Annotated in this window: 47 protein-coding genes, 1 tRNA gene and 5 pseudogenes (1 of these 53 running past the window's edge); 17 read left to right on the top strand and 36 right to left on the bottom strand. The window is 57.5% G+C overall.

All coding sequences use genetic code 11. The features are described from left to right. From EKA13_RS27760 to EKA13_RS01605, 5 genes are all read left to right on the top strand, one after another. The coding region (locus tag EKA13_RS27760) for a hypothetical protein (protein ID WP_176717388.1) at nucleotides 1–215 on the top strand (215 nt) is incomplete at its 5' end. Between the two features lie 102 nt (nucleotides 216–317). Further along, nucleotides 318–917, top strand: coding sequence for an aldehyde dehydrogenase family protein (locus tag EKA13_RS01620; protein WP_065757786.1), 600 nt, complete (start codon nucleotides 318–320; stop codon nucleotides 915–917). 26 nt (nucleotides 918–943) lie between these two features. After that, nucleotides 944–1693 carry a 4'-phosphopantetheinyl transferase family protein gene (locus EKA13_RS01615; protein ID WP_065757785.1) on the top strand — a complete coding sequence of 250 codons (750 nt, stop codon included), beginning with the start codon at nucleotides 944–946 and terminating at the stop codon, nucleotides 1691–1693. Nucleotides 1694–1802: 109 nt separating this feature from the next. Continuing rightward, the gene (locus tag EKA13_RS01610; RefSeq protein WP_065757784.1) at nucleotides 1803–3011 is read left to right on the top strand and encodes an MFS transporter; all 1209 of its coding nucleotides are present in this window, start codon (nucleotides 1803–1805) and stop codon (nucleotides 3009–3011) included. A gap of 157 nt (nucleotides 3012–3168) precedes the next feature. Further along, nucleotides 3169–3765 (top strand): TetR/AcrR family transcriptional regulator, encoded by a 597-nt coding sequence (locus tag EKA13_RS01605; RefSeq protein ID WP_065757783.1) that lies wholly within the window; start codon nucleotides 3169–3171, stop codon nucleotides 3763–3765. A gap of 186 nt (nucleotides 3766–3951) precedes the next feature. Here the strand turns inward: EKA13_RS01605 and EKA13_RS28230 are convergent. Beyond that, nucleotides 3952–4551, bottom strand: a pseudogene (locus EKA13_RS28230) (transposase); the annotation flags it as partial. Beyond that, nucleotides 4552–4890, bottom strand: a pseudogene (locus tag EKA13_RS28225) (hypothetical protein); the annotation flags it as partial. It lies immediately after the preceding pseudogene. Between the two features lie 866 nt (nucleotides 4891–5756). On the opposite strand from EKA13_RS28225, the gene EKA13_RS01595 reads away from it, so the two are divergent. Together EKA13_RS01595 and EKA13_RS01590 are read left to right on the top strand one after the other, a co-directional pair. Beyond that, entirely contained in the window at nucleotides 5757–6362 is a 606-nt protein-coding gene (locus EKA13_RS01595; RefSeq protein ID WP_065757782.1) for an SCO family protein, read from the top strand. A gap of 23 nt (nucleotides 6363–6385) precedes the next feature. Continuing rightward, on the top strand, nucleotides 6386–6868 hold the full coding sequence (locus EKA13_RS01590) for a copper chaperone PCu(A)C (RefSeq protein WP_065757796.1): 483 nt from the start codon (nucleotides 6386–6388) through the stop codon (nucleotides 6866–6868). A 40-nt stretch (nucleotides 6869–6908) separates the two neighbouring features. On the opposite strand, the gene ppk2 is transcribed toward EKA13_RS01590, so the two are convergent. The 17 genes from ppk2 to EKA13_RS01505 form a co-directional block, all read right to left on the bottom strand. Continuing rightward, entirely contained in the window at nucleotides 6909–7727 is an 819-nt protein-coding gene (ppk2, locus tag EKA13_RS01585; protein ID WP_065757781.1) for a polyphosphate kinase 2, read from the bottom strand. A 107-nt stretch (nucleotides 7728–7834) separates the two neighbouring features. Further along, nucleotides 7835–9025, bottom strand: a complete 1191-nt coding sequence (locus EKA13_RS01580) for a cation:proton antiporter (RefSeq protein WP_065757780.1) — start codon at nucleotides 9023–9025, stop codon at nucleotides 7835–7837. A 6-nt stretch (nucleotides 9026–9031) separates the two neighbouring features. Then, the gene (locus EKA13_RS01575; RefSeq protein ID WP_065757779.1) at nucleotides 9032–9595 is read right to left on the bottom strand and encodes a PqiC family protein; all 564 of its coding nucleotides are present in this window, start codon (nucleotides 9593–9595) and stop codon (nucleotides 9032–9034) included. 17 nt (nucleotides 9596–9612) lie between these two features. Continuing rightward, nucleotides 9613–11265 carry a PqiB family protein gene (locus tag EKA13_RS01570; RefSeq protein ID WP_065757778.1) on the bottom strand — a complete coding sequence of 551 codons (1653 nt, stop codon included), beginning with the start codon at nucleotides 11263–11265 and terminating at the stop codon, nucleotides 9613–9615. Further along, nucleotides 11246–11890, bottom strand: coding sequence for a paraquat-inducible protein A (locus tag EKA13_RS01565; RefSeq protein ID WP_065757777.1), 645 nt, complete (start codon nucleotides 11888–11890; stop codon nucleotides 11246–11248). The genes EKA13_RS01570 and EKA13_RS01565 overlap by 20 nt, the downstream gene beginning before the upstream one ends. After that, a complete protein-coding gene (locus tag EKA13_RS01560) occupies nucleotides 11887–12486 on the bottom strand; it encodes a paraquat-inducible protein A (protein ID WP_065757776.1) in 600 nt (199 codons plus the stop codon). The genes EKA13_RS01565 and EKA13_RS01560 overlap by 4 nt, the downstream gene beginning before the upstream one ends. Before the next feature lie 187 nt (nucleotides 12487–12673). Then, on the bottom strand, nucleotides 12674–14755 hold the full coding sequence (locus EKA13_RS01555; RefSeq protein ID WP_065757775.1) for a TonB-dependent receptor: 2082 nt from the start codon (nucleotides 14753–14755) through the stop codon (nucleotides 12674–12676). A gap of 118 nt (nucleotides 14756–14873) precedes the next feature. Next, on the bottom strand, nucleotides 14874–15263 hold the full coding sequence (locus EKA13_RS01550) for a DUF2946 domain-containing protein (RefSeq protein ID WP_083199722.1): 390 nt from the start codon (nucleotides 15261–15263) through the stop codon (nucleotides 14874–14876). A 64-nt stretch (nucleotides 15264–15327) separates the two neighbouring features. After that, complete coding sequence (locus EKA13_RS01545; protein WP_065757774.1) at nucleotides 15328–16170, bottom strand: phosphatase PAP2 family protein; 843 nt, start codon at nucleotides 16168–16170, stop codon at nucleotides 15328–15330. 2 nt (nucleotides 16171–16172) lie between these two features. Continuing rightward, nucleotides 16173–16733: a lipopolysaccharide core heptose(II)-phosphate phosphatase PmrG gene (pmrG, locus tag EKA13_RS01540; protein WP_083199725.1), complete on the bottom strand. Its 561-nt coding sequence runs from the start codon at nucleotides 16731–16733 to the stop codon at nucleotides 16173–16175. Between the two features lie 343 nt (nucleotides 16734–17076). Next, nucleotides 17077–18516, bottom strand: coding sequence for an ArnT family glycosyltransferase (locus EKA13_RS01535; protein WP_065757772.1), 1440 nt, complete (start codon nucleotides 18514–18516; stop codon nucleotides 17077–17079). Nucleotides 18517–18550: 34 nt separating this feature from the next. Further along, on the bottom strand, nucleotides 18551–19444 hold the full coding sequence (locus EKA13_RS01530) for an SdiA-regulated domain-containing protein (protein ID WP_065757795.1): 894 nt from the start codon (nucleotides 19442–19444) through the stop codon (nucleotides 18551–18553). A 125-nt stretch (nucleotides 19445–19569) separates the two neighbouring features. Beyond that, a complete protein-coding gene (locus tag EKA13_RS01525; protein WP_065757771.1) occupies nucleotides 19570–21087 on the bottom strand; it encodes an ArnT family glycosyltransferase in 1518 nt (505 codons plus the stop codon). An 11-nt stretch (nucleotides 21088–21098) separates the two neighbouring features. Beyond that, nucleotides 21099–21377 carry a lipid-A-disaccharide synthase N-terminal domain-containing protein gene (locus tag EKA13_RS01520; RefSeq protein WP_065757770.1) on the bottom strand — a complete coding sequence of 93 codons (279 nt, stop codon included), beginning with the start codon at nucleotides 21375–21377 and terminating at the stop codon, nucleotides 21099–21101. After that, nucleotides 21374–22117 carry a glycosyltransferase family 2 protein gene (locus tag EKA13_RS01515; protein ID WP_065757769.1) on the bottom strand — a complete coding sequence of 248 codons (744 nt, stop codon included), beginning with the start codon at nucleotides 22115–22117 and terminating at the stop codon, nucleotides 21374–21376. The genes EKA13_RS01520 and EKA13_RS01515 overlap by 4 nt, the downstream gene beginning before the upstream one ends. Before the next feature lie 38 nt (nucleotides 22118–22155). Then, nucleotides 22156–23151 (bottom strand): NAD-dependent epimerase, encoded by a 996-nt coding sequence (locus EKA13_RS01510; protein WP_065757768.1) that lies wholly within the window; start codon nucleotides 23149–23151, stop codon nucleotides 22156–22158. After that, nucleotides 23148–24479, bottom strand: a complete 1332-nt coding sequence (locus EKA13_RS01505; protein ID WP_065757767.1) for a UDP-glucose dehydrogenase family protein — start codon at nucleotides 24477–24479, stop codon at nucleotides 23148–23150. Before EKA13_RS01505 ends, EKA13_RS01510 begins: the two co-directional genes overlap by 4 nt. An 839-nt stretch (nucleotides 24480–25318) precedes the next feature. Here EKA13_RS01505 and EKA13_RS01500 point away from each other — a divergent pair. Next, complete coding sequence (locus tag EKA13_RS01500) at nucleotides 25319–26350, top strand: GGDEF domain-containing protein (RefSeq protein WP_065757766.1); 1032 nt, start codon at nucleotides 25319–25321, stop codon at nucleotides 26348–26350. Nucleotides 26351–26438: 88 nt separating this feature from the next. On the opposite strand, the gene EKA13_RS01495 is transcribed toward EKA13_RS01500, so the two are convergent. The 4 genes from EKA13_RS01495 to EKA13_RS01480 form a co-directional block, all read right to left on the bottom strand. After that, nucleotides 26439–26981 (bottom strand): flavin reductase family protein, encoded by a 543-nt coding sequence (locus EKA13_RS01495; protein WP_065757765.1) that lies wholly within the window; start codon nucleotides 26979–26981, stop codon nucleotides 26439–26441. A 10-nt stretch (nucleotides 26982–26991) separates the two neighbouring features. After that, nucleotides 26992–27585: a phosphoribosyltransferase family protein gene (locus EKA13_RS01490; RefSeq protein WP_065757764.1), complete on the bottom strand. Its 594-nt coding sequence runs from the start codon at nucleotides 27583–27585 to the stop codon at nucleotides 26992–26994. Nucleotides 27586–27905: 320 nt separating this feature from the next. Beyond that, entirely contained in the window at nucleotides 27906–28547 is a 642-nt protein-coding gene (locus EKA13_RS01485; protein WP_065757763.1) for a 3-oxoacid CoA-transferase subunit B, read from the bottom strand. Between the two features lie 8 nt (nucleotides 28548–28555). Beyond that, on the bottom strand, nucleotides 28556–29251 hold the full coding sequence (locus tag EKA13_RS01480) for a 3-oxoacid CoA-transferase subunit A (protein ID WP_065757762.1): 696 nt from the start codon (nucleotides 29249–29251) through the stop codon (nucleotides 28556–28558). 590 nt (nucleotides 29252–29841) lie between these two features. Between EKA13_RS01480 and EKA13_RS01475 the strand changes: the two genes are divergently transcribed. The 3 genes and pseudogenes from EKA13_RS01475 to ampC all read left to right on the top strand — a co-directional run bounded on the left by EKA13_RS01475 (nucleotide 29842) and on the right by ampC (nucleotide 32419). Then, nucleotides 29842–30393: a hypothetical protein gene (locus tag EKA13_RS01475; RefSeq protein WP_065757761.1), complete on the top strand. Its 552-nt coding sequence runs from the start codon at nucleotides 29842–29844 to the stop codon at nucleotides 30391–30393. 333 nt (nucleotides 30394–30726) lie between these two features. Continuing rightward, nucleotides 30727–31129: pseudogene (locus tag EKA13_RS01470) on the top strand (transposase); the annotation flags it as partial. 102 nt (nucleotides 31130–31231) lie between these two features. Beyond that, the gene (ampC, locus tag EKA13_RS01465; protein ID WP_065757759.1) at nucleotides 31232–32419 is read left to right on the top strand and encodes a class C beta-lactamase; all 1188 of its coding nucleotides are present in this window, start codon (nucleotides 31232–31234) and stop codon (nucleotides 32417–32419) included. 606 nt (nucleotides 32420–33025) lie between these two features. Here the strand turns inward: ampC and EKA13_RS01460 are convergent. Further along, nucleotides 33026–33484, bottom strand: coding sequence for a barstar family protein (locus EKA13_RS01460; protein ID WP_245704290.1), 459 nt, complete (start codon nucleotides 33482–33484; stop codon nucleotides 33026–33028). A 26-nt stretch (nucleotides 33485–33510) separates the two neighbouring features. Further along, complete coding sequence (locus EKA13_RS28730; RefSeq protein WP_065757758.1) at nucleotides 33511–33774, bottom strand: contact-dependent growth inhibition system immunity protein; 264 nt, start codon at nucleotides 33772–33774, stop codon at nucleotides 33511–33513. A 431-nt stretch (nucleotides 33775–34205) separates the two neighbouring features. Between EKA13_RS28730 and EKA13_RS01455 the strand changes: the two genes are divergently transcribed. Next, nucleotides 34206–35744: a tetratricopeptide repeat protein gene (locus EKA13_RS01455; protein WP_176717386.1), complete on the top strand. Its 1539-nt coding sequence runs from the start codon at nucleotides 34206–34208 to the stop codon at nucleotides 35742–35744. 515 nt (nucleotides 35745–36259) lie between these two features. On the opposite strand, the gene EKA13_RS01450 is transcribed toward EKA13_RS01455, so the two are convergent. Then, nucleotides 36260–36463, bottom strand: coding sequence for a hypothetical protein (locus EKA13_RS01450; RefSeq protein ID WP_065757756.1), 204 nt, complete (start codon nucleotides 36461–36463; stop codon nucleotides 36260–36262). Nucleotides 36464–36640: 177 nt separating this feature from the next. Here EKA13_RS01450 and EKA13_RS01445 point away from each other — a divergent pair, with 177 nt between their 5' ends. Further along, nucleotides 36641–36961, top strand: coding sequence for a hypothetical protein (locus tag EKA13_RS01445; RefSeq protein ID WP_065757755.1), 321 nt, complete (start codon nucleotides 36641–36643; stop codon nucleotides 36959–36961). A 28-nt stretch (nucleotides 36962–36989) separates the two neighbouring features. Then, complete coding sequence (locus EKA13_RS01440) at nucleotides 36990–37700, top strand: SOS response-associated peptidase (RefSeq protein WP_065757754.1); 711 nt, start codon at nucleotides 36990–36992, stop codon at nucleotides 37698–37700. 21 nt (nucleotides 37701–37721) lie between these two features. Here EKA13_RS01440 and EKA13_RS01435 read toward each other — a convergent pair whose 3' ends face one another. From EKA13_RS01435 to EKA13_RS01420, 4 genes are all read right to left on the bottom strand, one after another. After that, entirely contained in the window at nucleotides 37722–38219 is a 498-nt protein-coding gene (locus EKA13_RS01435) for a DUF2514 domain-containing protein (protein WP_065757753.1), read from the bottom strand. Further along, the gene (locus EKA13_RS01430) at nucleotides 38216–38755 is read right to left on the bottom strand and encodes a glycoside hydrolase family 24 protein (RefSeq protein WP_065757752.1); all 540 of its coding nucleotides are present in this window, start codon (nucleotides 38753–38755) and stop codon (nucleotides 38216–38218) included. The genes EKA13_RS01435 and EKA13_RS01430 overlap by 4 nt, the downstream gene beginning before the upstream one ends. A 41-nt stretch (nucleotides 38756–38796) precedes the next feature. Further along, a complete protein-coding gene (locus EKA13_RS01425) occupies nucleotides 38797–39102 on the bottom strand; it encodes a phage tail assembly chaperone (RefSeq protein WP_245704289.1) in 306 nt (101 codons plus the stop codon). 119 nt (nucleotides 39103–39221) lie between these two features. After that, entirely contained in the window at nucleotides 39222–40157 is a 936-nt protein-coding gene (locus EKA13_RS01420) for a phage tail protein (RefSeq protein ID WP_065757750.1), read from the bottom strand. Between the two features lie 29 nt (nucleotides 40158–40186). Between EKA13_RS01420 and EKA13_RS01415 the strand changes: the two are divergent. Beyond that, a pseudogene (locus EKA13_RS01415) lies at nucleotides 40187–40714 on the top strand (tyrosine-type recombinase/integrase); the annotation flags it as partial. 99 nt (nucleotides 40715–40813) lie between these two features. Here EKA13_RS01415 and EKA13_RS01410 read toward each other — a convergent pair. The 5 genes and pseudogenes from EKA13_RS01410 to EKA13_RS28575 all read right to left on the bottom strand — a co-directional run. After that, nucleotides 40814–40887: transfer RNA gene (locus tag EKA13_RS01410), tRNA-Cys, on the bottom strand. Nucleotides 40888–41039: 152 nt separating this feature from the next. Continuing rightward, complete coding sequence (locus tag EKA13_RS01405) at nucleotides 41040–42239, bottom strand: GGDEF domain-containing protein (protein ID WP_065757749.1); 1200 nt, start codon at nucleotides 42237–42239, stop codon at nucleotides 41040–41042. A gap of 165 nt (nucleotides 42240–42404) precedes the next feature. Beyond that, entirely contained in the window at nucleotides 42405–43748 is a 1344-nt protein-coding gene (locus EKA13_RS01400) for a dihydroorotase (protein ID WP_065757748.1), read from the bottom strand. Then, nucleotides 43745–44158: a phosphoribosyl-AMP cyclohydrolase gene (hisI, locus tag EKA13_RS01395; RefSeq protein WP_065757747.1), complete on the bottom strand. Its 414-nt coding sequence runs from the start codon at nucleotides 44156–44158 to the stop codon at nucleotides 43745–43747. Before hisI ends, EKA13_RS01400 begins: the two co-directional genes overlap by 4 nt. 132 nt (nucleotides 44159–44290) lie before the next feature. Then, nucleotides 44291–45079 (bottom strand): annotated as a pseudogene (locus EKA13_RS28575) (methyl-accepting chemotaxis protein); the annotation flags it as partial. A gap of 466 nt (nucleotides 45080–45545) precedes the next feature. On the opposite strand from EKA13_RS28575, the gene EKA13_RS01385 reads away from it, so the two are divergent. Further along, nucleotides 45546–46913 (top strand): NAD(P)-binding domain-containing protein, encoded by a 1368-nt coding sequence (locus tag EKA13_RS01385; RefSeq protein WP_065757745.1) that lies wholly within the window; start codon nucleotides 45546–45548, stop codon nucleotides 46911–46913. Nucleotides 46914–46947: 34 nt separating this feature from the next. After that, nucleotides 46948–49290, top strand: coding sequence for a trimethylamine N-oxide demethylase (locus EKA13_RS01380; protein ID WP_065757744.1), 2343 nt, complete (start codon nucleotides 46948–46950; stop codon nucleotides 49288–49290). A 53-nt stretch (nucleotides 49291–49343) separates the two neighbouring features. Here EKA13_RS01380 and EKA13_RS01375 read toward each other — a convergent pair whose 3' ends face one another. Further along, on the bottom strand, nucleotides 49344–49559 hold the end of the coding sequence (locus EKA13_RS01375) for a PAS domain-containing protein (protein ID WP_065757743.1). Its footprint extends 525 nt past the window's final position; 216 of the gene's 741 nt are visible here — the last part of the coding sequence; its start codon lies beyond the right edge, outside the window; its stop codon occupies nucleotides 49344–49346.

Raw genomic sequence — 49559 nt, 5'->3', positions numbered from 1 at the left:
GTGTGCTCCGGCGCGCCGTCGGCCATTTCACTGGTGAGCACGACCAGTGTGTGTTGGAGCAGGTTGTCGCCTGGTACATCAGGGTCTGCGCGTCTTGCCAACTGGGGGGGACTGAGTTCGGTGGCTGGTTGCGCCAGCATGCCTGGCGCGCCCGGGTGATGACTCAACAGAGTGCGCAAACCAGCGGTGCTGGTGCACTCGACCGCAGACTATGACGGCATGCTCGAGAACCTTGCTTTCGGATTGTGCTCGTACTCGGCGCAGCTGTGTACTTCGCCGCAGAACATCTATGTGCTGTCCGAGGGAGTCGGGGTGCCATGGTTACGGTCGAGCAATTTCAGAAGGATCTGGTCGCACGCGTCGAGCGCCTGCTCAAGCACTTTACGCCACCGCGCGAGTTGCTCGGCGCGGTGCTCGACCCGACCTGCCTGTCGCGGATCCGCGCGCTTGAGAGCGCCCATTTCGCCCGCGTGTTGCGCCGTGCCGAAGCACTTGACGATGTTGATTTCCCGCAGGCATGTATCGTCTCGCCGTCGCTCATCGAGGTGCGCTCGGGCTTCACCTCGGCCGTCGAGCATTACGCAGACGAGGTGCGTGGGCCGGTGTCGTTCATGATTCAGAAGCATGGCCTGCGCGAGGTGATTTCCGAGTTACGTGATGTCGGCCAGCACTACGGCATGCTGGGGTTGGGCCTGTATACGCAGGATGGCGGCGTGGAAAATGCCTTGGCACAGATTGCGGCGCAGATCGGTGCGGTCTTGTCGGTCAACTTCTGCAAGAACTTCTTCATTAGCCAATGCTCGGTATTCACCGATATCCATGGCGGAGCCACCGGCCCGGCGGCAGACGTTACATACGGAGGGCCGGCCTTCTATCATGCCCGTCTGCGCATGACCGAGCGGCGCAAGGTCCTGTGAGCGGGGCAGCACACGGAGAGCAGGCTATGGCGGTGACACAGGCCTGCTGGCCATTCCAGCAGCCTCCACCGAGCGGCCTTGCTCTGCGCTCGTTACGCCTGGACGGGGGCACCTCATGGGAGCTAACGTCTGTGCCGAATGAGCGGTGCCTGGAACAGGCGTTGCCGCCCCGGCGCAAGGAATTCACGGCTGGACGCCTCTGTGCAGCTGCCGCCTTGGCAGACCTGGGCATGGAGCCCACTTGGCTGGCAACTGCTCAGCCTTATCGCTATGCGCGGTTTCCGCTCGGCGTGGTGGGTTCGATCTCACATGCCCAGAACCTCGCCCTGGCCTGTGCTGCAGATGCCCAGTACTACGCAGGTGTTGGCGTAGATGCCGAGCCGATAGCCTTGCATCCGGAGTTGTGGGGGATGGCCGAGCAGGTCATGACGAGCCACGAACGGGCATGCCTGGAGGGCATGTGCAAGGCGCAGGCGTTGCGCTTCTTCTATCTGAGCTTCAGCGCAAAGGAAGCGTTCTACAAGGCGGTTTACCCGCTCTGTCATACGGACATGGAATTTTCCGAAGCAGAACTGGCCGCTTGGGATCTACAGGGGCGTTTCCAACTGCGTTTGACTTCGGCACGAATTGCGCCGCGGTTCATCCAGGGGCAGCTTTTCGAGGGCTACTGGACCGAGCGTGATGACACCATGCTGACCCTGCTGGCGATCGGTCGCAATACCCATCGCGTCAGTGAGCAGGGTGAACTGCACATGGGGGATCTGGCGGGATCATGAAGCTTTACATTCAGTGCGTATGATAATAGGGTTATAATCATACGCAGTGTATGTAATCGTGCCCTGGCGCATAACTGCGCGAGAGCCTTTTCGATAAGGAGAGTCGAGTATGTTCAGTACCTACCGCGAGTTGTTCCAGGCCAGCGGTACCAAGAGCTTTGCCCTGGCGGGCCTGTTGGCTCGGCTACCATTGCCCATGACCGGTATCGGCATTATCACCATGCTGTCGCAGTTAACCGGTAGTTACGGCCTGGCCGGTGCCGTGGCAGCCACCTTCGTGCTGACCTATGCGCTGATGTCGCCGCAGATCTCGCGCTTGGTCGATAGCCACGGTCAGCGTCGGGTATTGCCAGCTGCCGCTGGGCTCAGCGTGCTGGGCATTCTCTTGCTGCTGGCTTGCAGCTATTGGCGGCTGGCGGAGTGGACGCTATTCGTTGGGGCCGCGCTTGCCGGCTTCATGCCCAGCATGTCAGCGATGGTGCGCGCGCGCTGGACCACGATCTACCGCGGCAAGTCGCAATTGCAGACTGCCTATTCGCTGGAAACAGTTCTCGACGAAGTCACTTTCATTGCTGGCCCGCCGATTTCGGTGGGTCTGAGCGTGGCGGTCCTGCCGCAGGCCGGGCCACTGGCTGCCGCCGTGCTCTTGGCCATCGGCGTGTTCGCCTTGGCGATACAGGTCGGCACCGAGCCGCCGGTAGAGGCAGATGCCGTCGTCGGGCAAGGCAGCAATTCGGTGTTCCGACTGGCCGACGTGCGCCTGCTGACCTTGCTGATGGTCGCCATGGGCGTGATCGTCGGTACCGTCGACATCGTCAGCGTGGCATTCGCCGAGCAGATGGGCATGCCGGCCGCGGCGAGTGTGGTTCTGTCCTGCTATGCCATCGGTTCCTGCGCTGCCGGGCTGATGTTCGGTGCGCTGAAACTCGATACACCGCTACACAAGCTGCTCCTGCTGGGCGGGCTGGCGACCGCGGCGACAACCTTGCCGCTGCTGCTGGCGGGAAACATTGTCGGACTGGCCGGCGCCGTGCTGGTCGCGGGCCTGTTCTTTGCCCCGACCATGATCGTGGCGATGTCGCTGGTAGAACGCATCGTGCCCGAAAGCAAGCTGACCGAAGGCATGACCTGGTTGCTCGCCGGCCTCAACGTTGGCGTGGCCGGCGGCGCAGCGGCATCGGGGCAGGTGGTTGATGCATGGGGCGCCAAGGCCGGATTCAACGTGGCCTTGGCCGCAGGGGCCGCAGTGTTGCTGGTCGCGCTCTGGGGCTACCAGCGCATGCGCGCCCGCGCCCAGCAGGCGTCGTATTCGGTTTGACCGCCTTGAGTCTGGCGGCTGGCCATTTGGCCTGGGCTCGATCGGCGCGCAACGAGGCAACAGGCTTGTCAGTGCGCCTCGTGCCCAAGACAATGCGCGCTAGAGGCATGCATACGTTTGCGCCCACCGCATGCCATTGAAGACAAGGAATAGCTGGATGGTTCGTCGCACCCGCGCCGCAATGCAAGAAACCCGGACCCTGTTGTTGGCTACCGCCCGCCAGATGTTCAGCGAGTTGGGGTATGCGCACACTTCGATGGACGACCTGACCGCCCGGGCGGGTTTGACACGAGGGGCGCTTTACCACCACTTTGGTGACAAGAAGGGGTTGCTTGCGGCGGTCGTCGAGCAGCTTGATGCGGAAATGGACGAGCGCCTGCGTGCTATCACCGATACCGCCGAGAATGCCTGGGACGGTTTTCGCCAGCGTTGTCGTGCCTATCTGGAAATGGCGCTGGAGCCAGAGATTCAGCGAATCGTGTTGCGTGACGCCAGAGCGGTGTTGGGTGGCGGATCGCCAGAGGCCCAGCGGCATTGTATAGAGTCGTTGCGCCAGTTGATTGAAAATCTGGTGCTGCAGGGTGTGCTTGTCGAGGCGCAGGCTCAAGCACTGGCCGCGTTGATATACGGCAGCTTGGCGGAAGCGACCATATGGATCGCGGAGGCCGATGACGGTGATGTGCGACTGGCGCAGGCAAGCCAGGCGTTCGAGTTGCTGTTGCGCGGGGTGCTGAAGCGGCCAACGGACGGGTGACCGCTATCGACCCAGGCTTTGTGAAAACGCAGTAATCACATCGAAAACTGAGAGTCGCGCGGATTGACTGTGGAATCAGCAGGCGAAAGCGCGATTAGGCCTACTCAGCAGAAAAACCGTTTGTAATGCCATATGGGCCGCGCCAGCGGCCCATATGCCTGTTTACGGGCCGGCAAGCGGCGGGATTCACGCCCTGATTGCCTCAAGTAGCCCTACGATGCCGAAGATGCTCATCATTCGTTTTAGGTTGTAGGCGAGCACGTGAAGGCTCATTTCGGTGCTTACCCTCGGCAAGGTTTTGGTCAGGAAGTGGGTACTTCCCATCCAGAATTTGAGCGTTCCAAAGGGATGCTCCACCTTCTGCCGGCGAACCTTCATCTTCCCCGGATCTTGCTCCAATCTGATCTGCACTCTCTCGACTACTGCTTCATGCTCCCAACGCTTTAATCGCCGCTCTTTACCGGTCGTACACTGCTGCTGCATGGAGCAGCTCTGGCATCCTGAAAACCAATAGCAGTGCAGTAACATGCCGTCTTCCACCGAGGAATGCCGGCGCGTCAGCAACTGGCCCGCAGGGCATCGATATTCGTTCGATGCAGCTATGTAGATGAAGTCCTGCTTGCCGAATCGGCCTTCCGCTTTGCTGCTCGATGTTAGTGGTTTCGGTACAAAGGTAGTGATGCCAGTCTGCTCGCAAGCAAGGATTTCCGGGCCTTTGTAATAGCCTCGATCAGCGACCACCGTCAGAGCCTCAGCACCGATCTCTTCACGTGCCTGGTGGCCCAACTCATGGGCGAAGGTATGGTTGCTGAGGCACTTCGGGTCGGCGATGCTGACGCCGGCATTCTTGTTCAAGGCGGTGTAGGCCAAGCCACACACGTCGGGTATCACAGTAAGCAGGCTAAGCAGGTCGGCCCGACTGGCATCTCGTTGATACCGTGCGGGTTGTCCCAATTGTGCATCGTTGACATTCCACAACCGGGAGAGCACGTCTTTGCCGGTTGCAGTGCCCGATTCCGTCCAGTCGATGCGCTGCACACCGGCATTTTCAAACTGCACATTGATCTGACTGTTTTCCAGCCCGCTATTGGCCATGGCCAGCGCATTGGCGACGCTGGCGTCCATGTCGGGCATCAGCTCGAATGCTTTATTGGAAACCAGTGTCAGTACGCGAATCACAACGGGGGCCGCGTGTGCCGCGGGTTTGGCGGGCGCTGCCGGCGTTGTTGCAGGCATGCCCGCAGGCTCCTCGTTGACCTCGTCATTGCCCTCGGGGAATTTTGACGCGTCGACTTTGACGACCGCATGTCGCCCGTCACCCAACGGCTCGATGCGATACAGTTGGCCATCAACCTTGACCACCCCCACCAGATGCGCGCCATGCCGTGTCAGGTAGGCCGTATTCTGGTCATCTGTCGGGCCTTGCCTGGCGCTGACGGTACCCTGCCAAGTAACAATGCCATCAGGCTGAGTACTGATTCGGGCCTTGTGGAATACCCTGGAGACTCCGGCCTCAAGGTCCAGTTGCAAGTCCCGGCTGGTTGCAGCGATTAATTCGCCCTGTACCTGAACCAGAGATATCGACAGGGTCGTCTTATCGTCGGCAAGGTGTCGCAGAACAGGATTGGCGCTGCCGCGCAGTTGTTGTAATGGCTCCTCGGCCAGTGGCTTCAATGGCCGCTCGGCCGCATGAGCGAGCAGGCTCATGCCTAGAGAAACAATCACGATGACCGATTTCAAACGTCGCGCCATTTCGCCACTCCTTCCTTGTTCACGAATGGGGTCAAAGTAGGCGCTGCGCGAAGAGGTCGTCTACTGACAGAAATACCAGGGGGGGGAGGGAAATGGTGGTTTGAAGAGGGCCTACGACAGAGGTCGAGCGACGGATTGCTGGAACCGCTGGCCGTTCGCATGACAGAATATGTGACTGCATAACGTTTGCTGAAGGCTCCACTCCCAGGACTGGTACCTTCCCGAAAGGATGGTAATACATGACTGATTTACTGACCCGACGCCAGGTTGTCGCCGGGATCAGCCTGCTGGGCCTGGGTGCTCTCGTAGGTTGTGATAGCTCTGGTGGCTTGTCGTTCAAACACGGTAAAGACATGAGCAATCAGATCCTCGGGCGCTCATTCAAGCTGAAAGACCCTCAAGGCAATGAAACAACCCTGTCGAGTTTCCGTGGCTCGATGCCCATGGTGTTCTTCGGCTTTACCCAATGCCCGGCGATTTGCCCGACGACGCTGGCACGTGCGGTGCAGATCAAGAAACTGATGGGCAAGGATGCCGATTTTCTTCAGGTGATCTTCATTACGCTCGACCCCGAGCGCGACACGCCGCAGGTGCTCGATGCTTATGTAAAAGCCTTCGACCCTTCGTTCGTCGCATTGTCTGGCACGCTGGAAGAGACTGCACAGACCGCCAAGGAGTTTGGCGTGTTCTACGAGAAGATCCCCAGCGGCGAGACCTACACGTTGTCCCATACGGCAACCAGTTTTGTTTATGACTCCCGAGGCGTGCTACGTCTTGGCCTGTCGCATTCCCTGACGGCAAAGGAATGTGCAGAAGACCTGCTTACTGTTATGGAGGTATGTTGATGCGTTCCACATTCGCTAACGCGATGGTAGTCAAGCCACTCAACCGCGCCTTGGCGCTGTTCATGCTGCTGGGCGCAACTTTGCCTGCGGTAGCGCAAACCGTCGTTGATGACGCCTGGGTACGGGCCACGGTGCCTCATCAGGCAGCAACCGGAGCATTCATGAAAGTGACTGCCGACAGTGACAGCACGTTGCTCAGCGTTGAGTCCCCGGTGGCCAAGACCGTGCAGATCCATCAGTCGCAGATGAAAAACGACGTCATGAGCATGCAGCCCGTGACGTCGGTGGCGCTGCCGGCAGGAACAGCCGTTACGCTGGAGCCTGCTGGCTACCATGTGATGCTGATCGACCTGGTCAAGCAGATCAAGGAAGGTGACGCGGTACCGCTGACGCTGGTGGTGAAAGATGCCAAGGGCCAGCTGCAACGCATCAACGTCAGCGCGCCGGCACGCGCACTGAACATGCCAGACCATGGCCACATGTCGGGTCACATGCACATGGAGTAATCCTGTTCCAACCGGGACGAGTCCGCGTCGTCCCGGTGCTTCAGAACGGTTCGCCGATGTATTTGAAGGGGTAGTCGATGTCCTTGTACCGGCCGATTCTGCGTTTTGGCAATTTGACCTTCGGCTGTTTGATTTCCTTGTAGGGGATTTGCGCAAGAAGGTGTGTCAGCAGGTTAAGCCGAACCCGCTTCTTGTCCTCCGACGGGGCAACGAACCACGGGGCCCATTGAGTGTCCGTTGCTTTGAACATCTCGTCCCGGGCACGTGTGTAGTCGTCCCAGCGGTTGAACGACAACACATCCATCGGCGACAACTTCCAGGTTTTTCGGCCATCGGTAATTCGGGCTCTGAGGCGGCGCTCCTGTTCTTTGGGGCTGACCTCCAGCCAGTATTTGAGCAAGATGATGCCCGAGCGCACGATGTGCCGTTCAAACATCGGCGTCAGCTCAAGAAACGTGCGCACCTGGTTTTCATCGGCAAACCCCATGACACGTTCGACACCCGCCCGGTTGTACCAACTGCGGTCGAAAATCACCACTTCACCACTGGCGGGGAAATGCGGCATATAGCGCTGCGAGTAGAGCTGGCTTTTTTCCCGCTCGGTAGGTGAGGGCAGAGCGATAACCCGAAAGACCCGCGGGCTTACACGCTCTGTCAATGCCTTGATGGTGCCGCCTTTGCCTGCGCCGTCGCGCCCTTCAAAAACCACCAGAACCTTTGCACCGGTCTCCACGACCCACTGCTGTAGCTTGACCAGCTCAACATGCAATGCCTTCAGTTGCTTTTCATAGGTCTTGCGGTCGAGCTTTTTTTGCGATGGCTTGGCAGGATTGCGCGCTGTAGATTTCTCGTTTTTCATCGTTGCTCCTTTGCGCTACGCAGCTCTATTGGAGTGAAGCGTAGCCACTGCCATCCGATATGCGCTGCCGATAGTCGGCGCCTGAACGGTATGTGTGCTCACTTCACTCAGGGTGTACGACGGACCAGGCGGGCCACCCACGGGTTGGCGCTCAGGCCATGCAACAGCACACTCAGCAGAACGGTACAAATGGCGGTGGCGACCAAGGTGCTGGTGGACGCCAGTGGGTAGTCAATGATCATCACCGCGAAGACAATTGTCGCCAGCCCTCGCGGGCCGAACCACGCCATGAACAGGCGCGTCTCAAGGTCGAAGCGCGTTCCCAGCAGGCACAGCAACACGGGAAGCATACGGACGAGGGTCAAGCTGAGCAGGGCGTATAGCCAAATATCCCAGGTCAGGCTGCTCCACGCTTTCGGTATTACCACCGCACCAAATACGCCCCAGGTGAGCACCGAGAGCAGGCTGGCAAACTCTTCGCTGGCCTGAAGCAGGTGATGCTTCTGATCCTTGAACAGGTACCCGGCAAGCAGGCCGCCGACGAATGCGGCAATAAAGCCGCTGCCACCCAGCACTTGCGCCGTGGCAAAGCACAGCACCGCAAGCCCCGGCAGGGTGAGTTGCGACCATACCTGCATTTGCCACTGATGTTTCCAGGAGAGCTTTTGTAGTTGCCAGGCGATGAGCGTGAGAAGTACCCCGCTGAGCGCACCAATGCCCAGCTCTTCGGCGACCAGTTCCAGGGCAAGTAGAACCGGATGCTGCGCTTGTTCCTCAACCAGTAACGCCAGGAAAAGCAAAAGTACCGGTACGCAAATCCCATCGTTAAGGCCGCTTTCTACGTTAAGCCCCTCGCGCACGGGTTCGGCGACCTTCGGATTGGTGACGACGGCTTTTCCCAGCGCCGCGTCGGTAGGCGCGAGTAGGGTTGCCAGGATTGCAAGCTCTATCAGCCGTACCTGCGGGAAGACCCAGAGCCCCACCAACCAGCCCAGTACGATGGTCAGCGGCAGACCGATCAACAGCAGGCGTAACGGCAACCCCTCATGGGCGCGCAGTACCTTGAGGTTTGCATTGGCAGCATCGCTGAACAATACAATGGCCAAGGTCAATTCTGCCAATGCCCTGAGGCCATCCTTGTCTATCCGCGGCTGCAGAATGCCCAAGAGCGCAGGGCCGAGTACGATCCCCACGAGCATGAACACCAGGGGGCCATTGAACAGCCGCTTCTCGAAACGCCCGGCGAAAATGCTGTAAACCAGCAGGAAGGCTGTGAATAGCGCAAGGTTCTGGTACATGTGCGGTTACTGTGGCGATGGACAGGTACTGCGCCCGTCACTGGCTGCTTGTGTAATCAACGTTGCCAGCGCTTGAACGTTATGCTGGTGCGCGGCAACCAAGTCCTCAATCGTTACCCCCGAGGCCGTTCTGAATACGCTCCGACAACTCAAGGAGGGCGTGTTGTCCCCTGTGGTCAACGCGCGAAGCCGCCATTTGGTCTCGAGCAAGGCGTATTGCCCAGGCACCGAGTCGAATCGCTGAACATCCAGCCTCAAGCCGATCTTGTGCGAGGCACCATTGCTGGGGAGCAAATCGACAAGCGCACTTTGCAGTTCGTCGGCGAGGCTCGCGCCCCACCATTCTGTCTCCAGAACGGCCAGGCCACTGTTGCCTTGGCGAACGACAATTTGCGGGCGGTCGACCTGCGGCGGCAGACTGAGCCGTTCAATCTGGATATCGAGGTGGCTGGAGCCCGATACGGCGGGGGCCTGGGTTGGCATCAGGGTGTGATAGTGAATCGGATCACTGCGGCACGCTGTGAGCAACAGTGCCAAAGCGATCGACAATGGTTTGAGCGGTAGCCGCATGGTGCAAACTCCTGCAATCAGTTACGCGAGGGTTCCAGGTTTTCTGCGGGTGCATCCTTGGGTCTGCCGCGCAACAGCGACTCGGGATGACGCCCGAAATAGTCCGACAGCTCCCGCAGGGAGCGCGACATACGCCCCACGTCATCCAGGGTTTGCTTGAGCTGTTCTCGTTGTGGCGAGTCGTCGGCCAGGGTCGTATTTGCCGATTGCAGGGTTTTGCTGATTTCTTGCAATGTGCCGTGAACACCCGGCAGCGTGTTGCTGTTGAACTGTTGCAGGCCCTTACGCAGTTCCACCAGATTACTGTCCAGATTGTTGGCGATGCGCTCCAGTGGAAGTTTGTCCAGCTTGTCGAGCATTGACTGAAATTTTTCCTGCAGTTGCTCCAGGCTTCCAGGCACCGTAGGCAAGCTGACGGGGCGCGCGTTTGGATCGAAGACCACCTTCTTCGCATCAGGGTAAAAATCCAGCGCAATATACAACTGCCCGGTCAGCAGATTGCCACTGCGCGCCTGAGCCCTGAGGCCATTGTCGATGAAGGTGCCGAACAGGCGTACGCTTGCCTGTTCGTCACTGGGATCATGCTTGAGCGCCTTGAGCATCTTGGCGTGAGCGGGCCCCAAGCGTTGCGGATAGATCACAATGCCAATGTTCGCCGGGAAGCTGTGGCGCAGCTCATCGTAGTCCAGGTTGACCGAGACGACCTTGCCGATGTCGATGCCAAGAAACTCCACCGGAGCACCGACTTTCAGGCCGCGCAGTGCTTCATCGAAACGCAGTGACAGGTACTGCGCCTTGCCGTTAGGTGGGGCGAGGGCGGTTTCCTGGTCGGCAAACAGTTCAAAGGGAGAATCCTCAAGTGCTGGCCGGTCGTCAGGGCTGTAGTCCGGTGCACGAAAGGCGATACCGCCAACCAACAAGGAAGACAACGATTCAGTGCTCACCGCAAACCCATTAGCGCTGAGTTCGACGTCGACGCCGCTGGCGTTCCAGAAACGGGTGTCATTGGTGACGAAGGCATCATTGGGCGCATGGACAAACACTTCAATGTCCACGCCCTTGCCATCGGGCGCCAGGGTGTAGGACACCACCTGGCCGACGGGAATCTTGCGGTAATACACAGGCGAGCCAATGCCAAGCGAACCCAGGTCAGGCGCGCGCAGTGTGAAACGCTTTCCCGGCTCGCCGTAGGTGATGGGAGGAGGCACCTCCAGGCCTTTGAACGCCTTGGATCGCCCCTCACCTTGACCGACATCGGCACCGATGAAGTCACCGGACAGCAGCGTGTCGATGCCAGAAACACCGCCGGCGCCGATGCGTGGACGCACGACCCAGAACTGCGAACCGGTGCGGGTAAAGTGTTCCGCCTGTTTATCCAGTTTCAGGGTTGCAGTCACATTTTTCTGGTCGCTGCTCAACTGGACGTCAGTGACTTGGCCAATCACGACGTTACGGTATTTCACCGGCGTTTTGTTGGCGGTCAGCCCCTCACCGGTCTTGAAGGTGACAGTAATGACAGGCCCTTGTTGCAGCCAGTTATGCACCACCAGGGAAATGCCCACCAGGACTGCAATGATCGGAACAATCCACACCACCGAAACACTGACGCGGCGGGTCTTGATGCTGGGCTGGCCGGGCATGGCTTGGCTATCAGGGGTTGCTGGCTTCATCCATGCGCTCCTCGGTTTTTTTGGGTTCCCAGATCAGACGCGGGTCGAAACTCATCGCCGAAAGCATGGTGAACACCACCACCAGGCCGAAGAAGAGAATGCCCGGGCGCGGTTCAATGTCGCCAAGTGCCTGAAACTTGACCAGTGCCGCCACCAGGGCGACCACGATGACGTCGAGCATTGACCAGTAGCCAATGACCTCGACGAAGCGATAGAGCTGCGCTCGTTCTCTGCGGGCCCAGTCACTCTGGCGTTGTACGGTGACCAATAGCAGGGTCAAGGCGACGAATTTGGTCGCGGGTACGGCGATACTGGCGATGAAGATAATCGAAGCAATGTCCCAGGCGCCGTGCCCCCAGAACTCGATGACACCACTCATGATCGTGCTGTCGGCACCACTGCCGAACAGGCTCGTGTTCATCACCGGTAAAAGGTTGGCAGGGATATAGAAGATCAAGGCGGCAAGCATATAGGCCCAGGTGCGGGCCAACGCATCAGGCTTGCGTACGTGCAGCGCCGCGCCGCAGCGAGGACAGGTGTGCGGGTGATCGGTCATGTCGCAAGCCATGCTGCACGCATGGCACAAGGCAAGGTTCAGCTCTGCGGCGAGTGCAGGCGTGCTCATGGCAACATCTCCCACAGTTCGCGAACATCGCGCCCGGCAACCCTTATGATCAGCAAGCTCAACACAGCGAGGGCAATCAGGCCTATACCGGGCAGCACATCCAACATGCCCGCCAGTTTGAAAACTGCGACCATCGCGCCAAGCAGGCACACCTCAAGCATGCTCCAAGGCCTCAAGGTCTCAAGCCAACGCATGCACAGCTTGAATGCCGGAGAGCGTTTGGCGGCCATCGCAAAGGTCAGCACCCAGATCAACAGCACGAGTTGAAAGAGCGGCGCGATGATGATGGCGATGGCTGCCACGAGTGCAATGAAAGTGATAGGCCCGTTACTCAAGGCCCGCACCGAATCCCAGAGGGTTGCGCTGTTGCTCAGGCCTTGCAGGCTGATACTCATGACCGGGTAGAAGTTGGCGAAAATCCACAGCACTGCCGCCGTAAGGCTCAACGCCAGCCGTTGCTGCAAGGTCATTCCGTTGTAGCGTTGAAGCACTGCGCCGCAACGCTGACACAAGGCTTTCTGATGTTTGGCAAGCGTGACTTTTTCGTACACGCAGTCACAGTGTTCGCAAATGATCAGACGATCAGTTTTCACCATGATCTGTGCTCTAGCAAAGGGCGAGGAACCGCTGTCACTAGCTCAATATAGAAGTGCGCTGCGATTGAGCAAATCAACCGGCGCGTTTTTAATCGCCAAGCGCTACTGTAGCCCCATAATTTTTCACTTTGCTGCCCGCTTGAGGTGGCAGCAGCAGGGGCGGAGTGCCCCCACTGCAAACGGGTGTTCAGAGATCAAACGTGATGCCGGTGTAGAGTGCACGCCCGTCGCCAGGTGAGTGCAGTGACGCATCGGCACCATCCGGGTCGTACCAGACGTATTCGTAATAGCGGTTTGTCAGGTTCTTGAGCTGTACGTCGACGCTGACCGACTCGGCCACCTTGTAGACAGCACCAAGGTTCATCAACACATAACCGCCGTAGGTACCTTGGGTGTTCTGCCGTTCCAGGTAGTAATTGGTCTGTCCATTCATCCATGCCGTCAACTGCAGGGCAGGGGTAGCCTGGTAACTGACGCCGGCGTTGTACAAATGATGCGGTACGTGGTCGATTTCCTGGCCTTTACTGTCAGGCAAGGTCGCACTGGGCTGCAGGATCTTTGAATATTGCCAGGCGTAGGCCATCCAGAAATCGATACGCTCGTTGGGATACATGTTCACCTGCAGGTCGTATCCCCAGCGCCGGGTTTCACCAACGTTGTCCGATTCTCCGCTCGGGTCGTTGAGACGGCGGCTGACTTCACCAGTGGCCTCCTGTTGCCAATAGGCGATACGTCCATCGACCCAGTCACTCGGGGTGAATTTGACGCCGGTTTCCCAGCCCTCATTGATCGAGGGCTCCAGGTCGGTGGTACGCGGAGGAATCTTGTACGCGGCTGCGCCTGTACCCACCTGAAATGTACGCCCCCAGTTGGCATAAACGCTGGTCACTGCCCAGGGTGAGTAAACAATGCTGAGCTTGGGCTGTTTGATCAGCCCGTAGTCGTTGATGTCGTAATCCGTGCCGGTCATTTCATTGGTGAAATCACCCTGGATTTTATCGACCCGGTAGGCAGGGACGATTTTCAACGACTCGAACGGTTTGATCTCGGCCTGAACATAAGCACCGTACGTGTCAAAGTCGAATGCTTGATCACGCGTCTGAGATTGGCGCACACGAGACTTGGTTATGTAACGCTCACTCTTGTTCTGTTGCTGTTGCACATCTGCGCCACCTTCCAACGCGAAGTCATACAACCCGTTGACTTCAGGGCGCCAGGTCAGAGAGGTAAGGGCACCGTATTGGGTTTCATAGGTGTCGCGCTCCTGTTGGGAGCTGGTGCGCCAGTACTGTGTCCAGCGACGATCGTCGTAGGTATTGACGTAGGTTTTAGCCGACCAGGCCAGGCTGTCGGTCAGCTCGGTATCGAAATGCAGGCTGACCTGGTTCATCCGCCGCGTGCCCTTGTCCGTCGCGTTGTAGCTGTTGGTCATAGTGGGATGATGGCGGGCGTCATCTTCTGTCAGGTAGCCGGGCTCCTGAGCTTCGGTTTCATAGTGACGGGCAATCAGGCCTATACGGTAGCTGTCGTCGTCCGGGGTATAGAACCACTTGCCTGACATGGAATACCGGTCAGCCTCGGCATGGTCACGGTAGCCATCGGCTTTCTGGTAGGCAATGAAGTAGTTTTGAGTCCAGTTGCTGCTTTCGATGCCCTTGGCCAATTGGGTCTCTTGGGTATTGAAGCTGCCATAGCGGACCCTGGCCTTGGTGTAGTCACCGCTGGTACGGGTCAACATGTTCACATTGCCTGCGATGTTGTTCAGACCGTAACGCGCATCACTGGTGCCGCGCACCACCTCGATGCTGTCGAGTTCGAGGGGGAAAATCATGTCCATATACGGCATGTTGCCGTCGTTGCTGTTGCTCGGAATGCCATCAATCAACAACTTGACGGCATTCACTTCGCCTTCACCGTTGAAGCCTCGGAAAGAAATTTTCCCCGAGGTAGTGCCTTGGTTGAACTCGGTGAGCATCACCCCCGGTGCGCGGCTGAACAGCTCCCAGCTGTAGTTGACTGGCATTTTTTCGAGGATATCGCCCCCAAGAATATCGACAGAGCTGACTACGCTGCTGGTTGCCAAGGGGCCTGCTGCTGCACCTGAAACAGTGACAGTGCCAAGGGTGAGTGTGGAGTCTTCGCTGCTTGAGGTTGCTGCAACGGCGATTGAAAGTGGATCAAATGCAGACAGACTGGCGCTGAGCAAGGCAAGAAACGAGCGGGAAACAACGCGTTGTTTTACACGCGGCAAACTACATGGAGCAGGCATAACGCATACGTCCTGATAACCAAGAAAACTCAATCGTGCCAATGGGCGGTGCGAAATCGCCCAGGGCCCGGCAATGAATGCCTTGCCAGATACGGTCTGGAAGGACTGGACTTAGTGATCAGGCAACAGGAGAGGCGCGGGGGTTGAGACGTGGCCAGAGCCGGCGGGGAGACGATGGTGGATGCACCGGATTGCGCAGTTCGGCGTCGACAGCGAACAATCCAAAGACATGCCGAACGTATGGCGAAGGCAACGCAGCCTGGCCATTGTGGCCACAGCAGCAATCGCCATGCTGCATACTGATTTTCAGTGACGCGGGTGCATGCGTATCGATCAGTTTGTCGAGCGCAGGCACGCGAGGGGTAGAAGGGTTTGCGGAGCAGAAACCGCCCCACAGCGGCAACTGCACATCTTGCGTCAGTAGCGCACGGCCTATGGGCATGGCCAGCAGGTTGAGCAGCACAGCCAGGCAGGCAATCCAGGGGCTTATGCGTTTCAACGAGGCCATTAGGGGAAGGGCTGAGTTATGAAGCCACTATTTAGCCGCAGTGGGGCGCAGATGTAAAAGCGCGTCAGTGTGCCATTTTGTCACATCCGGCGTGAGTGTATTCGGCCACTCCTGGCAACGGCGCGGCGAGCGGCTGGGACAGACGTTCTCTACCATAAAGCGCCAGTGCGACCATCAACGTACTTAGCCAGACAAATATCCCCGACCAAAAGGTATGGGACATAAAGTGCCAGCCTTGCAGCACCCGCGTCGTGCCGAAGACAAAACCAAGCAATAGCGCCCCCATCAACACCTTTCTAGTGTGTTGCCAACGGTAGCGTCGCGCAATGAAGTACAGGGCCAGCATACTGAAGCCACCGGAAGCATGACCCCCTGGCCAACATCTTCCAGGGCCTGCCTTTTGCCACAAAGAGAAGTTATGGAACCACTCCATGCGAATTTCCTTGCCGCCATACAGTGTGGTTTCTACGGGGCAATACACGCCCGTGTGGCTTTTCAGGTAGTGGATAACACCCGTGCTCAGAGAAAAGGCCAATACGACAAACAGAAAATCGCGGCGATAACGGGTGGTAAAGCGCAACACGGGCGCGATACGGAAGGCTTCCAGGACAGTTGTGACCCGCGATTGGGGATGAGGGGCGAGTCGAGGCCAGATAAACGACAGCAGCGAGCCGATGATCGCTATTTCACCTGTCCAGTCCGGGATTACCCGGGCCCATTTATGAGTGATCTTTTCAAACAGTGTGTTGTGTTCAAGTGGAAACACACCGGTGACGGGGTCATAGAGCAGATCGCTGAATAAACGGTCAAGGTCTGCCAGGTCGAACAGGACAAACACCGCCAACGCAAACAACAGGACATAACCCACGTTCACCCGATAAAACGCTTCACGCGATATGGCCTGCATTGTTAGTTCACCGCTTGCTGTGCGACTTTCTGCCACTCATCAGCTGAAATGCTACCGAGAATTCGTGGCAGGCCTTTGTCACTGGCGGAAATAAACAAGGCCTGTGCATAGGCAATCGAGCGTTCGCCGCCCGGCACATTCTGCTCACGTTCAAACTGATCGATACAGCCACTGTGAGTCACCAGCACCAGATTCCGATTGGGCGTCTTGTGCTCAAGCACATTGTTGGCAAACCCCTTGTCGCAGAGCTTCAACCAGTCTTGACTGGCGACCGTATTACCGACAATCCAATCAGCTGTCTGCTGTGTCCTTAGCAAAGGACTGGCGAAAATATCGGTTTGCGCAAGACCAAGCGATTTGAGTCCCTTGCCGACCTGTGCAGCGGCCTGGCTACCATTGATGGTAATCCCTTCGGGCGCAGCAAGGCAGGGCGCCTTTGAGCGATCGCAGCGTTCCGCGTGGCGTATCAGTACAACAACTTCGCCTTTTTTCCAGCCCTCATAAACGCCGGCTTTGGCCATCGCACCGCTGGCGCTGAGGTCCGGCACATGCGGCCATGCCATGAACCAGACGGCAAGCGCCCCCAGTACAGCTGCCACCGCAAGGCCAGCGGCAAGTTTGAGAGGGCGCGCGTACTTGTGGCGTAGCGCAAGCGGAAGGGCTTCTGCCCGGCCAATCACTGCGTGCAGCATCATGCAACTCCAGTGCAATATTTTTGAGGGGGCTGCGGCAAAGCACCGCGAAAGAGCGTTGTGCGCAGAAGATAGCGACGCGGGAGGAAATGACTCGTCAAACGGGTGTGAAGGGCGTGTGAAAACGGCTAAGGGTCAGTAGCCGTCAAGCATCTGGCAATTCATCCGCGCGTCCCCACCCGGCAGGCCCGGGCAGGGAAACACAAGGGTAGTGTCACTGTGTGACAGAAAGAGGTGTTTTGGGGCAGGCCGTTCCAAGGCCGATCAACAGTGCGCGCCGTTTTGGTTTCAGATAGGGCTCAACCTGCGCCAGCACGCAGGGTTGCAGTGCGTTGAGTTCTGCCGGGAGTGGTGCCTGGACAAACAGCAACCCGGGGGCCTCGGTGCGTGCCAGCGCCTGCTCGGCACTTATCGTCGCAACTGGACGCCCCATGTAATAGACCAGGCGCATATCCGGGGGGAGCAGGCTGTAAGCAGGCAGTTCAGGATGGGCTGCAGCAGCGCTACTGATTTGTGGGAACCCAGCGATCCGATGCGCAAAGGCTCTGGACTCGAAGCCCATATAGAACACGGTAAAGCCCGCCAGCACGAAAAGCGGCAGACCGATCATCAGCTTGCGCCAGGCATTGCCCACGCGCGACAACACCTCGCTCCACTGCCAGGCCAGCAGCAATGCAACTGCCGGATAGGTGGGTAGCAGGTACTTGGCGTGTTTTTCGGTAAACAGTGAGAAGAGGACCAAGGGCAGTACACTGCAGCAAAACAGCAGCATCAGCTCGGGACGGGCGCGAAGGCTGCTCCACAGTTGGCGCGGTTGAACCAGCAACACCAGCCAGAATGGAAAGAAGTCGCCAGCCAGGTACAACAGGTAGGCATACCAGGACTCAGCCCCCTGGCCCGAGATTTTTTTGACAATATCTTCATTCAGGATGCCAGCCCAAATGCCCCAGCCTTCCTGCAGCGAAACAGCCAAGTACCACGAACTACCGATTGCCAAGGCGATCAGCCAGCCCCAACCGTCACACAGGTAAGCCTTGGCCTTTGCGGAGCGCGTAATGCATGCAAACGCCAGAACAGGCGCAGTCACCCACAGCAAACAAACAGGCCCCTTGGTAAGGAGCGCGCATCCCAACAGGGCGTAACTGAGCCATACCCAGCCCCGACGCCCCTCATGAAACAGGTACTGCCAGGCGGCCAGCAAGGCCATGAAGCATAGGCCCGTGAGCGTCATTTCAATTTCTGCGCGGCGCGCGAAGAGGCTGAAACCGGCATTGGCGGCAAGAAAAATCAACGCGAACAAACCAACCTGACGCCCTGCCAGGCGTACCCCCTGCCAGTAGACAAGGCCGCAGCAAAGCGCGGCAAACAGGGCTGACGGCAGGCGCAGGCTCCATTCGCTCAGTGCCCCCAGCATTTGAGAGGACATCAGCGTCAACCAGTAGAAGAGCGGCGGCTTGGAGAGGTACAGATCACCGTTCATATACGGCAAAAGCCATTGACCGGTTTCCAGCATCTCTCGAGAAGTCACGGCACGGCGTGCCTCGTTCACACTCAAGAGCGGTATGCTACCCAAGCCCCAGAACAGCAATAACAAGACCAGCATTAAAGCGATGATGGTGAAGGCGCGTGTTGCGTTGCCGGCAGCAAACTTCATGTGCAACCCCCTCAAACAGCCGCGTCAGGTGTATTTACTGTTTCTTGAACTGGTAAAACAGGTTCGGCTCACTGACCACATACAGGTTGCCATCACTGTCCATCGTCATGCCTTCGGCCTGAGGTGCGCTCTGCTTCATGTCGCTAATACCACCGCGCAGTGAACGAGTGCTGACAAAATTCCCGTCCTGATCCAGTTCGGTGATGGACTTCGATTGATCACTCAGAATCAGCATGTGGCCAGTGGCAGCGTCGTAGTAGCCATCCGACAAATCCCTGGCAAAGACACTGCGATCGACCCACGAAGTAAGGTCAGCCACTTTGATCTTCAGTGGCGCCCCTATCGAATTAATCATCCCGGTGACTTCAAACAGCTGACGAGGATCCCGTTCCTTGATGGCGAACAACCGGTCATGTTCAGCATCGTAGGTCACACCCTCAAACCCTTTGTTTGTATTGGTAAGATTGATCGCCAGGCTGATGAATTGAGTGTCATCGGCTTTGATCGGGCGAACCTCTTTCGGCAGGGTGACCACATTGAGTCGTTGCAGGTCTTCGTCGGCTACCACCACACGGCCGTGCCCCAGGTAGGCCAAGCCTTCGGTGTCTTTAAAACCCTGCAGCGGGTAGCGACTGACGATATCGCCAGCCTTGCTCAGTACCAACAACTCCATTGGCGTGTTGTTGGTGATGGCCAGCAGGCGATTCTGATCGTAGTCGTACGTGATGCCTGAGAGATTCCTCAGCGTGCTTTCCACCACCTTTCCATCAATGACCACCTTGTAGTCAGGTAACCAGATGTTCTGACCAGGCGCCGTGTCTCCTGCCCAGGCAGTGCGTAACTGAGCGTAGATCTGCTGATGTATGAAATAGCGTGACGATGCGGTATAGGCCAACACGAGCACGATCAACAATAACGCTGCGCCAATCCACTTCGGTGTAGCGAGAGCCGGTAGCCCACGCGCTGTTTTCCCTGCAACTGAAATCACTGCATCAATCTCCAGGCAATACGAGGTAACCAGGCCGCTGACGGCCTGGTGATCAAATCAAGGAATTACAGGGGGCTGGTGTGCCAGCTGAAGCGGTACACGTTGGTTGGCGGTGCCGGGCGGCAACTACCGTTATCGGCGTCGGCACCGACCAGGAACCACTGCGCGCGCGACGTTTCGCCTAATTTACGAGCCTTGTCTGCCTGGAAGCAGCGCTCAAGTTCACTGGCGGGTACCAGTGCATAGGCCTTGGGATGCTCATGCAACCATAAGGCAGCCTGGTCAATCTTCGATCCGCTAAGGAAGCCAAAGTGGATAATCGGCTGCTTCGCGAACAACCAGTGCCCTTCGCGCCAATTGACAAGCACCAGATCGGCACCTTGGGTCAATGCGGCGGTCTCGTTCATCAGCGTTTCATGTGGATTGCGACCTTCCTTGTGAGCTTCGACAAAACCGCGAGCAAACCAGAGGCAGAACCACAGGATCGCTACTGCTGTGAAAATCTTGCGCCCCATGGGGCGCTGGCCGAACCAGCGGCGAAGCAACCAAGGCACCAAGGGGGCAGCAACCAAGGCCAGGCCTGGCAGCGCCGGGTAGATGTACAACTTGCGTTTGCCGGTGCTCAAGCAGAAGAACAGCACCACGAGAATGACCCAGCCCAGCAATACCAGCACACGCCCGTCGTGCTTGATCAGTTGCCGGCGCCACGCCGGTACCAGCCAGGGCAAGGCGAGGAACATCGGCAGCCAATACTGCGGGATTACCTTGACGAAAAAGTACCAGAACGGTTCACGGTGATCCCATGCACTGGCGTAGCGATGAGCGGTTTGGCGTAACAGAATTTCCTTGATATAGGCCAGCTCTGCAGCGTTGCCGCTCGACAGCGCTGTTACCACCAAAGGCACTAGCCAGACTGCAATGGCCAGCAGCATGACCAGCAACCCCAGCCACCAGCGTCGCCCTTGCCCAGGCATGGCAACCACACCCTTCCAGCCCTTGCTGACGGCATAGGCGTAGGGGATCAACATGAGCGCGGGGACAAAGCCGACCCCTTTACTGATCACCCCGAAGCCCATCGCCGCACAGCCCAGGTAGAACCAGCCCCAGGCGGGACCAAGCAAAAGATGACGAACCAGGCCGTACATGCCCAGCGCCACCCACAAGCATAAAAAGCTGTCGATCTGGCCAGTACGCAGAATACTGTAGGTTTGGTAGGTGGCAAGGAAGAGCAGGGCAGCAATGCGGCCGACGCGGCGGTTCCACAAACGACGCCCGAGATCATGCAGCACTACCGTGGCGGTGACCGCCGAAAGTAGCCCGGGCAAGTACAATGCGACCTTTGGCAGGCCCGTCAACCAGGTGAAGAACGCAACCGCCCACATGAACAACGGCGGTTTATCTGGATAGATTTCGGCGGCACGATGTGGAATGAACCAGGAACCGCTTTGCAGCATTTCCAGAGCCACACCAAGAAAGCGCTCTTCGTCGACATTCATTGGTTGACGCAAGCCGAGGCCGGCGCCCACCAGTACAAGGGCTAGCAGGGCAAACGCGAGGCGTTCAGTCCTGTGGGAGGTGAACATACGCACCAGGCTTATTCCTTAAGCGTTTTGTTACGGGCAATCAGCTGCAGATTGCGCAAGTAGACGATGAAGCCGAAGGTTTGACCGGCGATGAAAACCGGGTCTTGCCGGTAGATCGCATACACCAGCAGCAGTGCACTGCCAAGAATGCTCAAGTACCAGAACCCCACAGGAATCAGGCTGCGTTTTTTGACTTCGCTATAGATCCACTGAAGCAAAAAGCGCCCGGTAAAGACAGCCTGCCCGGTAAACCCCAGAATGAGCCAGAGTGTTTCCCGAGTAATGTTCATACATCCACCTCTTGGGGGGTGGCGTCGAAACGGGTACGGCGGATTAGCCACCAGACACCCAGCAGGTCAAGAATCCCCACCAGTGCACGGTCCAGGTTGCCGTACTTCGAGGTCCCGGCCTGGCGATGGCGGTGATTGACTGGATGCACCAGCATTCGGCCTTTATTGCGCTGGATAAGTGCTGGCAGGTAACGGTGCATATGATCGAAGTAGGGTAGGCGCAAGAACGCTGCCCGCTCTATCAGCTTGAGCCCGCAACCGGTGTCTGGCGTAGCGTCCTTGAGCATGCGGCTGCGCAGGCCATTGGCGAATCGCGAAGCCCAGCGCTTGCTGGCTGTATCACGACGGTTCACCCGGTGTCCTGCGACGAGTTTGATGCCGTCGGCATCGCCTTCACTGCCACGAACCAATGCGATCATGCTTGGGATATCGGCGGGGTCATTCTGGCCGTCGCCGTCGAGCGTCACCAGCCAGTGCCCATGCGCGGCCTGGGCGGCGTTATAGATCGAAGTGCTCTGCCCGAGCGAACGCGCCTGATGCAAGATTCTCAACTGATCGAAACCGCTGCTTTTCAGGTTGCGCAGTTTTTCCAGCGTGTTGTCGGTACTACCATCGTCGACCACGATAATCTCGTACGCTTCGCCATCGAGAGCTGCACGTATCTCGTGCAGCAAAGGTGGTAGATTTGCCGCTTCATTCTTTGCTGGAATCAGCACAGAGATGTAAATGTTCTTGCTCATGACGCTCCCGCAACTATTTCTATGGTGTTGTGCCTTGCCTAGACTCGGTAATAGTTTCGGTACCACCTCACAAATTCAGCGACGCCCGTTTGAACTGTAACGGAAGGCGAAAAATCGACCCATTTGGCCAACGCCGAAACATCAGCCCAGGTTTTTTCAACATCGCCTGCCTGCATGGGCAATAAGTTGCGTTTTGCCTTGATACCCAGAGCGGACTCAAGGCACTCAACGAAGTCCAGAAGCTTTACCGGCTGACCGCGGCCAATGTTGTAAAGCTTGCTAGGAACGGCCGGTGCGACGGCGCCTTTCTCTGGCGACTGCCATGACGGAGGTCTCAACCGAAGGCGTACGATGCTCTCGACAATGTCATCGACGTAGGTAAAGTCGCGCGACATATTTCCGTCGTTGTAGATATCAATTGGCTGGTTTTCGAGGATCGCCCGGGTAAATTTGAACAGCGCCATGTCTGGACGTCCCCACGGCCCGTAGACCGTAAAGAAGCGCAACCCACTGGCCTGAATACCAAACAAGTGGGAGTAACTGTGCGCCATCAATTCATTGGCGCGCTTGCTGGCGGCATACAGCGAAACCGGGTGATCGACGGCATCTTCGATGCAGAACGGTAGCTTTTCGTTAGAGCCATAGACCGAGCTGCTCGAAGCGTAGATCAAATGCCGAGGCATGTGATACCGACAGGCTTCGAGCACATTCAGGAAACCAACCAGATTGGACGCCCCGTATGCATCCGGATTATCCAGGGAGTAGCGAACGCCGGCCTGTGCAGCCAGGTGTATGACCTCGCTGAAGGCGTGCGCTTCGAACAAGGCGAGCAATGCTGGCTTGTCGACGATGTCCATGGTTTGAAAACGGAAGTTTTTAAACCCGGATAACGCCTTCAACCGGTCACGCTTGAGCTCAACGCTGTAGTAGTCATTGAGGTTGTCGATACCTAGAACGTCGACACCTTGCTCGCACAAGCGTTTAGCCGTGTGGAAGCCGATAAAACCTGCTGCGCCTGTAATCAGTACCGTCATTCGCTGTCCACCCGCCCACGTCCTATGCCGTAGTAGGCAAGGCCTGCGGCGGCCATGTGCTCGGGGTCAAACAGGTTCCTGCCGTCAAACACCACCCGGTCAGCAAGCAGTTGGGGAACCTGCTCCAGGTCAAGCACGCGGAAATCCTGCCATTCGGTGACAATCACCAACGCATCGGCACCTTGCAATGTGCCTTCCTTGGATGACATCAACTGCAAGTCGGAGCGTTGGCCATAATGACGCTCAAACTCCTGCATCGCTTGAGGATCATGGGCCTGAACCCGCGCACCGGCCTTCCACAAGGATTCCAGCAACACGCGGCTGGAGGCTTCACGAATGTCATCAGTGTTGGGTTTGAACGCAAGCCCCCATACCGCGAAGACTTTTCCACGCAGTTCATTGCGATAATGGCGCTGTATCTTTTCGAACAAGCGGTGCTTTTGTCGCTGATTGACGGCGTCTACGGCGCGCAACAGTTGGGTGTCGAAATCCACGAGTTCGGCTGTTTTCTGCAAGGCTGAGAGATCCTTGGGGAAACAGGAGCCGCCAAAGCCGCAGCCGGGGTAGATGAAGTCGTAACCAATTCGCGAGTCGGAGCCGATGCCACGTCTGACCATCTCGATATCGGCACCCAAATGCTCCGCCAGGTTGGCCATCTCGTTGATGAAGGAGATTTTCGTGGCGAGCATGCAGTTAGCGGCGTACTTGGTGAGTTCGGCGCTGCGCGCATCCATCTCGATGATTTTTTCGCGATTCCGGCTGAACGGTTGGTAAAGCTCGCGAATCAATTCAATGGTGGCAGGTTGTGCGCCACCAATAATGATGCGCTCAGGTCGCATGCAATCATTGACGGCGGAGCCCTCCTTGAGAAACTCGGGGTTGCTGACCACTTCAAAACGTAGCGAGCTGCCGTTGGATCGATCGGCAATCATGCTCTTGATCCGGTCGACGGTGCCTACAGGAGAGGTCGATTTATTGATAATGACCTTGTCCTGTGTGGCGTAAGCCATCAGTGTTTCGACCACCGCGAAAACGTTGCGCAGGTCTGCACTGCCGTCCTCACGGGGAGGGGTGCCCACTGCAATAAAGACGATGTCGGCAAAGGCAGTGGCCAACGCGGCGTCCGTGGTGAACTGGAGCCGCCCTGACGCGAGGTTTTTTTCCAGCAAAGCTGGGAGGCCGGGCTCGAAAATAGGGCAGTGCCCTTCAAGCAGAGAAGCTATCCGCTGCTCGTCGACATCCACACAGCACACCGAATGCCCGACTTCGGCAAGGCATGCAGCTTGTGTAAGACCGACGTAGCCGGTTCCAAAAACAGTGACCTTCATCCTTTGCTATTCCTTATCGAAACGCATGCTATACACCTGGTAGCAGGCAGGCCGAGATGCTTTGCGAGAGCTCTGAAAAAAAATGTCACAAATTTGTTAAAATTTTGTTATTGCGCCAAATTAATCCAGAAACGCAGGAATGCCGCTCATCCTTGCAGGGCAAGGTGCGGTTCGCGGTAAACGGCTGGGTGTTTGGCTGAAAGAGGGTAGTCGATACAGTGATTACGGCCAGTTTCGCAGAACTGGAAATTCGCTTGTGAAGGGCGCGCCTGGGCCAAGAGCCCATAGATAGGCCTGCTTGTGGATGAAGGGGATTGCTCGAGACGGAAAAGGCGTACCACAGAAGCCGGCCATCGAAACAGGAGGGAAGAGCACTCAGGGCTTGCGTAACGCGCGCGCAGGGTCCCTCGGCTGGAAGGCCGTTGATCGTTAAGGTGGAATTTTTCGCCAAGCCTTCGTACAGCATGCTCAATCACCTTGATCTGCAATGTCCGCCATTTGGGCGTCGGTGACGGCCTGCCGTCGCATTGCATTTCTTGTTTTTATTGTTGGGCCGATAGACCCATGCCTCATCATCCGTCGAACCTCAGCCTAGAGCGTTATGGCTGCGCCGGAGTTGTGCTACATCAGGTTTTCGCATGCTACCTAGCGGTTGAGGAAAATTCCAGCGCAGGAAGACCCGAAACAAAGTGCAACACGCGTAGGGCAAGGGCCTGCATGGAGGAGGGTGTGGCCTTGCCAGGCTCAAGAAGAACGCAGGGTTTCTTACCGTAATAGGCTTATAGTTATACGGTTCTTGTTGTATATTCTTACGAATAATAACCAGCGACTATCACGTGATGAGAGAACCAGAAAGGCGCGCTACTGCTCTAGCGTTGTACCCAGAGGACACACAAGAAGCGGCGGCCTTGCTGAAGCAAGCTGTACCCCTGATGATGCGTCACAGCATCCCTACCAACCCTGTGCACTACGCGCTTTGGTATACGTACTGTAGAGGGCAGGAGCCCGAGCTCAATCACCAACTGGATCGGCTTGTCCTGGAGGAAGGCGGTTTCCCCGCAGAATCCGCCACCAAGCTCTTTCGCGACTTCATCATTCGAGACGAGTTGGAAGAGGCCCGCGCCGGGCAACAGCAAGCTATCGACCTCGTTGACGACATGGAGCGTGACGTCTCGCATAGCGTAAAGGTTAACCTGAACTTCCAGGCCAGCCTGGAGCATTGCATAGAGATGCTTGATGAACCGATCGCCTTGCCCAGCATACTGAGCGAGTTGCAACAGAGCACCCAGCTCATACAGGATCAACAGGCGCTTTTTCTCGGCCAGCTGCGCGCGGCCCAAAACGAGATCACCAGTCTGCGAGCAAAGCTTGAACGCGTTCAACTCGCGGCTACGGTCGACAGCCTGACACAGGTATTCAACCGAAACACCTTCACACGCTTGCTGGAGCAAGCACTGAGCAAAGGGCCTGATGGCGTAGCATTGGTCATGCTGGACATTGACCACTTCAAGCAGTTCAACGACCAGTACGGGCATCCACTAGGTGATCGCGTACTGCAGCATGTTGGCCAACTACTCCGCAACGCCCTTCCTCCTCATGGCGTAGCGGCGCGCTATGGCGGCGAAGAATTCTGCGTCATCCTGCAACGATGTGCCGATATTGATAGCGTCTATGCCTTTGCCGAGCAGTTGCGCCTGAAAATCCGAACGCTGCGAATCAAGACACGGAGCACAGATGAATTGCTCGACACCGTGACCGCATCATTCGGCGTTGCCTTTGCCGAAAGTGATGACAGCGTGGAGAGTCTTATCACGCGTGCCGACGATGCTCTGTACCGTGCCAAGCGCAATGGCCGTAACCAGGTACAGTGACATTAGCGAGGGGCTGTCAACAGGGCAGGGTGGCGAGTTGCACCTGCCCTATGTCAGCCGCTTTATCGTGGCGTCTGCAGCATGAAGGCTACACGCCGTCCGGGATCTTCGATTGCATCATTTTTCTTCGATCCAGTCTTCTACCGTCCACAATGAACGTGCCATCCCCCACAGCATGAAGCGTTCGCTGCTCTTTGCGTGAACTGTCGAAGTATGCGGCGATGCCTTCAAGGACAACGATGTTGTATTTTTCGACGATATCAATGACCTTGCATTCGATATTCGCCACGCACTCTTTAATCAAGGGCGCCCCAACATGCTTTCCTTTCACTGGCGTTAGCCCGAACGTTGCAAATTTGTTGGTGTCGGCGCCACTGCAGGTTCCGATACCCACAACATGATCAATCAGATCCACCGTAGGAATTGAAATCACGCACGCCCTGGATTTACTGAGCGCGGCGTATGAGTAGTTCCAAGGCCCCGTGGTGATCGCAATGATCGGCGTAAAGTCAACCACCATGGTCCACGAGAGGGTCATTATATTGTTCTTCTCACCCTCATTCGTGGTAACGAAAACAACCGGACCTGATTCGATCAGCGTGAACGCTTTACTGATGTTCATCTTTTCCATCACGTTGCGCTCACTCCAGCGTTTTTTTAGATCTGCCGTCGAGGGTGACGCCATGACGCAGTACGTCAATACAGAATTCCGCTTCATAAGGCGGAACGTTGCATTCGACAATATCATGGGCAGCGACTTGTAGATGTACACCGACAATATCGGCATGGACTGGTTGTTGACAGACATGCCGGTCGACCAGTACTGCAGTGTAGATCCGGCGAGCGCCGAGTTGCGCGAGATAAGCGCAGGTACGCAGGAGCGAGTGGCCTTCAAAAAGCACATCATCGACAATCAACAAGGTGTTACCCGCGAGGTCTAGCGCACCCAGAAGCGGGTTTTCGGTCAATTGCGTGTGGGTATGCAGCACTTTCAGGTCATCGGCATAGCGCTTGACCTTCAGCGGATACAGCGGCAGTTCCGGCAGGCCGGTCTGACATGACAGAAGTCGTTGTAAACGCCGGGCCAGGGGCTCACCACGGCGCTGGATACCGATCAGTACGGCTTGAGTAGGCGGCAACAGCGCAGCAGCCTGTCTTGCCATCGCCTGCAATATGCAATCGAGTTCATCACTGTCGTACAAACGCAACCGCTGACCCGAAGGTGTGATCGGCATGGCACGCTCCCGTTGAGGGCGACAGATTGATCATAGCCCAAGGGGTGGTGTTGCTTTGGCGATTTCCCATGAAGTAAGGGTAGGGTTAGTAGTGGGGTGAATCACCGGTGATTCATAATTTGGCGTACCCGATGGGTCAGGTCGCTTCTACCTATACATCGCCGTAAATATCTTCGATCTGCTGCCCCTGAAGGACCTGTATTGGCTAAGTGCCAGATCAGAGAGGCGAGGACTGCTAATACGCAGGAAAATCCGCCTTGGCGGCGATGGACCTTCTTCAGCCCCATCAACGGCAGGCGGATGTAAACGGTTTCCGCGGGCTACTGAATCAGCGGCACGCCACTGAGCCTCTGCAACTGGTCGAAGTCGATATCGGCACAGATCTCTAGCACTTTCAGTCCATCGGACGTCACTTCCAGCACGGCCAGGTCGGTGTAGATGCGGCTGACGCAACCGATGCCGGTCAGGGGGTACGTGCACTCGGGCACGAGCTTGCTTTCGCCTGACTTGGTCAGGTGGTCCATCATCACGAACACCTGGCGGGCGCCTGTGGCGAGGTCCATCGCGCCGCCTACGGCCGGGATTGAACCTTCGGCGCCAGTGTGCCAGTTGGCAAGATCGCCCTTGACCGACACTTGGAAGGCGCCCAGTACGGCGATGTCAAGGTGGCCGCCACGCATCATCGAGAAGGAATCGGCGTGGTGGAAGTAGGCGCCACCGGTGAGCAGGGTCACGTGCTGCTTGCCTGCGTTGATCAGGTCATCGTCTTCCTCGCCTGGAGCGGGGCTCGGGCCCATGCCCAGTAGACCGTTCTCGCTGTGCAGGAATACTTCCTTGTCGCCCAGGTAGTTGGCCACCAGGGTCGGTGCGCCGATGCCCAGGTTTACGTACGCGCCTTCCTGGATGTCTGCAGCCACGCGCTGGGCCATCTCGGTGCGGGAGAATTTTTTGGTGATGGTCATGGCAGGCCTCAGACAGCTTTGGCGATCGAAGAAGCGGCAGCGCCGGTGACGGCGACCACGCGCTGGACGAAGATACCCGGGGTGATGATGTGTTCCGGGTCCAGCTCACCGAGTTCGACGATCTGGTCGACCTGGGCGATGGCAGTCTTGGCGGCCATGGCCATGATCGGGCCGAAGTTGCGGGCGGCCTTGCGGTAGATCAGGTTGCCCCAACGGTCACCCTTGTGCGCCTTAATCAGCGCGAAGTCGGCGTGCAGCGGCATTTCCAGAACGTACTGGCGGCCGTCGATTTCTCGGGTTTCCTTGCCCTCGGCAAGCAGGGTGCCGTAGCCGGTCGGCGAGAAGAAGGCACCGATGCCTGAGCCCGCAGCGCGGATACGCTCGGCCAGGTTACCTTGCGGTACCACTTCCAGCTCGATCTTGCCGGCTCGGTACAGTTCGTCGAACACGTAGGAGTCCGACTGGCGCGGGAAGGAGCAGACCACCTTACGTACGCTGCCCGCCTTGAGCAGAGCAGCAAGACCGACCTCACCGTTGCCGGCATTGTTGCTGATGATGGTCAGGTCGCGGGTACCGGTGGCGATCAGGGCATCGATCAGCTCAGACGGCATGCCGGCAGTGCCAAAGCCACCGACCATGATGGTCGAACCGTCGGTGATCCCTTCCACCGCGCTGGCGATGGACTCAAACGTTTTATTAATCAAAGCGAGCTCCTGGTTTTCCTGGAGTGTGAGTTGTCAAGCTGGCCCTCGCGCTGCGAAGCGGTGGGCCAATCAGCACCTAGGAAGTATTTGGTGACTGCGCAATAGCGTGCCGCAAGATTGGGCACAAGTAGAGAGACCTAAACGGATGTTGTGCGGTTATCGAACTGTTGTGCGAGATGCGACCATCAGATAGTGCCTGGAGAGCACAGGCAGCCGAGAACGCTTGGCTATGCTGGTTTCCCAGCGGCATTTACGGACAAGGGGCGGTAGCGAAGTATCACCTGAAGGCCATAGAACCCATGCGGGCTGGCATCTTGGGGCGGCAGGTCACCTAATCACAGATGGCGGTTGAGGAGGAGGTTTTATGGGGCTAATTAACGCCCGGAATGTATTAATTCGCTTAAAGGTAAACGCTGTGAACCACCATAGAGCCGAGATAAGGCAGCGTGCGGTTTTCGCGGACTAATCGATGGGGCGACTTATAACTCGACTAAATAGTCATTTAGTGTAGTTATTCCTTGGGGTCATATTATAAGGGCAGGGCAGCTCATCTTTTGAGCTAGGGGTAGCTCAAATTACGGAGAATTTTGATGCAGCAGCACCTTACACCTTGGATGATCGAAAGCGCTTACCGCTATTGGGAAGCCGCTAAACACCTGCTTACCGGGCGCGACATGATGGCTGTTGCCCAAGTAAATGCGGCGATCGGCATGGAGATTTTGCTGAAAAGCTTCGTGGCTCGGCCCCATGGCAACCACGGCCAGGTCAATGAAACCTACGACCTTGACGTAGAATTGATCAAGGGCGCGCATCGGGAGCTTCAGCTTGCAGGCAAGATCGCGGCTGATAAGCGCTTCGACAAGCACGATCTGCTTACGCTTTTCCATGCAGTGCCTGTAGAAATAAGGACACGCCTTCGGTTCAACCACGAAGAAGAATGGATCGAGCGTTACCGCAATGTTTTCACAAACGCCCGGTATCCATACGAAGCCAGCTCGCGCAAAGGTTACAGCGACACTTTGATTCGCGTCCTTGGCACGATGATCGAGAGTGTTGTGAAGTGGTACCGCGAGCAAGGGTGCCGTGACGTGTTCATTGTTTGCTATGGCATGACGCCTGCGGATTTTCAGGCCAAGCCCTGAAAGGAGCCTGATCCGTCATGAGCCTAGCTTCAAATCTGACCAACCTCGGTCCCGGTAGCTCCATACAAAGGTACTTATAATGTATATTATGTTAAACGAGGTGCTATGTCTGATATGTTCATAAGCCACGTAAGTCACTGATTCGACGAATTCGTTTTTGACGCCTACTCTCTCAACGGGCCATGTTCATAATGTTCATGACGAGTCCTTGATGAGGTGGCTGCCGATGAAACTGATTCAGTGCCGTTTCTCTTCAGGTCAACGACTACTGTAGTGGTCTAATGATTCCGGACACCCATTTAGGCGAGAATGCTCGCCACAAAGAGGTGTCCGATGACCAAGCAACGTAGTTCCTTTACGCCCGAATTCAAGCGCGAAGCTGCCAGCCTGGTGCTCGACCAAGGCTATAGCCATATCGATGCAGCCCGTTCGCTTGGGCTGGTTGAATCGGCGCTACGCCGATGGGTAAGCCAGCTCCAGGAAGAGCGAAATGGTGTGACGCCGACCAGTAAAGCGCTGACGCCCGAACAGCAAAAAATCCAAGAACTGGAAGCCCGGATCAATCGGCTGGAGCGGGAAAAATCGATCTTAAAAAGGCCACCGCGCTCTTGATGGCCGAGGAACACGAGCGCTCGCGTTAATTGATCAACTCCGTGCTGAAGAGCCCCTTGATCTGTTGTGCTCGGTATTTGAAGTCACCCGATCCTGCTATTACACACACTACCCCAGCCGAAAATGCGAGTAGGACTGTTTTCAAACGCGAGCCGCTACAAATAAAGGCCAGAAGCCCATCATTAGCGGTGATGAGACCTCAGAATTTAGGGAAAAACGTTCAATCATGTACGAAAAGACTATCGCCAGACTGGGAGGCTTTGCCGTTACCACCTTTGTCCTCGGTGCCGGCAACTGTATCGCCGAGGAAAATGTCGCCAACAAGGTCAAGGCTGTCGTGGACACAGCTATCCAGCCGGTGATGCAGGAACATACCATTCCTGGCATGGCGGTGGCGGTAACACTCAATGGGGAGCAGTTTTACTTTAACTATGGTGTCGCCTCCAAGGAGAGTGGCCAGCAGGTCACCGATGACACGATTTTCGAGATCGGCTCGGTCAGTAAAACTTTTACGGCGACCCTCGCCACCTACGCGCAGGAAAGCAAAATGCTCTCTCTGTCGGATCACGCCAGCCAATACCTACCTTCGTTGCGTGGCAGCAGTTTCGACCGCATCAGCCTGCTCGATCTTGGAACCTACACGGCTGGCGGCTTACCACTGCAGTTTCCCGATAATGTGGACAGCCACGAAAAGATGATCGCTTATTACAACACTTGGGAACCGACCTATGCTGCCGGAACACATAGGCTCTACTCGAACCCGAGCATCGGCCTGCTCGGCTTTCTGACCGCCAAAAGCATGGGCGAGCCTTTCGATGATCTACTGGAAAAGAAGCTGTTCCCGAAGCTCGGACTGAGGCAGAGCTACATCCACGTCCCGCAAGAGCAGATGAGCCATTACGCATACGGATATAGCAAAGAGGACAAACCGATCAGAGTGGCGCCCGGTGTTCTGGATGCCGAGGCTTATGGCGTGAAATCCAGTTCGACCGACATGATTCATTTCGTCGAGGCAAACATGCAGGCGGGGGATCTGGATGAGCCGCTGCAACGTGCTATCGCGGCAACGCATAAGGGCTACTACCAAGTTGGCAATATGACGCAGGGGCTGGGATGGGAGTTTTACCCTTACCCAATAGAACTCGACCGCTTGGTCGCGGGCAACTCGTCCAAAATGATTCTTGAAGCCAATGAAGTCACCCGACTTAACCCTGCGTTGCCACTGCAGGACAACGTGCTTATTAACAAGACCGGTTCTACGAGCGGTTTCGGCACTTACGTGGCCTTTGTTCCTGCCAAGGGTATCGGCATCGTGATGCTGGCGAACAAGAACTATCCCATCGCGGCGAGGGTGAAAGCTGCCCACGAAGTATTGGCGGCCCTGGATACTCAGATTGGATCGATTGCGCGTTAGAGCGTTTGAAATTCTACGCACGTTAGCGAGGCAGCCTGGATGCGCATTACCGCCGGGTCGGCGCCATCGCCAAGCCCTCGAAGTAGGAAAGTTTCGGAACTCCACCCTCAAAATTTCGGAACTCTTGGCTTTCCGCACCACAACGAAAAAGCCCCGCAGACGTTAATCTGCGGGGCTTTCAAATATGGAGGCCGAGGTCGGAATCGAACCGGCGTAGACGGATTTGCAATCCGATAGAAAGAACCCCGCCCGCTGCGGCCTTGAGCCACTTTTCAGTTCCAAAACTTTTAGACTACCGTCGCCCTGAAAGCCGCATTCTACAAGGGTGCCCACTCTGAGTTTTGGAACCGATTTTTAGCCATCTCCAGCGTCCTGCACTCCACTTGACCGCCTGACTGCATCAGTACTGATCACTCGTTTGCATTGCACTAGACCAAGCGGTTGCATTCGATCTGACCACCGATTTCCATCGGATTCTACCAGTACGCTTAGTGTCCATGATCGGCTAAGAGCTTGTCATTGCTGCCAATGGCGACCGGCAGAGACCGACCCATGGCAGTCTCCCGCCAATTCAGCTATACCCCCTCCATTGGTGCGGGCGAGCCTCTAGACGCTGAAAGCTAGGCCCAGAAGCGGGGTGCCGCCTGCAACCGCAGTCCGCCAGTTTACAAAAGCTGCACATTCCACCAGCGCTTCGAATTGCAAAGGGCAGCGGCGCTTGAACTCTTGAGCGTTGTCAATGACCAGTGAAAGCGTCTGCCCGCGCTGAACGTGGATAGACGTCATTTCTGCGGCCGGGTCATCAAGATAGGAAAGACAATCTATCCAAGATTCCATATTGCCGCCGTAGAAGCTAGGGAAACCGAACTTTTCCGCGAAAACACTGTGAAATGTTGGCCAGTCAGTTATTTGGTCTCCGTCAACACGCACCATTGTCGGATAATCCTCTATCGCACTTAAAGGGCAGATATGCTGATTCCGCAAGGTGAAGTCAATTACTGGCTTCACATTTGCCAGCCTCAGCGCCTGAGCCACATGGCACCTTGGCTCTTTGCCGCCTTTCATGGAAGGCAGTTCACGGCCAGAAGCGGTCAGTTGTCGGCTCCGATAACTGCCTCAAGTAGCTGGCCATCGAAGTATTCCGTGTCATCGCGGGGCTCTGTATCCAACCGCCGTCTGGCCTCGGCCAACATTTGTGGAACTGCGATTCGCTGATTCAGAAAAGTGGCGACCATGAGATCTGAAAGCTCTTTAAAGGGCGTGTCCCAGGCATCTCGACAGCGTTGCAGTAACGTTGTCGACGCCTCTCCTTTCCAGGGGCCGATGATGCTGGTTAGTGTCGTCTGTTGGGGCATTGGCATCTGTTCGTGCTGATTGGGAAAAGGATCTTACCGACAGTTCAAACGCAGTGCGACCGGCCGCTAACGCCCCATTTCGGTCGTTTAAAGCGGACGGCCAGGGTATTGAACTGCGGGCGGTCATGCCAAGTTCCCCCGTGTAAGGCGCCTCACCAACCCGCACCGTCAGGAAGGTGTACCAGCCTAGTACATTGAGATTTTGCGATGGACGATGATCGTTGATCACGGCGTCCGTTTTGGACGTATTGCTACCATAATTCCCGTTAAAAACATGACCAAGGATGGTCAAGTCTGTGAAACTATTCACGCTCTCTCCGCAAGAAGCCCTAACCAGTATCTGGGCCCCTTCCTCAAAGCCTGTGACTGACCGGTTGAGTCACGGTATCTTGTCGCCAAACATCTATTCCACTCTCGCCTTCTGGCCACCTATGAACGACATCGAGTTTGCACAGAGCGTCAGCCTCGAACTGGCCGGGCTTTACGCGCAGGCAAAAGACCTGGCCTTCGTTACTCCAGGCTATGCCCTCACTCACTTACGCAGCTTTGCGGCGGTGTTCTGCGATGACATAGAGCCTTCGGCAAAGACTGACTCCAATATCGCCAACAAGATCGCAATGGTGCGTAACGCGCAGGGCTCTTCCAGGAGGGTACTATCAGCCCTGAACACCTTGCGCGACAGCGGGAACAAAGCTGCCCACCCGGAGGAATATCCGCCGGGCACTCTCGACTTGCCTTCGGCCGTGACTGAGGGGCTGTACCTCGCTCGTGAGCTTTTGGAGCATCTCTACTGGCTGAAAACCGGCAGCTCCGCCGAACCTGAATATGAGGTAATCGAGCCTACACTGCACATCCAGCGAGATCTCAGCTACAGAGCCATATTCGAAGAAGATGCGCAGTCTCGATATTTGTTAGGCCTCTACTTCAAAGACAAAGCTGATCGAGAGAAGTCCGATTATGGGTTGCATCGTGTTGATGACGGCTATGGGGCTGCCGGTATGCCCTCACGCGAAGCCATCGATCAGGCCATGCACTGGTTCGAATCTGCCGCCGAGAGCAATCATCCCGGTGCACGATATGAGTATGGCGCGTACCTGTTTCGACTCAAGGACAACCCTGACGGGACTCTAAGTCGTCGCTACGATCGTGGGCGCGGTGAACACCATATCTGGTGGGCATGCCAGGCGGGGCATGCGGACGCACAAGCCATGATGGGCGACTTTTTCTTTAATAGCACTGAGCATCTTGATCGGGATTATGAGCGCGCAAGAGAGCACTATCAGGAAGCCGCTGAGCAGTCGCACCCGCGGGCATTGGCTCAGTTGGGCAGAATGCATGAGCTGGGGCTTGGCGGACCGAAGGACCTCAAAAAAGCCTTCGAGTGCTCGCTGAAAGCAGCAGAATCTGGTTTCCCGCAAGCTCAATATCACCTGTACGTGCTGCATCGACAGGGGGACGCATTTGTCGGGGATCCCTCAATCGCCCTCCACTGGCTGACCGCAGCCACAGACCAACGCCATCCTGATGCCATGATGGCGTTGGCGGGGCTGATAGCCGATAAGAAAGTAGCGAATCGCAGCATCGCGGATGCAAAACATCTTTATGAGAAGTGCATCAACACCTCGCACCTTCGGATTCGGGCCCTGTACGCGTATGCCAATCTGGTGGCGACACACTCTGAGGACCTTCGAGAGCTGGAATCAGCATGCAATTGCATTTTGCAATGCGCGGATGAAATCCAAACCAATCCTGACTACCGTCACTCGTTACCGGGGTGCAACAGGATATATCGTGTTCTCCTGAACAAGCAGGAAGCTGCCATGTCCCGTGAATTCCCCGATTTTCGGTTCCAATTTGGGACCACGGAACCTGCACAGGGAGCATGGGATTACACTGGTCCGAAAGTCGGCAGGAATGCCCCATGTCCCTGTGGCAAAGGCGCTAAATACAAGCATTGCTGTATGAGATAAAGAGGTGCTTGCAGCCCTAGTCGGCCTGGAAGTTATTCAATTTGAATCTGGTTCTGATGGCCAGATGTTCTTCAAACCGCATGCTTTCCATTGCTGAGTCTGGGTAGAGTTGGTGTAGAAGGTTCGGAGTTCGACATACAAGGCTGCACTTTAAAGCAGCATGAGGCCTACGGCTTTGAGTGGCTGCTTCTGGCCGGCTTCTGCCGGTCGTCACTACGGCTCGCGCCGGTCAAGTCAGATGCGCATGAATGGTCCGTGACAATGCAAGTGGGTGGTAAAGTCCATGCAATTACGCACCTGCTGAACGCCCCCATCCTATACCGCAGGTAACGTGAGACTTATCAGGCCTCTACAGCACCAAGGTTGCGAACCACTGAGCGAAATTAAAATTTCGTTTTCAGCTTGCCGTCCGCTCGAAAATACAAATCGAAACTATTCTTTCGATTTTCTGAATGCCTTCCCTGTATAGGGCTGGCCGATGCCTCGGCGGCTACCCGTCAACCGCACACGCCGCCTCAGTGCAACGTACTCCCTAACCCGCCAAGTACCCGCTGCTGATACTGAATCACGGCCTGCATTAGCGATTCGACCTCAAGACGAAGCCGATCAACCTCTTCCGGAGAGAGAACGCCTTTGGCTTCGTTGTGTCGGCGCATTGCATCCGCGGCCTGCTGCCATAACGGCTCACCGGCTTTCATCTTCTCTTCTAGGTCGTCCATGACTGTGCCCCGATCATTCGATCAGAGCAGTATAGGCCTGCTCACACGTCACTCCCCTACTCCGGCGTTCTGCCGACCGCAAAACCCTCCCTCAGTCGACACCTCGTCGGCTGATGCTGGTCGACCGGCGCCGATCGAAATACTGTATGTACACACAGTCAATTATCAGATACCACCATGGAAATCGACACGACCGGCTTCGAGCTGGGCATACCATCGCGCGAAGAAATGCTGGAGCACCAGGTGAACCTGCTGCGGGCTGAGTATGAAGATGCAGTAGAGGCGCTGACGAAAGCACGGAAGGACATTGAGCACCTGGTGCGGCTGCTTGACTCTGCCATTGAACAAGTCGCGCGCCAGAAGGCGGGCTGGGCGCAAGCCGAGTACATCCTCACCGACTTCCGAGCCGAAAACGCCAGGCTGGAGAAACGCATCGAGGAGCTGTACAGGGAGATCCGAGGGCTACGCCGGAAACTCGCCGGGCCAGCAAGAGCCTGACTATGCTCATGGCTCGGAGGTGAGCACTATGTGCGGACGAATTTCTCAGTACCGCGGGCTCCACGAGTTCGCCGACACGCTGAGCATGGATGGCGCTTGGCGGAACAACGTCGGCAGCCAGCCCCTTACGCGATACAACATCGCCCCGTCCACGCCTGTGGCCGTGATGCGGGTGGATGATGCCGGCCTACGCGCCGACCTGGTGAAGTGGGGATGGCGACCGCACTGGGCAACAGATCGCGCGCCACCCATCAATGCCCGGGCCGAGAAAGTTGCGCACGGCCCGTTCTTCCGAGCTATCTGGCCCAACCGCGCCATCACACCCGTGGACGGGTGGTTCGAGTGGGTGGATGAAGGCGGGCCGAAGAAGCAGCCATACTACATCCGCCGACGAGACGGGCGTCCAGCACTGTGCGCCAGCATCGGCCAGTTCGCGAGCAGCGATCATGACGGCTTCGTTATCATCACTGCCGACGCCCAGGGCGGCATGGTCGACGTGCACGACCGAAGACCGGTGGTGCTGGCCCCCGAACTGGCCCGGGAATGGCTGGATCCGGCCACGCCCAAGGAACAGGCGGAACAGATGGCCCTCAACCTGGGCGAGCCTTCGGAGGTTTTCGAGTGGTACCGGGTGAGTACGGCCGTCGGCAACACCCGGAATCAGGGTCCAGATATCATCCTGCCTATCAGTGCAGTGGGAGCTTCTGGCGGCCAAGCGCCTGCAACTGGTAATAGATGACTGCCTGGAACAATGACTCAGTCAGTTGGCCAGGGCGTTATAGGACGCCTCGCAGGTCAGTCCGGCTATTCGGGCTCGGTCATACGCTTTCGCCAACTCTCCCGCTCGAGTATCAGCCCGTGCGAGCAGCTCGGAGAGCACCATAGCGGCGCGGGCGGCTGCTTGGCCTCGGGCGATAGCGGCGGTATCCGTGGCGGTGCAACTGACGGTGGCGGCGAGCTTGGCAGCGTCGTCGTGCAGCCGCTGGCCAGCAGCATCGGCGCCAGCAGCGCCAGCGTCAGCAACCAGGTGTTGTTCCTTTGCATGGGCTCTCGCCTCCTCCTGCGCCGTAGCGCGTCGTTGTTCTTCTTCCCGGGCGCTACGCTCCCCCAGCAACTCGGCCTGGCGATCGCTGCTGTCGCGTTTCGCCGATGTAGCCATGGCCTCGGCTCGCTCGACTGATCGGCCATGCTGGTAGACGAACCAGTACGACCCGACAACCAGCAGCAGACCGAGCACTCGGACACCCCAGCCGCTCACGCCGCCATCTCCCCACCGCAAGCAGTGAACATCGCCAGCAGGTCATTCTCTGGCACCTCCTCCTGCTTACGCTCCTCGGAGTAGACCTCAAGCAGTCGCGCCAGCTTGTGCTCACGCTGGCCATATCCAGCACCCGGCAGGCTCGCCCAGATCGGGGCGGCAGCTGCGATGGCCTCCTGAATCCGGCCGGCATGAATATCTGGCAAAGCCTTGCACTCGATCAGGATCTTGATAGCGGCGAGGTCTTGGGCTTCAGGGATGAAACGCCCCTTGAACCCGTAGTTCTTCACAATCGCATCCCAAGTACGCGACAGGAACTGATAGCGCCCAGCAGCCGTACTGCTGATGTTGTAGCGCGGAAGGCGAACCAGCTTGCGTGGATGGCCTGCATAGCCCACGAACAATGTGCCGCCCACAAGGACGTTGTACCCGTCATCACTGGACTTGATCGTAGAAGTGCCCTCCGACCAAGCCAGCATGTCGAGGAAGGCGAGCGCGTTCTTGCTGCCCGCCAGGGAGTCAGAAATCTTGGCCATGGTTTTCTCCAGGCGAAAAAAAGCCCCGACAGTGCGGGGCTCTATTGGTGTTGTTCGACGATCCAGGGCGGCGCCACTGGCCGGTGTTCGGTCAATGGGAAGTCAGGCGATTGCGGCCAATCCCGTAGAGCTTGCATGTAAACCAGCAGCTCCTGGAACTGCTCAGCTGTCAGCGTGGTGCTACCGCCGATTTCCAGTTGATCGCGGTGGCGATCTCGCAACCAGACCGCCTGGGCCAGCACACTGTCTCGCCATGCGCGCTCCAGCGCGGCAACTTCTTCGGGAGTCAGAACAAGATCGACAAGGTAGGGGGTGCCGTCTTGCCGGTGCGCACGCATCTTCCCCATAGGGGGATTTGCAATAACCTTATCAATTGTCTCAGCGTGGATCGGTATGACGTCATCAGGCATCAAAGCGTGTACGGCAGCAAAGTAGATCGACCCCGTAGAGGGGCTATAAAACCTGCTCATTTTCCAAACCCCCACCATTGAAATTGGTTAGCGATCCCCGATACGAATGGAATAGAGGACAAGCCAGAGAGCGCGAGATCCTTGAATGTGATGTTGTAATTGACATTGCTCGGGGTAGCGTGGGTGTACTGACCCTGAATCCCATATGCTCTGGTCGTGTACGCAATGGGATAGCTGATAGTCCCTGACAGTGCTGAGGCCTGAAGTCCCCAGTTCACAATCCATCCACCGAGCCACGACGGGAACGCAATCCCACCATTAACCCCCCAAATCGCATTGAAACCCCAGCGCAATTTTTTGGGTGTAACGATCACGTCGTCTACTTCGCCGGCATCAACCTGGGCCTGGGAACCAATCTTCGATACGCCTAAGCTGATTTCTGTTGCCTTGGCCGCTAGGGGTGCCAGGGCCGCCACGTCGATGTTCCCCTGATTGACCGGCGCATTCCAGGCCTTGATGCACCACATGACTGCCAAGTTACGAGGACGAGTTTCAGCTGCGGTTCGAGCAACTAGCGAGTTGTCAAAGTTCAAGTATCGCAAGGCTACAGAGCCAGAGGTAATGCCGTTTAGCACGTCGCCTGGCGTAAACGGTCCACTCGTATCTGTTTCACTAGCAGTAGAAACGACGCGGCCGAGCTTGCCAGTTATTTTCTGCGCAGCATCAAGCTGCAGGCTGCCCAAGGTCCGACCCGCATCTACTCCTCGACCATGATCCCAGCCGCGCAGAAACTCACCACGCGAATCCGGCAACCGGAAGTAACCGGCAGGCTCGTCGCCCTGGTTGAACGTCGTACCGAGGTAAGCGGCCAGATCGGGATAAACCGCACTGCTTTGCACGCTGCCATCAAGCTCAAGGAACCCGGGCGGTACAGCGGCCTTCGTAAACGCCAGCACCGCACCTACCGGCAACGCCGAGGCTTCGGCAATCAAGTCCTCAACTTCTGCCTTGTTGAAGGTATTGGCAGGCGGTGTATGAGGAGGCTGCAGCGGAGCTGAAGGATGCGATGGACTTGGCATACCTGACCGGTCAACGGCCAGCGGACGTGCTATCCATGCGAAAGGACGATGTAGAGGGGATCTATCTGCTGGTCAGCCAAGGCAAGACTGGTAAGCGGCTGAGGATCCTCCTGGAAGTGGATGGCGTGAACAACAGCCTAGGCACCCTGCTGGAGCGCATCAAGCGCAGGACCAGCAATCACCTTTCGCCGTTCTTCATCCTGAGCGCGAACGGCAAGCGGCTCTCGTGGGAGATGCTGCGTAACCGCTGGCAGGATGCCCGAGAGGCGGCAGCAGCGAGGGCGCTCAGCGAAAAGCAGCCAGAACTGGCGAACCGCATCACACAGTTTCAGTTCAGAGACATTCGCCCGAAGGCCGCATCCGAAATTACCGATCTGGCCGACGCCAGCCTGTTGCTGGGGCACTCGAAAGAGAGCATCACCGAGCGTGTTTATCGTCGCGTCGGCGCCATCGCCAAGCCCTCAAAATGAGATAGTTTTGGGACTGGCCTCTAAAAGTTTTGGGACTCTTGGCTTTCCGCACCACAACGAAAAAGCCCCGCAGACGTTAATCTGCGGGGCTTTCAAATATGGAGGCCGAGGTCGGAATCGAACCGGCGTAGACGGATTTGCAATCCGGAGCATAACCACTTTGCTACTCGGCCTCAAATGTCCGAAGCTGCTATCGCCGCTTCAAACTCGCTTCAACTCTTTGTTATCTAAAGAGTTTTTGCTGACTCCCTGTGGAGTGAGCGGGATTATGTACTCGTTTTTTGACCTTGGCAACCCCTTGTTCACATTTTTTCTTCTAAGCGCGCTAACCGGGTGCCTGAACACTGTCGCGGGCATAGCCTGCCGAGGCTTCTGGTGCAGCAGGTGCCAACCGCACCGTGTTTCGCCCGGAGGCCTTGGCCTCGTAGAGGGCGACATCGGCCCTGGCAATCAGGCTCGCCGTGCTGTCGCCTGGCTCGGGGGTGCCGCACCACACGCCGGCACTGAAGCACACCGGGATACTCAGCCCATCGACTACCGCCGGTGCCCTCGCCAATGACATACGCAGTGCATCGAGAACGGCCAGCGCGCCCTCGGCATCGGTAGACGGCAGCAGCACAAGGAATTCCTCGCCGCCATAGCGGCCAATGAGGTCCGCATGACGCAGGCGTTTCTTCAAGTGCCGCGCACAATGGACAAGCACCGAGTCACCGACAAGGTGACCGTAAATATCATTGATTTGCTTGAAGTGGTCGATGTCGATCATCGCCACCGCCAGGCTGGCCCTGGTCAGATACGCGCGCTCCAGTTCGTCCGAAAACCGCTCCAGGATCGCCCGTCGATTGAGCATGCCGGTCAATACATCACGATGGGCCATGTGCTGCAGCTTCGACTCACTGCGCTCCTTCGACAGCAACACCAGGCCGAGTGAGTACATCATCACCGTCGCCGTCCCGATACTCACGGAAATGGTTTGCGTCAGGTTGCTGACGTTATATTGCATCTCGGCTGCGCCACCGAGCAGGACCGCCACCACACGCATGCCCAGTCCGATCAGGCTGATGCTCCCGCCGATAATCAGCAATACCTGCGCCCTGCCCCCGGGCTCGCTGTACCGGTAAGCCAGACAAACAATCAACAGGCATTGCAGGATCAGCACCAGCGATGCCGCCAACATGCGCAGTTCCAGGGTGTCGATCAGCAGCGCCATCGACACCAGCATGACTAGCGGCAGGCTGAACACGCGAAGCCAGGGCACCGTCAGGTCACGAATCCGGAAGATACTGATGGCGTAGTAACCCAGTGCAATCGACAACAAGGTGTTGGCAGCACCATAGGTGAGCCACAAAGGGCCGTGCCCGTAGAGGGTGTAGCAGACATAGGCTGCCGCATGGGCAAGCAAGCCGACCCCGGTGGTCAATACACCGTCACGCTGGTTGTACTGGGCCACAAGAATCAAGCAGAACGCCATGATGGTTGCCACAAGGGCAACGGAGGCAAACAACGTTGGCGTATGCGCGACCATGGCAGCTCACTGCGTCCTTGAGGTGGGGATACCGCATAAGCGCCAGAGCTTGCGCTTACACCGCCATGCTGGCAAGTCTTGCCGGCGTCATGCTACTCAGGGTCGAAGGCTGGCCGCCAGTGACCAGCCTCAAGCACAGCCTCTATCCACGCCTCTCAGGGGCATTTACCGGCGAGGGGTGAAAGACAGCGGCAGGCCCTGGCAATCATCGAACAGGCGGCCCTGGTGCCAGGCCAACTGTCCCGAAACCAGGGTGGTGGCCACACGGTGATGAAATGCTCGACCGCTGAACGGCGTCCATTGGCAATGGGCAAGCAACGGATCGAGGTCGACAGCGCGCGGCTGCGCCAGGCGCTCGATCAGCACCAAGTCCGCCCAGTAACCTTCGCGCAGGTAACCCCGCTCCGAAATCGCGAACAGCTCAGCGACGGCATGGCTGGTCTTTTCCACCAGACGTGTCAGCGGCAACAGGCCTTGCTCAACCAGTTCCAGCAGCGCTGGCAACGCGTGCTGCACCAAAGGCAGGCCGGACGGTGCCTGACTGTAAGGCGCGCTTTTCTCCTCAAGGGTGTGCGGGGCATGGTCAGTGCCGATCACGTCCAGGCGATTGCCCAACAAGGCCTGGCGCAAGGCATCGCGGTCCGCCTGGGACTTGATCGCCGGGTTGCACTTGATGCGGTTGCCCAACGCCGGATAGTCACGGTCGTCGAACACCAGGTGATGCACACAGACCTCAGCGCTGATGCGCTTTTCAGCCAGCGGCTTGTCCTCGAACAGTGCCAGCTCACGGGCGCTGCTCAGGTGCAGGACGTGCAGCCGCGTACCAAAACGCCGCGCCAGCTCCACCGCCAGGCTTGATGAGCGAAAACAGGCCTCGACATTGCGAATCTGCGGGTGCAGCGCGGGGCTGATAAGGTCACCGTAGCGCGCGCGAAACTGTGCTTCATTGGCAAGAATCGACGGCGTGTGCTCGCAATGGGCCAACAACACGGTCGGCACACAGGCGAACAGCCGCTCCAGCAGCAACGGGTCATCGACCAGCATGTCGCCGGTAGACGCGCCCATGAACACCTTCACCCCCGACACCTCGCGCGGGTCAAGGCGGGCTACCGTCTCAAGGTTGTCCTTGCTGACGCCAAAGTGAAAGCCGTAGTTGGCCACCGAACTGCGCGCAGCGCGGGACTTCTTGTCGGCCAGCGCGTTCAGGTCCAGCGTTGCCGGATGGGTATTGGGCATGTCCATGTAGCTGGTGATACCACCGGCCACGGCGGCGCGTGACTCGCTGGCGATGCTGGCCTTGTGCGGTGCGCCAGGTTCGCGAAAATGCACTTGGTCGTCGATCATGCCGGGCAGCAACCATTGCCCGGCGGCATCGATTTCCACGCTGGCGTTGCGCCCCTGAATGCTGCCCGCGATCTTTTCGATACGACCATGGGCAACCAGCAGGTCAGCGTCGACGATGCGCCCTTCATTGACCAAGCGGGCATTACGGATCAGCACACTGCTCACGGCTGACCTCCCGGGGCACCCTGTACCTCGATCTGCTGACCGCAAATCACATTGTAAAAACAGCTTGGGCGCCCGGTATGGCAGGCAGGCCCGTGCTGTTCCACCTGCAGCAGGATGGCATCGCCATCGCAGTCCAGACGCGCTTCGATCAATTGCTGGACATGCCCGGACGTATCGCCCTTGCGCCACAGCTGATGACGACTACGCGACCAGTAACTCACCCGCCCGGTGGCCAGGGTTTGCTCCAATGCCGTACGGTTCATCCAGGCCAGCATCAGTACCTGGCCCGTGTCATGCTGCTGTGCAATGGCCGCAATCAAGCCCTGCTCATTCCAGGGAAGGGCATCGAGTGCTTGTGAAAGGGGGTAACGAAAGCCCGCCGGGGCCTTCTCCAACGCGAGAAGCGACATGCTGAGGCACCTGATTCCGGAAAACAATAATGTTACCTTATAACATTAATTTTCCAAGTGCCGTCTATACCACATCACTGCGTATGACGACTGTCTAGCCCATGCGCGGGTGATGGCGGTTCACTCGTCTCGTTTGAGCATCGTCTGAATCTGCTGTACCGACTCCTGGGTACGCTTGGCCAGGTTGCGAACCTCATCGGCCACCACAGAAAAACCGCGCCCCTGCTCACCAGCACGGGCGGCTTCGATGGCCGCGTTCAGTGCCAACAGGTTGGTCTGTTCGGCAATCCCCTTGATCGCACCTGCCACCTTGGCGATTTCTCCATAGGTGTTCCTTATCGTGTCTTGCTCACGGGTACGCAGGGCTTCAGCAGCCTTCTCGTCACTGATGTCACGTACCGCACCCACCACCCTGAGCAACACACCTTGAGCATCGCGCAAGCAACAACCACGCTCGCGGTACCAGGTTTCACCGCGGGTTTTGTGCCGCATGCGGTATTCAACGGTGTAGGTAGACTGAGCCGAGTTTTTAGCCGTGCACTCAGCAAACACCCGCATGACATTTTTCAGGTCCTGCGGCTGCGCAACGGCAAAAAAACTGTCCCAACCATCTGCGAACTCTTCAGGGCTGTAGCCGATAAGCTGGCGAAACTGGTCAGACCACCGGATTATGTTCTTCGGATGATCAGCATCACCATTAACGACCGTAAGGTCCCAACACCCCTCTGTCAGCGCCTGCCTGGTGAGCGCCCACGCCTGCTCATCTTCTACCCGACGATTTTGCACCTCGGCCGTTGCCGCCCGTTCTTCGCGGCAATGCGCCAACTCGGCCTCAAGTTCAAGACGCTGATGCTCGACATCGGCCAATTGCGCGAGCAAACGCTGATAGTCCTCGGCGCTGCAAGGCGCCGTCGGCACCATGGCAGCCTGACGCTGCCACTGCAGATGAGCGTGCCATTGCTCGCTCAATGCCTGAAAAACGGCAAGCAATTCAGGTTGACGCTTCAACCCCACGGCCTGACTGATATCTGCCGGTTGTTCGACCAACAGGCACTTCATCATGCGGGTAAGTTCAACGGCCAGCGCGGTTGCGGAATGTCTGAACCACATGGCGACTTCTCCTGACAGTGAACACTACGCTCGCTCGCGTTGTTCTGGCGAGTGCGTGGGAGCAAACGCCTGTCGGACTATAACAAGGGGCTTCGCGCCACACAGATACCTCTTTGTGGGTATATCGCCAGTGGTTTCTATCAAGCTACCTCTTTAGGCATACCTCTTTTTCCGGATTGAGCAGAGATTCCTTTTGGGCAAGTATTTTTCCGGACAGGAATTATCGCATCACTGATGCGGAACACGCTGATGTCAATTCGGACTAAGAGGCACACCCATGAACTCACGCGTTGCAATTATTGGTGCAGGCCCCTGCGGCATGGCACAACTTCGGGCGTTTCAATCGGCTCGGGACAAAGGCGCTGCCATTCCCGAACTGGTCTGCTTCGAAAAGCAACAAGACTGGGGCGGCATGTGGAACTACACCTGGCGCACCGGCCTGGATGAAAACGGCGAGCCGGTCCACGGCAGTATGTACCGCTACCTCTGGTCGAACGGGCCGAAAGAGTGCCTGGAGTTTGCCGACTACACCTTTGAAGAGCATTTTGGCCGACCGATCGCCTCTTACCCTCCCCGTGAAGTCCTCTGGGACTACATCAAGGGCCGCGTCGAGAAAGCCGGCGTACGCGATTACATCCGCTTCAACACGGTGGTACGTCAGGTCAGCTTCGATGAGCACACTCAGCGCTTCTCCGTTCTGGCCCATGACTACCAGAACGATACCGAGACCCTGGAAGAATTTGATTACGTGATCAATGCCTGTGGGCACTTCTCGACGCCAATAGTCCCCTACTTCCCAGGTTTTGAACAGTTTGCCGGGCGTATTCTGCATGCCCATGACTTCCGCGAAGCACTGGAATTCAAAGACAAGAACCTCTTGATTGTCGGTAGCAGCTACTCTGCCGAGGACATTGGCTCGCAGTGCTACAAGTATGGCGCCCGCAGTATCACCAGTTGCTATCGTACCTCGCCCATGGGCTACAACTGGCCATCGAACTGGGAAGAAAAGCCCCTGCTACAACGCCTGGAGAACGACCGGGCCTACTTTATCGACGGCACCAGCAAGCCGATCGACGCGGTGATTCTGTGCACCGGGTACAAGCACCACTTCCCGTTCCTGCCTGAATCGCTGAGTCTGAAAACCGACAACCGCCTTTGGCCGCGCAATCTCTACAAGGGGATCTTCTGGGAACCCAACCCGAAGCTGATCTACCTCGGGATGCAGGACCAGTGGTACTCCTTCAACATGTTTGATGCTCAAGCCTGGTATGCGCGCGATGTGATCCTGCAGCGTATCGCCTTGCCTGACGCAGCCACCCGCAACGCCGACTGCCTGCAATGGCAGGCACGCGAAGCCGAGCTGCAAACCAACCAGCAAATGTTCGAGTACCAGGGGGCGTACATCCAGCAACTGGTGGACGCAACGGACTACCCAAGCTTCGATATCCCGGCAGTGAACGAAACCTTCCTGCAATGGAAGCACGACAAAGCGACCAACATCATGGGCTACCGTGATAAGTCCTATCGCTCGCTGATGACCGGCACCCAGTCACCGCCCCACCATACCCCCTGGCTCGAGGCGCTGGATGACTCAATGGAGGCCTACCTCAGCGAGCCACACGTTACCGTCAAATCCGCCAGCTAAGCCGCCCAGGTACTCAGGACACAGGAGAAGCGGCATGCAAGCACCGCGTATTTCACGACCATGGGAACCCGGGCTGCTCACACAGACAGCGGCGACCGAGCACTACCGGGTCAACGGCGGCGGCCTGACACTGGTCGAGCTGGGCCCGGGCGATACCCTGCAGATAACTGATGTCGAGGGCCTCCAGCCTTGCGAGGTCATGGCCTTCAGCACCAGGATCAACCCAGCGTTGGCGAGCCTGGGGCTGATCGCTGGCAGCGGTTTCGGCTTTATCCAACAGGCGCTGGCAGGCAATAGCCGACAGGTGCAGCGCATACTGCAGGCACTCACCAAACGTGGCTTCGACACCCAGCGCCTGCCTGGCGCAGGGATGCTGTGGAGCCTCGACTCGGCGGCAGGCTACAGTCGCCAGTTCACCCTTGGCGAGCCACTGCTGCTGATTATTGCCGCGCCGGCTCACGCAACGTCAGTGGACTCCCAGCAAACACCCAGTGAACTGCGGATACGGGTGCATCGTGCCAATCCCTCGTTGGTTCATGTGCCCACGCTGCCAGAACCGCTGGCCGACCTGGTGGACGAATTCACCTTGCCTGCCGGTAGCGCCCGCAGCTATGCCGTGAGCAAGGGGCAGTACATCCAGGTCATCGATGTCGCCGGGCGCCAGTCCTCGGACTTCGTTGCCCTGAACCGTCGAGACTTGGACAAGGGCCTGGAGTTCGACCTCGACCAGACCGTTACCCGCACCCTGAACGGCAATGCCTATCCAGCCCCTGGGTTGTTCGCCAAGTTCTTCGATCGGCAGATGCGGCCCATGCTCGAGGTTGTACGCGATACGGTTGGCCGTCACGACGCCTTTGCCCTGGCCTGCACCGCACGCTACTACGAAAGCCATGGCTATTTTGCCCATGACAACTGCAGCGACAACCTCAGCCGTGCCCTGCAGGCTCATGGTGTACAGGCTCGCAGCGGCTGGCCGGCGATCAACTTCTTTTTCAATACGGCCATCGACGCCCATCAACAGATGGTCATGGATGAGCCCTGGTCGCGGCCGGGTGACTACGTCCTGATGCGGGCCATGAACGACCTGATCTGTGCCAGTTCCTCCTGCCCCGATGACATCGACCCGGCCAACGGCTGGAACCCGACCGATATCCATATTCGTGTCTACGCCGACAAGGAACGATTCTCTATCGCCATGGCCAATCGAAAAACGGCGGATGCCGACCCGGTGCTGACCCAAGAGACAGCATTCCACTCCCGCACCAGCGCCTTGACCGGCAGCTTTACCAATTACCGCAACTGTTGGCTGCCGCTGCGCTTCGATGGTTTTGGGGCAATCGACGAGTACTACGGCTGCCGTGAGCGCGTTGCCGTCATGGACCTGACCGCACTGCGCAAATTCGAGATCCTGGGCCCCGACGCCGAGGCGTTGCTGCAGTACTGTCTGACCCGCGACATCAGGCGCCTGGCCGTCGGCCAAGTGGTCTACTCGGCCATGTGCCATGAACATGGCGGCATGCTCGACGACGGCACATTGTTGCGCCTTGGCCCGGACAACTTCCGCTGGATCTGCGGCGAAGAGTACGCCGGGGTATGGCTACGTGAACAGGCGCAAAAGCTCGGCATGAAAGTCTGGGTCAAGTCCGCCAGCGAGAAGATCCACAACCTGTCGGTGCAAGGCCCGCTGAGCCGTGAGCTGCTTAAACAGATGATCTGGACACCCGCCACTCAACCCGGGCTGGACGCTTTGGGTTGGTTCCGCTTTCTGGTCGGACGCCTGGACGGTTTCGACGGCTGCCCGGTCATGGTTTCCCGTACCGGCTACACCGGCGAACTGGGCTACGAAGTATGGTGCGCACCGCAGGATGCGGAACAAATCTGGGACCGTATCTGGGCCCTGGGCCAACCCCTGGGGATCGTGCCCCTGGGGCTGGAGGCCCTGGACATGCTGCGCATCGAGGCTGGGCTGATTTTTGCGGGCTACGAGTTCACCGACCAAACCGATCCGTTCGAGGCCGGTATCGGTTTCAGTGTGCCACTCAAGAGCAAGACTGATGACTTTATTGGCCGTGAGGCCTTGCTGCGGCGCAGTGCGCATCCCACGCACAAACTGGTCGGGCTGACACTGCAAGGCAATGAAGTGGCTCATCACGGTGATGGCGTGTACCACGGGCGCGCGCAGGTCGGTGTTATCACCAGCGCCTGTCGCTCGCCATTGCTGGCCAGCAACATTGCCCTGTGTCGGGTCGATGTGGCCTACGCGGAGCCTGGCCAAGCGCTGCAGGTGGGTAAAGTCGATGGTTTGCAAAAACGCATCGACGCTACGGTCTGTGCGCCTATCTTCTATGACCCGGACAAGAGCCGCGTGCGCGCCTGACCCGGCACGCTCACCGGAACACCTACCGACGCCACAAGGTCCATCGCCGCTGGCTAGCCAGCGGCGACTGGCCGCACCTCAAAGATCGCGCCTTCGATACCCAGCACCTCGCCGCCATCGGTGAAAATGCCCGTGCCCTCTTCCTGCACCCACTTGACCGTGCCATCGGCGCAACGGATCTGATACGTCAGCGAATACGGTTCGCGCCGGAGCAATGCGGTTTGTACGCCATACCAGATGTAATCAGCGTACTCCGACAAGATCAGCCG

This window comes from Pseudomonas defluvii, from assembly GCF_001695625.1.
Taxonomy (GTDB): domain Bacteria; phylum Pseudomonadota; class Gammaproteobacteria; order Pseudomonadales; family Pseudomonadaceae; genus Aquipseudomonas; species Aquipseudomonas defluvii.
Note: the sequence above shows the minus strand (reverse complement) of the source record. Positions and strands in the feature narration are given on the sequence as shown.

What these genes read in the sequence shown, in the direction of transcription:
- EKA13_RS01620 (WP_065757786.1), top strand. Translation starts at nt 318, where the DNA reads ATGGTTACGGTCGAGCAATTTCAGAAGGATCTGGTCGCACGCGTCGAG.
- EKA13_RS01615 (WP_065757785.1), top strand. Translation starts at nt 944, where the DNA reads ATGGCGGTGACACAGGCCTGCTGGCCATTCCAGCAGCCTCCACCGAGC.
- EKA13_RS01610 (WP_065757784.1), top strand. Translation starts at nt 1,803, where the DNA reads ATGTTCAGTACCTACCGCGAGTTGTTCCAGGCCAGCGGTACCAAGAGC.
- EKA13_RS01605 (WP_065757783.1), top strand. Translation starts at nt 3,169, where the DNA reads ATGGTTCGTCGCACCCGCGCCGCAATGCAAGAAACCCGGACCCTGTTG.
- EKA13_RS01595 (WP_065757782.1), top strand. Translation starts at nt 5,757, where the DNA reads ATGACTGATTTACTGACCCGACGCCAGGTTGTCGCCGGGATCAGCCTG.
- EKA13_RS01590 (WP_065757796.1), top strand. Translation starts at nt 6,386, where the DNA reads ATGGTAGTCAAGCCACTCAACCGCGCCTTGGCGCTGTTCATGCTGCTG.
- ppk2 (WP_065757781.1), bottom strand. Translation starts at nt 7,727, where the DNA reads ATGAAAAACGAGAAATCTACAGCGCGCAATCCTGCCAAGCCATCGCAA.
- EKA13_RS01580 (WP_065757780.1), bottom strand. Translation starts at nt 9,025, where the DNA reads ATGTACCAGAACCTTGCGCTATTCACAGCCTTCCTGCTGGTTTACAGC.
- EKA13_RS01575 (WP_065757779.1), bottom strand. Translation starts at nt 9,595, where the DNA reads ATGCGGCTACCGCTCAAACCATTGTCGATCGCTTTGGCACTGTTGCTC.
- EKA13_RS01570 (WP_065757778.1), bottom strand. Translation starts at nt 11,265, where the DNA reads ATGAAGCCAGCAACCCCTGATAGCCAAGCCATGCCCGGCCAGCCCAGC.
- EKA13_RS01565 (WP_065757777.1), bottom strand. Translation starts at nt 11,890, where the DNA reads ATGAGCACGCCTGCACTCGCCGCAGAGCTGAACCTTGCCTTGTGCCAT.
- EKA13_RS01560 (WP_065757776.1), bottom strand. Translation starts at nt 12,486, where the DNA reads ATGGTGAAAACTGATCGTCTGATCATTTGCGAACACTGTGACTGCGTG.
- EKA13_RS01555 (WP_065757775.1), bottom strand. Translation starts at nt 14,755, where the DNA reads ATGCCTGCTCCATGTAGTTTGCCGCGTGTAAAACAACGCGTTGTTTCC.
- EKA13_RS01550 (WP_083199722.1), bottom strand. Translation starts at nt 15,263, where the DNA reads ATGGCCTCGTTGAAACGCATAAGCCCCTGGATTGCCTGCCTGGCTGTG.
- EKA13_RS01545 (WP_065757774.1), bottom strand. Translation starts at nt 16,170, where the DNA reads ATGCAGGCCATATCGCGTGAAGCGTTTTATCGGGTGAACGTGGGTTAT.
- pmrG (WP_083199725.1), bottom strand. Translation starts at nt 16,733, where the DNA reads ATGGCATGGCCGCATGTGCCGGACCTCAGCGCCAGCGGTGCGATGGCC.
- EKA13_RS01535 (WP_065757772.1), bottom strand. Translation starts at nt 18,516, where the DNA reads ATGAAGTTTGCTGCCGGCAACGCAACACGCGCCTTCACCATCATCGCT.
- EKA13_RS01525 (WP_065757771.1), bottom strand. Translation starts at nt 21,087, where the DNA reads ATGTTCACCTCCCACAGGACTGAACGCCTCGCGTTTGCCCTGCTAGCC.
- EKA13_RS01520 (WP_065757770.1), bottom strand. Translation starts at nt 21,377, where the DNA reads ATGAACATTACTCGGGAAACACTCTGGCTCATTCTGGGGTTTACCGGG.
- EKA13_RS01515 (WP_065757769.1), bottom strand. Translation starts at nt 22,117, where the DNA reads ATGAGCAAGAACATTTACATCTCTGTGCTGATTCCAGCAAAGAATGAA.
- EKA13_RS01510 (WP_065757768.1), bottom strand. Translation starts at nt 23,151, where the DNA reads ATGACGGTACTGATTACAGGCGCAGCAGGTTTTATCGGCTTCCACACG.
- EKA13_RS01505 (WP_065757767.1), bottom strand. Translation starts at nt 24,479, where the DNA reads ATGAAGGTCACTGTTTTTGGAACCGGCTACGTCGGTCTTACACAAGCT.
- EKA13_RS01500 (WP_065757766.1), top strand. Translation starts at nt 25,319, where the DNA reads ATGAGAGAACCAGAAAGGCGCGCTACTGCTCTAGCGTTGTACCCAGAG.
- EKA13_RS01495 (WP_065757765.1), bottom strand. Translation starts at nt 26,981, where the DNA reads ATGGAAAAGATGAACATCAGTAAAGCGTTCACGCTGATCGAATCAGGT.
- EKA13_RS01490 (WP_065757764.1), bottom strand. Translation starts at nt 27,585, where the DNA reads ATGCCGATCACACCTTCGGGTCAGCGGTTGCGTTTGTACGACAGTGAT.
- EKA13_RS01485 (WP_065757763.1), bottom strand. Translation starts at nt 28,547, where the DNA reads ATGACCATCACCAAAAAATTCTCCCGCACCGAGATGGCCCAGCGCGTG.
- EKA13_RS01475 (WP_065757761.1), top strand. Translation starts at nt 29,842, where the DNA reads ATGCAGCAGCACCTTACACCTTGGATGATCGAAAGCGCTTACCGCTAT.
- ampC (WP_065757759.1), top strand. Translation starts at nt 31,232, where the DNA reads ATGTACGAAAAGACTATCGCCAGACTGGGAGGCTTTGCCGTTACCACC.
- EKA13_RS01460 (WP_245704290.1), bottom strand. Translation starts at nt 33,484, where the DNA reads ATGAAAGGCGGCAAAGAGCCAAGGTGCCATGTGGCTCAGGCGCTGAGG.
- EKA13_RS28730 (WP_065757758.1), bottom strand. Translation starts at nt 33,774, where the DNA reads ATGCCCCAACAGACGACACTAACCAGCATCATCGGCCCCTGGAAAGGA.
- EKA13_RS01455 (WP_176717386.1), top strand. Translation starts at nt 34,206, where the DNA reads ATGAACGACATCGAGTTTGCACAGAGCGTCAGCCTCGAACTGGCCGGG.
- EKA13_RS01450 (WP_065757756.1), bottom strand. Translation starts at nt 36,463, where the DNA reads ATGGACGACCTAGAAGAGAAGATGAAAGCCGGTGAGCCGTTATGGCAG.
- EKA13_RS01445 (WP_065757755.1), top strand. Translation starts at nt 36,641, where the DNA reads ATGGAAATCGACACGACCGGCTTCGAGCTGGGCATACCATCGCGCGAA.
- EKA13_RS01440 (WP_065757754.1), top strand. Translation starts at nt 36,990, where the DNA reads ATGTGCGGACGAATTTCTCAGTACCGCGGGCTCCACGAGTTCGCCGAC.
- EKA13_RS01430 (WP_065757752.1), bottom strand. Translation starts at nt 38,755, where the DNA reads ATGGCCAAGATTTCTGACTCCCTGGCGGGCAGCAAGAACGCGCTCGCC.
- EKA13_RS01425 (WP_245704289.1), bottom strand. Translation starts at nt 39,102, where the DNA reads ATGGGGAAGATGCGTGCGCACCGGCAAGACGGCACCCCCTACCTTGTC.
- EKA13_RS01405 (WP_065757749.1), bottom strand. Translation starts at nt 42,239, where the DNA reads ATGGTCGCGCATACGCCAACGTTGTTTGCCTCCGTTGCCCTTGTGGCA.
- hisI (WP_065757747.1), bottom strand. Translation starts at nt 44,158, where the DNA reads ATGTCGCTTCTCGCGTTGGAGAAGGCCCCGGCGGGCTTTCGTTACCCC.
- EKA13_RS01385 (WP_065757745.1), top strand. Translation starts at nt 45,546, where the DNA reads ATGAACTCACGCGTTGCAATTATTGGTGCAGGCCCCTGCGGCATGGCA.
- EKA13_RS01380 (WP_065757744.1), top strand. Translation starts at nt 46,948, where the DNA reads ATGCAAGCACCGCGTATTTCACGACCATGGGAACCCGGGCTGCTCACA.